We start from the raw sequence: 55,971 nt of genomic DNA, 5'->3' as shown, positions 1-55,971 counted from the left end.
CCCGGCGCCGCCGGGTACGTGGCGGGAACGTCGGTCAGCCAGTCCAGGGAGACCAGGGCCAGCCAGCCGTACGGGTCGGCGAGTTCGCGCTCGCGGTTGGCGTGCCAGTCCTGCCACTGCTCGATGAACGTACTCACGGCTCCTCCATCAAGTCGCATCCGGACGCCGGGTCGACACCGTCGCCGCCGGAGAGAAGGTGACTCCCGATGGTCGATGCCCTCGACGATACGGCGCAAGCCGCAGGCCGGCGGCGCCGTCCACAGCGTGGAACCGCGACGATCCAGCGCAGGCGCGATCTTGCTCCCGACCGCAGGTCCACAGGAGTCGCGTCCGCTGTTCATCCGTCCTCGACCTGCTGGAACGCCGCTCGAGCGGGAGCCCCTCCGACCGGGACGCCGATCGGAGGGGCTCCAGGACGTCACTCGACGAGCGCCGGCTCCCGCGTTCCCGCTGCCTCCCTGCCCGTCGCCGCGCGCCGGGCGCGGACTTCGACGACGAGCAGCACCAGGACCGCGGAGGCCAGTGCGGCACCGATCCAAGGGATGGCGGGGTAGCCGTATCCGGCGGTGAGCGCGAGGCCACCGAGCCAGGGACCGACGGTGATGCCGACGTTGAACGCGGCGGTGCTCCCGGCCGCGGCCAGGGTCGGCGCGCCCGGGGCGATCCCGAAGACCCGGGAGTTCAGCGCCGGGTTCACGCCGAAGCCCGTGAACCCGAGCACGACGGCCAGGACCACGACCGGCACCACCTGTTCGGCGAGCACGGCGATGAGGACCGAGACCAGCAGGAGCCCGGTGAATCCGGCCGCGAGGACGCCGATCGGGCGAGTGTCGGCGGCGCGTCCGCCGAGGGCCATCCCCGCGAGTGCGCCGATTCCGTAACCGAGGAGCACCAGGGGAACCCAGCGGGCGTCCATGCCGGTGTTCTCGACGAGCATCGCGGCGAGGTAGGTGAACGTCACCAGCAGTGCGGCGGTGGACACCGACGTCATGGCGTAGGACAACCACAACCTCGGCACCCCGAGGCCGCGCAGCTCGTCGCGGACCCGAGGTGCGTTCTGCGGCGTGATGTCGGGGACCTTCGCCAGCACCCCGATCATCGCCACCGCGGACAACGCGGTGACGACCCAGAACGTGCCGCGCCAACCGAGGTTCTGGCCGATCCAGGTGCCCGCGGGCAGCCCGATCACGGTCGCGACGGTGAGACCGCCGGCCACGATGCTCATCGCTCGCCCTCGGCGCGCCACCGGCACCAGTGCCATGGCAGTGCTCGCCGCCACCGCCCAGAACCCGGCGTAGACGAAGGCGCCGACGAACCTCGACACCAGGAGCGTGTGATAGCCGGGCGCGAGGGCGCCGGCGATGTGCGCGAGCACGAAAAGCCCCAGGAAGAGCAGCAGCGCGATGCGCCTGCGCCACCGCAAGGTCACGACCGCGAGCACCGGTGCCCCGATCAGCATTCCGAGCGCGAAGCCCGAGACCAGGAGCCCCGCCTGCGAGATCGTGACGTCGAGATCTGAGGCGATCTCGGGCAACAGCCCTGCGATCATCAATTCGCTGGTCCCCTGGGCGAAGATCGCGAACCCGAGGACGACGATGGCGACCGGCATCAGAGCGCCACCTCGCCAGTCGCGCCGACCTGCGCTCCCGTCCGGGCACTTCGGCGATCGAACCGCCGGGTGGTCGCCCGACCTGCGCCGAACTCCGGCGCCGTCCCCACAGCCAGCCTTCTCACAGCATCCTCAATTCACTAGCGGTCGCTACAGAAATAGGACTCTAGCAGGTTCTATAGCGACCGCTCTAGAATGTGGGAATGGCGACGACACGCGGACGGCCGCGCTCCTTCGACCGGAGCGCGGCCCTGGACAAGGCGGTCCAGATGTTCTGGCGGCGGGGCTACGAAGGCACCTCGGTGCGCGACCTCGCCGAGGAGCTGCACATCGGTATGCCGAGCCTCTACAGCGCGTTCGGCGGCAAGCAGCAGCTGTTCGCCGAGGCGCTCGACGCCTACGACAAGAAGTACGGCGGGTTCCTCGACCGCGCCCTCGCCGAAGAGCCCACCGCAGAGCGAGCTGTCACACGCGTCCTCCGCGAGGCCCCCGAGCGCTACACCCGGCGCGGCCTGCCGTCCGGTTGCCTCGTCGTCAGCGGGGACAGCGGCACCGACGATCCCACCGTGACGCGAGAACTCCGGCGGATGCGCGCCGAGAAAGCCGACGCCTTCGCGGCCAAGATCCGCACCGACGTCGCCGCGGGCATCCTCCCCGCGGACACCGATGCCGCGGCGCTCGGCCGCTACGTCATGGCGGTGCTCAGCGGGATCGCCCAGGCCGCCCGCGACGGCGCCAGTCGGGAGAGCCTGCGCGGCACTGCCGAGGTGGCCACCCGGGCGTGGCCGTGACGTGGAACCTCGGCGCCCGCCGACACGCGTGCGGGTAGAGCGATCCCGCGCTCGAACACGTTCCGAGCCGTGATCGAACGCCGAAGCGGCTCAGGAGCGGGCCGCAGGCACCTCGTCGGCATTAGAAGCCCTTGCACGACGCGGCGAACCACGCTGTTGCGGACGGAGTGCACGTCAGATCTTCGTGTGCGGGCACGTTTCGCAGCCTGACGTCGAGCCTTCCCGTGGACAGCTCGCCGGTCTTCGGGCAGATCCTTTTTACAACTCGCTGGCCTGGGTCAATACTGCCGAGGGGGGAGTACTTCCGCGGGTACTGCTGGTCAGCACGGACATCCTCGGTGTCCCCGGCAGGCCGCTCGGACAGTAGGGCGAAGGAGACCCCGAACCGCTACGCGCTGTTCGGGAGTGGTCATGCCCAGTTCTGTGATCGCGGCAGCTGATCCGTCGGTGGGTTCCGCTTGGATGTGGGCGATCAGCATCGCCGTCCTGCTGGGTCTGCTGGCCCTCGATTTCGCCATCACCCGCAAACCCCACGAGGTCCGAATCGGGGAGGCTCTCGGCTGGTCGGCGTTCTACGTCGTCTTACCGCTGCTGTTCGCTCTGATGCTGTGGGCCTGGTACGGCGGGACTCCGGCTCTGGAGTTCTTCACCGGGTACGTGGTCGAGAAATCCCTGTCGGTCGACAACTTGTTCGTGTTCATGATGCTGTTGGCCGGATTCGCCGTGCCGCCCGCGCTGCAGCAGCGCGTGCTGTTGTACGGCATCGTCGGGGCGCTGGTGCTGCGTGGCATCTTCATCGCCTTGGGCGCCGCCCTGCTGCAGGCGGGCACCTGGGCTTTCCTGGTGTTCGGCGTGATCTTGTTCGTCACCGCGGCCAAGATCCTGCGCGAGGCCCTGGCCGGCACCGCGTTCGACCGCGACGTGTCCCAGCTGAGATCGGTGCGCTTCCTGCGTCGGCTGATGCCTGTCACCGACGACTACCACGGCCGCGGATCACGGTCCGCGAGGCCGGGCGGCGGGCGTTGACGCCGTTCGCCGTCGTGGTCGTGGCGGTGTTCGCCACCGACGTGGTGTTCGCCGTCGACTCGGTACCCGCCGTCTACGGGATCACCGAGGACCCGTACCTGGTGTTCGCCACCAACGCCTTCGCCCTGCTCGGGCTGCGCGCCCTGTACTTCGTCCTGCACACCGCGCTGGCCAAGCTCACCCACCTCAACCACGGCCTGGCGATCATCCTCGGGCTCATCGGTCTCAAGCTGGTGCTGCACTGGGCCCACGGGATCTGGCCCGCAGTCCCGGAGATCCCCACGCCGATCTCGCTGGTGGTCATCGTGCTCGTCCTCGCGACGGTCACCCTGACCAGCCTCTACGCCCGCCGCTCCACACACGTCGAACCCAGGAGCTGATCATGCTCACCATCTCTGCGATCGAGGCGATCGCCACCGTGATGGTGCTGACCGCGCTCGTGATCACCTGCGCGGTCCTGTCAACCGCCCGCCCGCCCCGCGGACCGCACCACCACGGCCGGCGCTGACAGGGGAGGCGCATCGGGAACCGCGCGAAGTGCTGCCCGAGCACATCGCCGCAGCGGTGTTCGCCCTCACCGGTGGTGAGCTGACCCGCACCACCGGGCTGCACGTGCCCGTCGACTCCGGCGTCGTCGGCGCGTTCCTGCGCTGAACGAACCGCACCGGCTGCGGGGCCGGCGAACCCGGCCCCGCAGCGCCGGTCGCATCGTCATCGGCGCCCCGGTCGATCAAGTGCGGTCGAGGGCCTCCGACAGCCGCGCGGCGGCACCGATCACCGCATCGCCGTAGAGGGCGCCGGGGCCCGTGTCGCCGACCCGGAGCACGGGCGCGGAAACGCAGACCGCCGCGACCGTCTCACCCGACTGGCGGCGGACCGGGGCGCTGACCGAGCACAGGCCCGGTGTCCGCCGGGAGATGCTCTCAACCCATCCCGGAGCCGTCGTCGGTTCGGCGAGGACGATGGCGGCCGAGCCGCCCGCCGTCAGCGGGAGCAGCGTTCCGACCGGGACCGAGGCGCGAAGTTCGGCGGCGGAATCCACGCTCGCCAGGCACAGCCGGTGTTCGCATCGCCGAACCCAGATCTGCGCGGTTTCCCCGGTCTCCTGCTGCAGGTCCGTCAGCACAGGGCTGGCGATCTGCTCGAGGAACGGGAGCGAGAACCGTGCTCCCAGGCGCAATCGCCCGTCCTCGTCGCGGCTGAGCAGTCCGTGGGTCACCATCGACGTGACCAGGCGGTGCGCGGTCGGAACGGACAGCCCCAGGTACCGCGCGAGCTCCGAGGCCGTCATCCGCTCCAGCTTGACGGCGTCGAGCACGGCGACGGCCCGGTCCAGCACGCCCACCCCGGTGGACGGGATGACAGGCCCGGTTTCCGCCTCTGCGAGAGGATCGATCGTCACGTCTACAGGGTAGGGCGGGACCCGGAGGTGGGCGGGCGTGGAGTCGTCACTCATCGGTCCGCGCCGGGCCCGGCGACGCGCCGTCCAGAGCGGGAATCGTGACGGACGGGCGCGGCGCCCCATCGGTGAGGTCCGTCAGCGGATATGTGGTGGCGAGCGGGCACCTCGGTGATCTCCCGGTGCTGCCGGGTGAGGTCTCGGTAGACCGCGGCGTTGTGGCGCAGGTGTTCCAGTTCCGCGTCGCGCAGCTCCCGGCGCACCTTGGCCGGCACGCCTGCGACCAGGGACCGTGGTGGAACCTCCATGCCTTCGGGAACGAGGGCGTTCGCCGCGACCAGGGACTCGGCGCCGATGACGGCTCCGTTGAGCACGGTGGCGTTCATGCCGATGAGGCACCCGTCCTCGACGGTGCAGCCGTGCAGGACGGCTCCGTGACCGACCGACACCCCGTCGCCGATCCGGGCCGGGAACCCGGGATCGGCGTGCACCGTGGCGCTGTCCTGCACGTTGCTGCCGACGCCGACTGAGACCGACTCGGTGTCGGCGCGCAGGACCGCGCCGTAGAACACCCCGGTGCCGGCTCCGACGACCACCTCGCCGACGACCGTGCCGGTGTCGGCGACCCATGCGGTCGGGTCGACCTCGGGAGTCCGGCTTCCGATCGCCAGGACGTTCCGACGCATCGTGGTTCTCCTTCTTCTCGCGTTGCGGGGTCAGAGGGCCGCGGCGAGCAGTGGTGCGATGAGCGAGGTCACGAACAGCACCACCGCTCCGCCGAGCCGGTTGGTCAGGGCGGCGAAGGGCATCAGGTGCATCCGGTCAGCGGCGCTGAGGACCGAGACGTCCCCGCTGCCGCCAGTGTCGGCCATGACCAGGCCCGGGGTGATCGCGGCCTCGACGAAGTAGAACTTCACCAGCCAGCCCAGCAGCCCCGAGGTCAGCGTCGCGACGATCACGGTGGCCGCGGTGAGCACCAGGAACATCGGGTCGCTGACCGCGGCCAGGACGTCGCCGATGTCGATGTAGGTCAAGCTGACGGCGACCAGCAGGGCCGGCACGAACAGCGTCGTGGCCATCTCTCCCCAGCAGGTGCTCGACTCCTCGAGCTGCTTGGGGAGCAGACCGGTGATCTTGACGGTCGCGGCGACGATGATCGTCCAAGCGTAGGGGTGCAGGAAGGGCAGCAGCCCACCGAGAAGTTGGCCGAACACGAACAGCACGGCCGCGATCAGCAGCCCCTGGCCGAGAGCCACGAAGGTCGCCCCGTCGCGAGCGGGCCTGGTGTCGATCTGGATGTCGCGACGCTGGATCCGCATCAGCTGGCCGTGGCCGTTGAAACCGACGAACAGTTGGCGCTCACGTTTGCCCAGACCGTTGTAGATGCCGGCGATGAGGATGCACAGGACGTTGGCCACGACCACGGCCGACATGAGCTGCCCCATGAACGCGTCGGCGTTGCCTGCGGTCGCCCCGGCGTACATCTGCGACATCGGAACCGCGCCAATGCCCAGGCCTCCGGCCATGATCGGCGCGGCGATGAACAGGATTCCCCGCACGAAGCCGAATCCCAGCGCCGCGCCGAGCGCGCCGACCAGGAAGAAGGTCAGAGCGAGGCAGCCCAGCAGCGGGACCGCGAACCGCGGACCGGCCTTGAGCAGCAGCGCGCGCGGCATCCCGAGGATGCTGCCGGCGATGATCGTGATCACCAGGAAGTCCAGGAACCCGCTGTCCTCGACGAAGCCGGCGACCACATCGGCGGCGACCTGCGGGAAGAACCCGGTGAACAGCAGGATCGCAGGCACGAAGGTGCACAGGATCGTCGGTAGGCCGAAGTCGTGCAGCACCGGTACGCGCTGACCGAGCCACATCAGCAGTCCGCCGCACATCATCGTGATGGCGAACCCGGACAGCAGGGAGCTGGGCAGGTTGTCGGTGAGGGCGGCGATCAGCACGATCGCGGCGGCGCACAGGAACAGGAGCGGCGGAAGCCCGGCCAGCCGCGGGCCGCGCAGCAGTCGAGGGGTGGACTCGTCGGCGGCAGCGCTGTCCGAGTGCGAGGGGCTCTCGGACGCGTCGCCTGGCCGGGTGGTCGAAGCGCTGTCGGGAATCGAGGACATCGTTGTCTCCCGGAAGGAACACCGGCCGTGGCGGCCGATGTGAGCAGCAGAGGTTACCCGCGACATCGCGGGATCGTGCGACGTGCGACGGCCCGGTACGGGCCGACCAGGGACGTGCCGGGTCAGCCGATCGGGCTTCCCCGGCGCAGCGCCTCCTCGACGACGGCGGCGGCCTCCGCGAGGCGGGCGTCGTCGATGCCGGTGTCGATCCCTTGGGCGTGGAGGTGGTCGACCAGGGTTTCGGTGGCGATGTTGCCGTGGGCACCGGGAGCGAACGGGCAACCTCCGTAGCCTCCGGTGGCGGCGTCGAAGCGGGTGACGCCCAGATCGAGGGCGATGTCGACGGTGCGGAGCGCCTGCCCGAGGGCGTCGTGCAGGTGCAGCCCGATCTCCGCGTCCGGGACGACCTCGCGAACGGTTCCCACCGCGCGGCCGACGTGCTGCGGGTCGGCGGTGCCGATGGTGTCGGCGAATCCGAGGCGGGTCACGCCGATCCGCGCGTAGGCCTCGGCGATCGCGGCCAGCCGGGACGGCTCGATCTCGCCGTCGAACGGGCAGACGAACGCCGTGGCGACACCACCGGTGAACCGGACGTGGGGGTGGTCGTCGACCACGCCGCGCAGATCGTCGAGCGCGTCCTGCACACCTCGGCCGGCGTTGGCCCGGCTGTGGCCCTCACCGGCGGAAACGACCAGGCACACGTCGGTCACTCCGGCGGCGACCGCGCGCTGCACGCCCTTGCGGTTGAGGGCGAGCGCGCTCCACCGGACACCTGCGGGCAGCGGAAGGGACGCGACGAGCTCCTCGGCACCGGCCATCTGCGGCACCCGGGCCGGGTTGACGAACGACGCGGCCTCGATGCTGGTGAGTCCGGCCGCGACCAGCGCCTCGGCGATCTTCAGCCGATCGGCCACCGACACGACGACCGGTTCGTCCTGCAGACCGTCGCGCATGACGACGTCGGTGATGTGGACCTGGACGGCCATCAGATGACCCCCCGCTCGCGCAGGGCCGCGAGTCGTTCGGCTCGCAAGCCGAGCACCCCGCTGAGTACCTCGTCGGTGTGCTCGCCGAGTTCCGGCCCGGCCCAGCGGAGCTCGCCCGGTGCACCGGGAACCCGCGGCACCACGCCGGGAAAGCGGATCTCCTCCGGCTCGTCGTCCACGACCACCTTCAACGGCCGCACCATGCCTCGAGCCAGGACGTGCGGATCCTCGGCGATCGCGGTCGCGTCGTGCACCGGGCCGACCGGTACCCCGGCCGCACCGAGGATCTCGACGACCTCGGGTGCGCTGTGCCGACCGGTCCACTCGCTGATCGAACCGTCCAACTCGACCTCGCGCGCGTACCGGGCGTCACCGTCGGCCAGCGTCGGGTCCTCGGCCAGATCCGTTCTCCCGATCGCGGTCATCAGCCGGGTGAACGCGCCGCTGGAGTTGCCGGCGATCACCACGGACTGCCCATCGGCGGTCGGGTAGACGCCGCTGGGCACGACCCCGGGAAGGTTCCCGGCGGTGCGCTGGCGCACGGTGCCGTAGGCGTCCAGATCGGGAACCAAGGACTCCATGGCCATGAAAACCGATTCGTAGAGGGCGACGTCGGCGACGCGAGGCCCGTCGTGCGGGCGCCCGTTGGCCCGTGCCAGCAGCAGCATCAGGGCACCCACAGCGCCGTAGAGCCCGGCGAGCGCGTCACCGATCGGAGCGGCGGGGCGGACCGGCGCCCGGTCAGCGTGTCCGGTGACGTGCCGCAGCCCCGCGAAGGCTTCGGCCACTCCGCCGAAACCGGCGCGGTCCCGGTACGGGCCCGTCTGCCCGTAGCCGGAGATCCGCACCAGCACCACGTCGGGGTTCGCCTCGCTCAGCTCCACCGGTCCGAGGCCCCATCGTTCGAGCGTGCCGGGGCGGAAGTTCTCGATCACCACGTCCGTCTTCCGGACGAGGTCGAGGACCAGCTCGCGCCCCTCGTCCGTGCGCAGGTCGAGGGTCAACGACTTCTTGTTCCGCGCCACGGTCCGGAACATCATCGAGGTCTTGCCCCGGCTCCGCCGCCATCCACGGAGCTCGTCACCGACGCCGGGGCGCTCGATCTTCACGACCTCGGCGCCGAAGTCAGCGAAGATCCTGCTCGCGAACGGTGCGGCGATGAAGTTGCCGAGCTCGAGCACGCGGAATCCGGAAAGCGGTGGATCAACCTGCGCCGCGATCTCCGTGGGGGTCATCAGCCCTCCCAAGAGTTTCTCGTTATTTGAGCAACAAATACTCAATGTGCGAGAACCATAGCGGCGCGGTCGCGATCGGAGCAATAGCCGAGCTCGGAGTCGACGCCGCGGGCGCGCCTTCAGCGGCATCTGGCTTCGCCGGAGCCGTCGGGACGAGACGATCGGGTGTGGTCTGCGTCGCTGTGCTGCCGGGGGAGGTCCGGGTTTCAGGCGAGTGGTGATCAGACCGCGCGTGATCGCCGAAATGGCGGGACTTTCGGCACATGTCGGCGTTGCGTCCAGGCGGTTCACTACTGACAGCACCTCGGCCAATCGCGGTTGGGGCATCACCGGCGACTCAGGGGTCAGGGGGACGCAGCATGACCACACCGCAGCACGGCGCAGGAACCCGGATCGCGATCGACTGGACCACGCTCAGCATCGGACTCGTCATGCTGCTGGTCCTCGCCACGGTGATGCTGTCCGTGTTCGTCGTCGGCGCCTAGCTCTGAGCAGCGGACAGCATCGAGCCCGACCGGCCCCGAAAGATCAACCCCCGTGGGGAAATCCTGACTCCGCGTGAAGTGCGTGCGCGGACTTCGTCGAGGTGTCCCAGCTGCTGGTTTGGGGCGCACCCGGCCAGCAGCTGGGACGTGACGGAATCGTGCGAGGCGCTCGTGGGCTGGATCTAGCGTGCCAGCCAACCGCCGTCGACGGTCAGGACGCTGCCGGTGACATAACCGGAGGCGTATGAGGCCAGGTAGACGACGGCTCCGGCGAGGTCGTCGGCGTCGCCCCACCGGTCGGCTGGCATCCTGTCCCGCATCGCCTCGTACTTGGTCGCGTCTTGGCGGTGCGCTGCGGTGAAGTCGGTGAGCATGTAGCCGGGTGCGATGGCGTTGACGCGCACGCCGTGCGCGGTCCACTCGTTGGCCAGTGCCCGGGTGAGGCCCAGCAGCCCGTGCTTGGAGGCCGCGTACGCGGGGACCTCGACTCCGCCCTGGAAGCTGTTGATCGAGGCTACGTTGATCACGCTTCCGGGCGTCCCGGTGTCGGTGAGCGCTTGCGCGAATGCCTGGGCCAGCATGAACGGTGTCGTGAGGTTCAGGTCGATCACCGCGTGCCAGTCCTCGGCGCTGGTGCGCATCGCCGGACCGCGCCGAATCGTGCCCGCGTTGTTGACGAGCACGCAGGTGTCCGGCGCCGCGCTGAGCGCCTGGCCGATCAGCTCCTGGGCGGCCGCAGGACTCAGCGATCGCAGGTCGGCCTGGTGCGCGTGGCACAGCGCTCCGCGCGACTCGACTTCCCTCGCCAGTTCGGCGAGCGGTGCGGCGTCGAGGGCGACGATGTCGGCGCCGGCTTCCGCGAGCGCGAGCGCCATCGCCCTGCCGAGCCCTCTGGCCGCACCCGTGACGATGGCGGTGCGCCCGTGCAGTCGGAAGAGGTCCAATGAGCTGGACGGCCGGTCTCGGGATGGTTGCATCGGTCAGCTGCTCCCGAGCTCGTCGAGCGTCCGGTCGTGGCGCAGGGAGGATCCGGCCGTCTCCCTGGCGGCGGCGACGGCGACCAGCGTGATCACCGCGGCGATCGCGAGGTAGATGCTGACCGCGGTGGTGTTGCGCTCGTCGACGGTTCCGAGCAGGGCGACGGAGATCATCGGCGCGAGGCCGCCGGCGAACACCGATGCCAGCTGGTAGCCCAGCGAGGCGCCGCTGTAGCGGACGGTCGTGCCGAACAACTCGGAGAACAGCGCGGCCTGGGGTGCGTACATGAAGGTCGTGAAGCTCAGGCCGATCACGATGGCCAGCGTGATCATCAGCGGGTCGCCGGTGTCGACCATCGGGAAGAACACGAAGCCCCAGATCCCGGTGCCGATCGCGCCGATGAGGTAGAGCGGGCGGCGTCCGACCCGATCCGACAGCGCGCCGATCACGGGAGTCAGGACGAGCTGGGCCGCGGAGCCTGCCAGGACGCCGACGATGGCCACGGACTTGGGCATGTGCATGTAGGTCACCAGGTAGGTGAGCACCACGATCGAGAAGATGTAGTAGGCGATGTTCTCGGTCATGCGCAGCCCCATCGCGATCAGCACCTCGCGGGGGTAGTTGCGGAGGACCTGCAGCAGCGGAGCGCGCTTGTCGGGCTCGGCTTCACGAACGGCCTTGGCCTCGGCGAAGACCGGGGATTCCTCGATGCTGAGCCGGACCCACATGCCGATGAGCACCAGCAATGCGCTGAGCAGGAACGGGATTCGCCATCCCCACGCCTGGAAGTCCTGATCGGACTGGACCGCGGCGAGCACCCACAGCACCGCCGCCGACAGCAGGTTGCCCGCGGAACGCCGGCCTGGGGCCAGGAGGACCAGAACCCGCGTCGGGTGTCGTCGCCGTGCTCGGCAGCCATGAGCACGGCGCCGCCCCACTCGCCGCCGACCGCGAATCCTTGCAGCATGCGGCAGGTCAGCAGCAGCAGGGGAGCGGCGATGCCGACGGTGGCGTAGGTCGGCAGGAGGCCGATCGCGAAGGTCGCGGCGCCCATGAGCAGGAGGCTGACGACCAGCATGGTCTTGCGGCCGAGCCTGTCACCGAAGTGCCCGAAGATGATGCCGCCCAGCGGGCGGGCGACGAATCCGATCGCGTAGGTGCCGAAGGCGAGCATGGTCGCCGCTGCTGGTTCGGATTCGGGGAAGAACAGCGGTCCGAATACCAGCGCGGCGGCGGATCCGTAGAGGAAGAAGTCGTACCACTCGATCGCGGTGCCGATCAGGCTCGCGAACACGACCTTGCCGATCGATGTGCGCGATGAGGTGCGCGTGGTGGTGCCGTTTCTGGCCATGGTGTCTCCTCCTTGAAACGCCGGCCCATGCGTGGAATGAATTGAGGTGGGACGGAACTAATGGGAATGGCGGGGTGTCACATCGCGTGCCTGGTTCAGGGAACGAGCACGGCCTTGAAAACCTCAGCCGCCGCAGCTGTTTCGAGCGCCCGGACGCCCTCGGACAGGGGGAAGGTCGTGACCAGGGAGGACCACGGCTCGGGGTCTGCCGCCAGTGTGCTCATGGCGTCGCGGTAATCCACCGCCAGCGAGCCGTAGCTTCCCTGCAGTCGAATTTCGTTGCGGGTCAGCACGTTCACGTCCGGATCGGTGGTGCCGCCGAACAGCGCCGGAACCACCACGGTGCCGCCGGATCTGATCTGGTGCACCGCCGCGTTGAGCGCTTGGGACGATCCCGACGCCTCGACCCAACCGCCGGGACGCGTCCCGGAACTCTCGCCGGCGACCCTGGTCTCCAGTCCCAACGAGGCGGCGACCGCGAGCCGTTGCCGACGGTCCCGCTCGGCACCCACCAGCACGACGCGGTGGCCGCGTTGTCGCAGCAGCAGGGCGATCATCAGACCGATCGGACCTGGACCGCTGACCACCGCGTCGTGGGCGGCTTCGGCGCGTTCGAGGTGCTTGACCGCCCGGAGCGCCACCGAGAGCGGCTCTGTGAGCACCAGCGTGCTCGCGGGCAGGTCGACCTCGACCGGAACGAGCCGCCGTTGGTCGATGGTGAAGTGCTCCGCCGCCGCCCCGTCGAAGGACAACCCGAGCACCGTCCGGTCCGGGCAGATCTGCCGGAGACCTTCGCGGCAGGTCGGGCAGTCTCCGCAGCCGTCGATGGACACGGGCACGACTCGGCGCCCGACCCATCCTCGATCGGCCCCCGGGCCGGCGGCGACCACTTCGCCGATCGCCTCGTGCCCCAGCGTCACCGGTGTCCGCACCCAGTCGTAGCCCGCGTCCTGGCGCCACGCGTGGACGTCGCTGCCGCACAGCCCGCACGCCTCCGTGCGCACCAGCACGTGCCCGGCGGGCGGGCGGGGGATCTCCCGCCCGCCGACACCGGCGTCCTCGGAAATGCCGCTGCGCTTGACCAGCGCGTTCATGGTCCCGTCCGAGAGAGGCGCTGCTGCGGGCTCAGCGGATGAACTGATCGACATAGTCCGCGCCGAGACCCACGGCCGCGTAGTGCTCGCGCGCGGCTTCGAGCTTGGTGAACACGTCCTCGACACCGACCGGGTTGCCGTCCGGGTCGACGTAGATGTAGGCGCCGGTGACGTGGAACATGGTCACCATCTCCTGCACGCCGTCGGGCACCTCGAGGGTGTGGATGTCGCCCGGCGGCTCGAAGGCGTAGCTGCCTTCCTCGGCCCACCAGTCGTGCTCCAGGTAGTGCCAGCGGCCCTTGAGCGTGGTCGCGTGCACCGGTCCCGCGTGCCGGTGGCGGGACAGGATGCCCGTCTTGCGGACCCGGAGGATGTTGACGAAGTAGCCCTGGCTCACCGACAGCAGCAGCGGCCGGAAGGTCACGTCCGGAGCCTGGGGAACCCACAACCGCTCATCGCAGTCCAGGCCCAGGACCTGCGGAACCACCAGGTCCTCGAGCATGCCGTAGGGCTTCTCGCCGCGGTACGGCACTGCGGCGTCCTGCTGCGGTCGTTCTGACGTCGTGCTCATGCACCCCTCCTCGAAAACGTCCGGCGGGAACCGGCGTTGGTGTTGCGGAGAAGTGATACGTCCGCCGCCGGCGATGCGGCGGAAAAGCTCCTGAACGTCCCGCGAGGCGGTTCAAAGATGTCCGCATCGTGATAAGAGGAGGGTTTGGTTCCGATTCAGGACGGGTCCTGCGACCGAGCCCTGCCCGCTCGCGGGGTGCTGAGGTCGCCGATCTGCTGCGCCGCTCGCCGCACCACCTCGGCGAGGACCGGCTGGCGGTCCCTGTTGAGGATCTCTTCGGGCGAACCCGCGATCGACACGGCCGCCAAGCAGCGGCCGTCGGCGGCCCAGATCGGCGCGCCGATCGCGGCGATGCCGATGGTGTTGTCCTCGGAGCTGACCGCGAACCCGTTGGCCCGCACCTTCCGCACCAGCGCCTCGATGTCGGCCAGACGCCGTGGAGTCCGCTGGGTGAAGGCCTCGGCCTCGCCCCCGCGCTCCTCCACGTGCTCGCGCCAACGCTGGTAGAGCGCTTCGCCGCCGAAGGCGAGCAGCACCCGCGCCCCGGCTCCGGCGTGCAACGGCAGCGAGCCGCCGAACTGGAGGCCGAAGCTGAGCAGTTCGCGTCCGTCGATGCGCTCCACGCACACGGCTCGCAGCCCGCGCAGGACGTGGAGGTAGACGGTCAACCCGGTCTCGGTCCGCAACGCCCGGAGGACGGGCGCCGCGAACCGGTGCTCGATGCCGTGCTCGACAGCCGCCCGCCCGAGCTGCATGAGCGTGAGCCCCAGCGCGTAACGACCGCGCTTGGTGGTCTCCTCGACCCATCCCATCTCCTGCAGGGTGGCGAGCACGCGGTAGATCGTGGTCCGCGGTTCACCGGTCGCCTCAGCGAGCTCGACCACGGTCTGCGGGCCCCGGTACGCCAGCGCTTCCATGAGCGCACCGGCCTTCTCGATGACCCTGACACCGCCGGTGGGCGACCCCATGCTCGTGTCCCTCCTGGCTGAGATGGACCAGCAACTTACCACGATGCGGACATCGAACCTGAGGGGCTCGTGGCGCGCGTGAACACCGTTTCCGCAGCGCCGCAGCGGTGGCCACCAACGACCGGGGCGCGGGCGAAGTCCGGCAGCGCCGCGACCGCCTCCTCAACTCCGATGGGCGCCAGGCGCGCGAGGTTAACGTTGCTTAAGGCGAGAGGCCGTACTTAGCGTGCGTCACACGTCGCCGCTCGAAGTGCCGGGCGGCCGACTCCGATCCGGTTGACGTTCGCCCGATGCCGAAGCTCGCCGGGACTCGAAGCGGGCACCGCGGCACGACCTACACGCCCACGCAACGAGGAAAGGGACAATGATGTCCTCCACTTCCGAGAGTTCGTCCGCGGTGCACGCTGCGGAGGATCCGCGCCTGACGCGGTTGATCACCCGCAAGCTGATGCCGCTGCTGATGATCGCCTACGTCATCTCCTTCATCGACCGCACGAACATCGGACTCGCGAAGTCCCACCTGGAGGCCGATCTCGGCATCTCGGCGGCGGCGTTCGGGCTGGGCGCGGGCTTGTTCTTCCTCGCGTACTCGTTGTGCGAGGTGCCCAGCAACTTCATGATGCACCGCTTCGGGGCGCGGTTCTGGATCACGCGGATCATGGTCACCTGGGGACTGCTGTCGGCAGGCATGGCATTCGTGCAGGGGGAGACCTCGTTCTACGTGATGCGGGTGCTCCTGGGCATCGCCGAGGCCGGTTTCTTCCCGGGGGTCATGCTCTACCTGACCTACTGGTTCACCCGCCGCCAGCGCGCCGCGGCGATGGGCATGTTCCTCGCCGCGGTTCCGGTCGCCAACATCATCGGCGCGCCGCTGGGCGGGGCGATCCTCGGTCTCGATGGTGCTGCCGGTCTTCACGGCTGGCAGTGGATGTTCATCGTGGAGGGGCTGCCTGCGGTCTTCCTCGCGGTGGTCGTCTGGAAGCTGCTGCCCAACGGTCCGCGTGATGCCAAGTGGCTCAGCGAGGAGCAGGCCGGTCGGCTCGAGGCGCACCTCAAGGCCGAGCAGGAGGCCGGTGCCGCGGAATCCGGCACCCACTCCTTCGCCGGCGTGCTCCGGGACAAGTTCATCGTGATGGCCATCGCGATCTACTTCTGCCACCAGATCGCGGTCTACAGCCTCACCTACTTCCTGCCCACGATCATCGATTCGTGGGGCGAGATGAGCAGCTTCACCATCGGCCTGATCACCGCCCTGCCGTGGGTGGCCTCGGCGGCCGGTGCTCTCCTGCTGCCGCGCTACGCGACCAACGCCGCGCGCTCCCGCAGCATCCTGGTGGGCGGACTCGCGGCGATGACGGTCGGATTGCTGATCGCCGCGGTCGCACCGGCCATCGTCGCCCTGCTGGGCTTCTGCCTGACCGCCGCGTGCTTCTTCGTCGTGCAGCCGATCATGTTCGCGGTGCCCTCCACCCGCTTGTCCGGTGCGACGCTGGCAGGTGGAATCGCGCTGATGAACACCCTCGGCATCCTCGGCGGGTTCGTCGGTCCCTACGTGATGGGTCTGCTGGAGGAAGCCACCGGCAGCGCGGTGTCCGGGCTGTGGTTCGTCGCCGCACTCGTGGCGATCGGTGCCGTCCTCGGGCTCGGATTCCCCAAGCGCGACCCGCTCGTTGAGGGGCGTGCCACGAAGCCGGATCAGCAGACCGCGGACCGGGAGTGATCCGGTTTGCGGGGCGTTGCCGGGGATCTCGTCCGTCACTGAAATCGATCTGAGAGGTATCCATGCCTGCGGCCAGGAAAGTCATCATCACCAGTGCCGTCACCGGTGCGATCCACACGCCGTCGATGTCGAAGCACCTGCCGGTGTCGGCCGAGGAGATCGCCGAAGCCGCGATCGGCGCCGCTGAGGCCGGTGCCGCGGTCGTGCACATGCACGCCAGGGATCCCGAGGACGGCCGCCCGTCGCAGAACCCCGAGCACTTCGCGCCGATCCTGGACTCGCTCAAGCGCAACACCGACGCGGTCATCAACCTCACCACCGGCGGTTCCCCGCACATGACGGTCGCCGAGCGGATGCGGCCCGCGGTGGAGTTCAAACCCGAACTGGCGTCGCTGAACATGGGCTCGATGAACTTCGGGCTGTACCCGATGCTCGACCGGTTCAAGGAGTTCGAGCACGACTGGGAGCGGGAGAACCTGGAGAACAGCCGCGATCTGGTCTTCAAGAACACCTTCGCCGACATCGAGACCATCCTCGAGCTCGGCCGCGCGAACGGCACGCGCTTCGAGTTCGAATGCTACGACATCTCGCACCTGAACAACCTCGCGCACTTCCGGGGCCGCGGACTCACCGACGGCCCCCTGTTCGTCCAGTCCGTCTTCGGTCTGCTGGGCGGTATCGGGGCGCACCCCGAGGACCTCATGCACATGCGCCGCACGGCCGATCGGCTGCTCGGTGCGGACTACCAGTGGTCCGTGCTGGGTGCCGGGCGCAACCAGATGCCACTGGCAAGCATCGGTGCCGCGATGGGCGCGCACGTGCGCGTCGGCCTGGAGGACTCGCTGTGGATCGGGCCCGGGCAGCTGGCGGAGAGCAACGCCCAGCAGGTCACGCGCATCCGCACGGTCTTGGAGGCGCTCAACCTCGAGGTCGCCACGCCCGACGAGGCTCGCGAGATGCTGCAGCTCAAGGGCCGCTCGGCTGTGGGCTTCTGATGGGCGGGCAGATGGCGAACCACGACGTGCGCGTCGCGGTGGTCGGCGCCGGGTACATGGGCGGCGGTATCGCCCAGTCCTTCGCGGCTCGCGGCATCGACTGCGTCGTCGTCGACGAGTCGGCGCAGCGTTCGCGGGAGCGGGTGCGGGAGTTGCACGAGGAGGCGGACGAGTTCGCCGCCGACGGGCTGCTCCCCGCAGCGATGGCCGAGGCCGTTCGCGCGCACCTGCGCGCTGCCGAGTCGCTCGACTCGGCGCTGGTCGACGTCAACTACGTCGCCGAGGTGGTCCCCGAGCGGATCGAGGTGAAAAAACCCGTCCTGGAACGGATCTCGGTCGCAGTCGGACCGGAGGTCGTGATCGGGACGAACACCTCGGCGATCCCGATCGGAGAGCTGGCCACGAGTGTCACCGCGCCCGAGCGGTTCCTCGGGGTGCACTGGATGAACCCGGCTCCCTTCGTGCCCAGCGTCGAGGTCATCCCGGGAGCCCGGACGAGCCCGTCGGTGGTCGAGGACGTCGTGGGCTTCCTGCGCGGCATCGGGAAGGTGCCGACCGTGGTCGGCGACTCCCCGGGTTTCGTCGCGAACCGGCTCCAGTACGCGCTGTTCCGGGAGGCCGCGCGCCTGGTGGAGGACGGCGTGGCCGCCCCGGCTCAGGTCGACGAGGTGGTCCGCAACTCCTTCGGCTTCCGGCTGCCGTTCTTCGGCCCGTTCGCCATCGCCGACATCGCCGGCCTCGACGTGTACCGCGACGGGTTCACGACGCTGGAAGCCGCCTACGGCGACCGCATCGGCACCCCGCGCATGCTCGTCGACCAGGTCGAACGGGGACGGCACGGGCTCAAGACCGGGCAGGGCTTCTACGAGTTCGACGACGGCGTCGGCACCGACGTGGCCCGCTACCGCGATCGCGCCTACGCCGGGCTCGACCGGCTGCGCGAGGAACTCGGGGACATCGATCTCGTCGAGCGGCGCGACCAGCTGCGGTGAGGGCTCGGCCTGCGCTGTCCCCCGAGGCGAACGGAGAGGAGGCTACCGGCATGAAGTCGAGCAACCACGGGCGCAAGACGGGCGTCCGAGCCCTCCGGGTCTCCGCCGCGGACGTCGCCAGGGAAGCCGGGGTCACCCCGGCCACGGTCTCCTACGTCTTCAACGGTCGTGGCGGTGTGTCCGCCGAGATGCGCCAACGCGTGCTGCGGATCGCGCGCGAGATGGGCTACCCGCTCGAACGCCACCACGCCAAGCTCGACGCCGACCGCACCCGCGTGCTCGGTCTGGTCCTGGCCCACATCGACAACCCCTTCTACGCCGACGTCGCGGCAGGCACCATCGACGCGGCACGCGGCCAGGACTACGAGGTCTTCCTCGCCCACACCCAGGAGAGCCCGGAGACGCTGGCCGGCGTCGTCGAGGCGATGATCACCCGGCGCGTCGACGGCGTCGTGCTCACGGTGCTGCACCCCGACGACGGCGGGATCGTCCGGCGGCTGCGCCGGGCCAGGATGCCCTTCGTGCAGTTGATCCGCCGGATCCCCGACCTGCCCGCGGACTTCATCGGCATCGACGACGTCTCAGCGGCCGAGGAGATCCTGGGTCACGTCGTCGGGCACGGGTACACCGACCTCGCGGTGGTGACCGGACCGCACAACTCGTCGTCGTCGGGCAGCAGGGCGGAGGCGTTCGTCGCCACGGCGCAGCGGCTCGGCGCCCCGGTGCCGTCGCACCGCCGGTTCACCACGAGCCTCACCGCCGAAGGCGGCAACCACGCGGCCCAGCACCTGATCGAAACCGGGGATGTGCCCCGCGCGATCGTCTGCGGATCGGACGCGATCGCCTCCGGCGTGATCGGAAGCCTGCGCGGGAACGGGATCAGGATCCCCGAGGACGTCGCCGTCACCGGCATCGACGGGGTCTTCCCGCCCGCCTCGATGCTGGCCGAGCTGACCACCATCTGCGTACCCCGCAGGCACATGGCGGAGTTGGCCGTCGACCAGCTCATCCGCCGGATCGATGGCGCGGGAGGGCCCACCCGCGAATCCATCCGGCCCTACGAACTCCACATCGGCACCACCTGCGGTTGCCCGCCGCATGCGATCCCCCCGGTGCCCGGCGCGCTCGCCCGCGCCACCTGAACCTCGAAGGAGCGAACATGCCAGAACGCATCATCGTCGTCGGAGGCGGCGCGATCGGCGGGGTCGCGGCCGCGCAGATGACCAGCGCGGGCCACGACGTCACGGTGCTCGACGCCGACCACCGGCACGTCACCTCGCTTCGCGACCCGGGACTGCTGTTCGAGCAGGTCGACGGCCAGGTCTCGCGCCGCCGCCTGCAGGCCGTCTCGGACCCGGCGGAACTGGCAGGGCACTTCGATTTCGCGCTTCTCACCGTGAAATCCCTCGCGCTGCGGCCTGCCGTCACACCGCTGGTCGAGGCCGGACTGGTGGACACCTACGTCGCGCTGGGCAACGGCCTGGTCCACGACCTCGTGCAGTCCCTGGTCGGGCGGGAGCGGTTGATCGTCGGTCTGATCGAGTGGGGAGCGACCAACCTCGGTCCCGGGCACCTGCAGCAGACCACCGACGCCCCCACGGTCGTCGGCGAGCTCGACGGCAGCAGCACCGAACGGCTCTCCAGGCTGCGACAGATCCTCGCGGCCATCGCCGAAGCGAAGACCACCGCCACCATCGCCAGCCAGGTGTGGACCAAACTCCTGCTCAACAGCACCTTCTCGGGCCTCGGCGCAGCGGGCGGCTGCCTGTACCGGGACGTGGTGGCCGACCCGGTCGGGCGCGAGGTGGGCCTGCAGCTCTGGCGCGAGGGCTACGACACCGCCCGCGCCCTGGGCATGACGCTGGGGGAGGTGTTCGCGACCCCGGCCGATCAGCTGGTCACCCGCGACGCCACCGACCGCGCGGCCGCCGAGGACGCCCTCGATCGGCTCATGGTCCGGGCAGGGCCCACCAAGGCGTCGATGCTCCAGGACCTGCAGCGGTCCCGCCCGACGGAGGTCGACGTCATCAACGGCGGCGTCGCTGAAGCGGCCCGGAGCATCGGCCGCGAAGCACCGCTGAACGCGGAACTGACCCGGATCATCCACGAGATCGAGTCGGGCGCGTTTCAAGCGGGCCCCGAGGCCTTCCGCCGCCTGGCCAGGATCAGCGGCGACGTCGGAGCCCGGTGACGTTCCGACAACACCCCTGATCCGGCTCGCCCCACACCCACGATCCAGCGCGCTGACGCTCGTGCTGTCCCACGAAGTGGTCGTGCCCTTCTCGTGTCTTGTTGTAACCGTGGTTGCAATGCAACCCTGGTTGCATGACGTTGGACAGTGCCGAGGGCTCGCCGGGGGAGTGGGTGCTGCTGTCGTACCGCATGCCGCGGGAACCCTCCACGCCGCGGATCGCGGTGTGGCGCAAGCTCAAGCGCTTGGGCGTGGCTCAGCTCGCCGACGGCGTGGTCGGGTTGCCCGCAGACGCTCGCACGCGGGAGCACCTGGAGTGGCTCGCTGACGAGGTCATCGACGCCGGTGGAACGGCGGGCATCTGGACGGCTCGGCCCGCGACTGCGGCGCAGGAGCGGGAGCTGGCCGGGAGCATGGCCGCGGCACGTTCGGAGGAGTACCGGGCGATCATCGCCGAGGCCGGCGAGGCGGCTGGTCTCGACGAGGGCGGGCGGACGTCGGCCGCGCGGCGGCTGCGAGCCGAGCTGCGCCGGGTGACCCGACGCGACTACTTCCCGCCCGACGAGCGCGACCACGCCCGGCAGGCCGTCGACGCCTTGGTGCGGCCAGTGGCCGAAGTGGATCAGGAGGCGCGATGAAGTGGGCCACGCGAGCGAACATTCACATCGATCGAGCCGCCTGCGCCTGGTTGATCCGGCGTGCGGTCGACGGCGATGCGCAGTTCGTGTTCGTCGCCGACCCGGCCGACGTGCCTGAGGACGCGACGCCGTTCGACATGCGCGGGGTCGAACTGTCGCACCACCACGGCGATTGCAGCTTCGAGACCATCCTGCACCGCTACGAGATCACCGATCCCGTGCTGTGGCGCATCGCCGAGATCATCCACGAAGCCGACATCGACGACGAGCGCTACGACGCTCCCGAAGCACCTGGTTTCGACGTGGCGCTGCGGGCTTTGTCGATGGTCTGCGACGACGAAGAGGTGCTGGCCCACACGCGGCCGATCTTCGACGGGCTCTACGAGTACTACCGCCGCGCGACCCTTCTCGGTCGCGAACCTGCCTGACAACCCCGGCTTTTCACGCCCGCCATTGGAGGAATGGTCGTCGATGACGCACGACTCGGCCCACGGCCGCAACGAGCACGCCAACCCGGATGCGACCGAGGGAGCGCCGCGGCCCGACACCGACCTGGTGCCGTTCCGGCAGGCGGTGCGCACGTGGTTCGGGATCTCGTTGCAGACCTTCGGTGGGCCTGCTGGGCAGATCGCGGTGATGCAGCGGACCTTGGTGGAGCAGAAGCGCTGGATCGGTCAGCGGCGGTTCCTGCACGCGCTGAACTACTGCATGTTGCTGCCCGGTCCAGAAGCTCAGCAGTTGGCCATCTACATCGGATGGTTGCTCAACGGTCTGCGCGGTGGCCTGGTCGCCGGCGTCCTGTTCGTGCTTCCCGGCGTGGTCGCGTTGCTCGGGTTGTCGGCGATCTACGTGGCCTTCGGTGACACGACCGCGGTCACCGCGATCTTCGCCGGCCTGGCACCGGCGGTGGTGGCCATCGTCGCCCAGGCCGTGGTCCGAGTGGGTCGGCGGGCGCTGGGCCATCCCGCGCTCATCGCACTGGCCGTCGGGGCGTTCGTGGCCATCGCCGTGTTCGGCATCGCCTTCCCGATCGTCATCGCCGCCGCCGGTCTGATCGGCTGGCTGCTGGCCCGGTTCGCCCCGCACATCATGAACCGCGCCGAGAGCGACGGTGCCGCTGACGGCACGGCACCGCTGATCTCCGACGGCGCTTTGCACCACGAGACGCCCTCGCTGCGCCGCGGGCTGCAGATCCTGGCGGTCGGGCTGATCGCCTGGGGGCTGCCGGTCGCAGCGGTCGCCCTGTTCACCGGTGCGGGCAGCGTGTTCACCACGCAGGGGGTGTTCTTCTCCGGAACGGCACTGGTCACCTTCGGTGGCGCCTACGCCGTTCTGGCCTTCGTCGCGCAGCGCGCCGTGGAGGTCTACGGGTGGCTGTCGGCCTCGGACATGGTGCGCGGCCTGGCGTTGGCCGAGACGACTCCGGGGCCGCTGATCATGGTGGTGCAGTTCGTCGCCTTCCTCGGCGCGTACAACAATCCGGGGACGCTCAACCCGTGGGTCGCCGCCGTGCTGGGCGCGCTGCTGACGACGTGGGTGACGTTCGTGCCGTGCTTCCTGTTCATCCTGCTGGGCGCCCCGCACGTCGAACGACTCCGCCACAACCACGCGCTGTCGGCCGCGCTGACCGGGATCACCGCCGCTGTGGTCGGTGTGATCGCCAACCTCGCCCTGTACTTCGCAGGCCACACCCTGTTCGCCAGCACGCATCTCCAGCAGCTCGGGCCCCTGTCGCTGAACCTGCCCGATCTGGCCAGCATCCGGCCTGTCGCAGCCGCCATCACCGCGATCGCCCTCGTGCTCGTGTTCGCCCTGCGCTGGCCGATGCTGAGGGTGCTGGCGATCTGCGCTGGACTCGGCGCCGCAGCCGCCCTCGTCGGGCTACCGGTCTCCTGATCGGTTCGACGCTCACCCGCGTGGGGGCCGCCTGGATCGGGGTGCGTTGTGGAGCACGCACTCGGTGCAGCAACCGACGTTGGCGCGCCACAGCTGGCAGCAGGTTCGGCGCCGGGAGCGCAGACCGCGTGGTGTGCTGCTGAGGTCGAGCAGGTCGTCGCGTCCGGTGGCGTTGCGCAGTTCAACGGCGGTGTCGAAGACGTTCCCGCCGGCCCCGTCGGTGGCCATGCGCCGGAGCACTTCACCGATCAAGCCGACGGCGTTGCCCCAGTACTGGTCGCTGTCGGGCGGCGGACCGCCCAGGGAGGCGAGTCCCTCCGTGAGGGGCGAGAGGAAACCGGAAACGGTGGTCCACCAGGAATTTTCGGTGGCATGGGGGTCGAGGACGAGTCCCTGCAGCATCCCCCGGTCGTCGACCGCGGCCCGTGCGGTGGCCAGCGAGGGGATGGGCAGGCCCAGGTGGCGTTCGGGAACCGTCGCGCACAACGCGAGCCAGGACGCGCGGAAGGCGACGAGAACGGTTGCGGCCCGGTGGTGTTGAAAACCGCCCAGCCGCTGCCATTCTCGCACGTTGCAGGAGAGCAGGCCGGAAAGCGGACGGCAGAACTCCGCCCACGGCAAGAGTTTCCCGGGATGCTCGGGTGCGCGAGCGAGGGATCGGGTGCATCGGTCCAGCAGGCGAGCGGTCGAATCGTCCACGAAGTCATTGCACCTGAACAACGGTCGTGCGCAAGGCGCGCGGTGACGTTCGTCGCTTGATCGGCTGTTGTGCCCGCGCGGATCTCCCTCTACCGTTCCGGATGCCGCAGTGCACGGGAAGCCGGTGGAAATCCGGCGTGGTCCTCGCCACTGTGACCGGGGAGCGACCCTGACAGCGCCACTGGACACCGGCAGGTGACTGGGAAGGCCAGGGGAAGCGTCGATCCGGAAGCCAGGAGACCGGCTGCGGCACGCACCGAGTTCCACGAGAGATGGAAAAGAGGATTCGACATGACCGCTCCTGCTCTGTCCGCTGCCGCACCACGCATCCACGTTCCGGCCTGGGCTTGGGCGCTCGCCGCGTTCGCCCTGGTGGCCTTGTACGTCGTGCTGCAGGACAACGGCCTCCTGCTCGCGCAGGCCGCCGATGTCGTGCACGAGTTCACCCACGACGGCAGGCACGCCCTCGGCGTCCCGTGCCACTGAGCGGGGGCGTGATGAGCTCGCCGTTCAACGCGATCCTCCGGCGCGGTCTGCTCGCCGGAGCGTTCGCCGGTCTGACCGCAGCGCTGTTGTCGTTGCTGCTGGTGCAAGCCCCGCTGCAGGCATCGCTCGGGATCGAAGAAGCTCGCTCGCACGCCTCGGGTGAGCACGCGCACGAGGAGATGTTCTCCCGGCCCGTCCAGGTGGTCGGCGGCATGGTCGCCGCCGTGCTGGTGGGGGTGGCCATCGGCGTGATCTTCGCGGTCGTGTTCGCCAGCGTCCGTCATCGGACGACCGCGCGCACCGACTTCGGGCGCAGCCTCCAGCTGACCGCGGTGGGATTCTTCGCGGTGTCGCTGCTGCCCGCGTTGAAGTACCCGGCGAATCCGCCCGGCGTCGGTGAAACCGAGTCGGTGTCGGGCCGGACGCTGGCGTACTTCTCGTTCATCGCCGCAGGCATCCTGATCGTGCTCGCGGCCCACCACCTGCACGGCTACCTGCGGGCCCGCGGGTGGAACCCGAGCCGGTCCACCACCGCCACCGCGGCAGCGACAGCGGTGCTCGCCGGCGTTGCGCTGTGGGCCTGGCCGGCGAACCCCGATCCGATACCGGCCGACGTTCCCGCCGCGTTGCTGTGGCAGTTCCGGCTCGCCTCGCTCGCCGAGCTCGCGGGCATGTGGGCGGTGCTCGGCTTCTCCTTCGGCCTGCTCAACGAGTCCAGCCGCAGCGCAGCCGCAACGGAGGCGTTGGCCACCCAGCGGTAGATGTGCCGCGGCGACGTCGAGGGCGGCGTCGGCTTCCCCCGGCCGACGCGACGAAGTTCGTGCCCCACACCCGATCTCGTGTGGGGCACGAACTTCGCGGCGGACCAGGGCTGGATTCCTCAGGTCGTGACCGGTTCCTCGGCTGCCGGGGCGGATTCCGGGTCGTGCTTGCGCACCGCGACCAGGGCGACCGCGCAGAGCGCGACGACTGCGGCGGCGCCGACGTAGAGCTGGGTCGCCGAGGCGCCCGCGTCCTTGAGCAGCCCCGCGATGGTCGGGGAGAGGATGGCGCCGATCCGGCCCATGCCGAGCGCCCAGCCCATGCCGACGCTGCGGAGGTTGGACGGGTACAGCGGTGGCCCGACGGTGTACGCACCGGCGATGCAGCCGTTGATCAGCGCGCCGACGATGACGCCGATGCCGAATCCGAGCCACAGGATCGAGGTGCTCAGGATGAACACGACCATCATCGCGGCCGACAGCAGGGAGAACCCGATCAGCACGACCCGCGGCGGGCGCACCCGGGCGGCCAGGCCGTAGAGCACGGAGCCGACGGTGCCGCCGATCGAGATCGCCATCCCGGCGGTGACCGCAGCGCTCTTCGAAAGCCCCTCCTCGGCGAGAAGCGTTGGGGTCCAGCTGTTCACGAAGTAGAAGCCGAACATGATGGTGATGAAGATGATCCAGAGCAGGATCGTGGGGGCGAGCAGCTGCCTCAACCAGCCCGAACCGGCCTGCTCGGCGTCCTTGCGAGCCGAGCTCGCCCGGTCGAGGTCGTGCGTGCTGGTGGAGTCCATCCCCATTCGCGCCAGGGTCCGGTTGATGCGCTCCAGGGCACCGCGGGGACGGCGCTGCTCGAGGAAGGCGATCGACTCGGGCAGCAGGACGGCGATGACGATCAGGGCGAGCAGGGTTCCGAAACCGCCGGCGTAGAAGACGATCCGCCAGTCACCACCGACCGTGGTCTTCGCGACGAGGCTCGCGAGGGTCGCGCCGATGCCGTACCCGGCGGTGTAGATGCCGATGGCGAGCCCGCGGTTCTTCGTGTTCGAGAACTCGCTGGCGATCACGTTGGTGCTGGCCAGGATGCCGCCCACGCCGATGCCGGTCACGAGCCGGAAGAGGCCCATCACGAGCACTGAGGGGGCCATCGCGGCGCCGAACATGCCGATCGTGCCCAAGGCGAGGCTGATCAGGATCAGCGGGCGACGCCCGATCAGGTCGGCGAAGGGCGCGAGCAGCATCGAACCCAGGGCCATTCCGATCAGGCCGACCGAGACCAGCAGTCCGAACTGGGAACCGCTGAGACCGAACTCCTCGGTGACCGAGGGGCCGGTGAACGCGACCGCCATGACGTCGAAGCCGTCGAGGCAGTTCATGAAGGTGCAGAGCGCGACGATCAGCCATTGGTAGCCGGACATGGGCGCCGCGCCGATGCGTGCCGTGAGAGTCATGGAAGTATCCAGTGGTGAGGGATCCGTTGCGCCCGGATCAGGTGAGGTGGAGGGTGACGGATGCGCGGTCGCCGGTGTTGCCGGCCACCGTGCGGGAGACGCAGAGGCACAGGTTGGTGCAGCGCTGCTTCTGCGCTTCGCTGAGGAAGACGTCGCGGTGGTCGATCGCGCCTTCGACCCCGACGATCTTGGCCAGGCAGAGTCCGCACTCGCCCTTGCGGCAGTCCGAGAGCGTGTCGATCCCGGCCGCGTTCAGGGCGTCCAGGATCGACGTGTCGGGTGCGACGGCGACCTCCCGGTCGAGCTGGGGGAGGCGGACCACGAACTCCTCGGACTCGAACCGGCCGCTGGACCCGAAGGTCTCGAACCGCAGGTTGGTCCGCGCGAGGGCGTGCTCGGTCCAGCTCGACCTGATCGCGTCCATCAGGCCGATCGGGCCGCACATGTAGAGCTCGGTCGTGGCCGCGTTCGGTGCCGCGGCGATCTCGCCGACCAGACCGGGCACCGACAACGGCGTTCCTTCGTCGTCGACGTGCACCCGGAGCCGATCGCCGTGCTCGGCGCCGAGCACGTCGAGGTAGGCCATGACCCGACGACTGCGGCCGACGAGCACGAGCTCGTAGTCGGCGCCGCGGCGGCGCAGAGCCGAGGCCATCGCGACCAGTGCGGTGACGCCGATACCACCGGCGACCAGGACGTAACGACCGGCGCCGACCGCCAGCGGGAAGCTCTGCATCGGTCCGGTGACGGTGAGCTCGTCACCGACGGCCAACGCGTGCATGGCCTGCGAACCACCTCGCGAGGTGGGGGAGAGCTGCACGCTGAGCGTGATCCGGCGGCCCCCGTCCTCGGATCGCACGACGGAGTAGGAGCGGACCTGCTGTCGGCCCTGGACGGGCAGAGCGACGTCGACGTGCGTGCCGGGCGCCGCGTGCTCGGGGTGTTCGACCTCCAGCACGATCCGGCGGACACCGTCGGCGACGAGGTGGGCTTCGACGACCTGCGCGCGCTGCCAGCGGGACTGCGAGTGGGCCGCCATCAGGCACCCCGGCCCGCAGCGGGAGCCGCCGACGGCCGCCCTTCGGCCGCCAGCATCCGCTCCAGGATCTGGCGGACCCACATGCCGCCCGCGTCGATGTTGAGGCTGTAGAACGCGTGCTCCGGGTTGGCGTCGATCGCGCGCTGCTGGGCGCGCAGCATGTCCTCGTCCTCGCCGAAGACGCCGTGCACGCCTTGGCGCAGCTGGGTGGTGATGGTCTGGCTGTCGAGGCGGTAGTTGCGCATGAAGGCCCAGAAGTAGTGGCTGGTGCGGTCGGTCTCGGGGGTGATCGTGTTCATGACGTACCCGTTGACGCCTTGGCTGCGGTCCCCCTCGGGCGCGCCGGTCCCGGCCTTGGCGACACCGACGTCGATGCAGATCGTGGCCGGCGCCTGGAACCTGATGATCTGCCAGCGGTCGACCTTGCCCTCGAAGCCGGGGAACTTGTCGCGCATGTTCCTCAACCAGAACGGCGGGGCGTCGATGTCGCGCATCCAGCGGGTGACGGTGACCGTGTCGCCTTCGTGGGTCACGTCGAACTCGGACTCGGAGAGCTCCTCCTGGCCGATGCTCGAGGAGTGCACGAACTCCTCGTGGGTGAGGTCCATCAGGTTGTCGAGGACCAGCTGGTAGTTGCAGTCGGCGTGGATGGTCTCGCCGTCACCCGCCCAGGACGGATCGTCCATCTGGTGCATGTCGGGCACGGCGGCCGGATCGGCGAGGTCGGGGTCGCCCACCCACACCCAGACGTAGCGGTAGCGCTCGACGACGGGGTAGGAGGGGACGATCGCGCTCGGGTTGATCGTCTCCTGCGCGGGCATGGCGGTGCAACGACCGGTCGAGTTGTAGCGCAGACCGTGGTAGGGGCACTGCAGCTCGTTGCCGAGGATCTTGCCCTGCGACAGCGGTGCGAGCCGGTGCCAGCAGGCGTCGGCGAGTGCGACGGCGCGCCCCTCGGCGTTGCGCCACAGCGCGAGCGGAACACCGGCCACGGTGCGCGCCAGCGGCTGCTTGCCGGTGACCTCGTGGTCCCAGGCCGCCACGTACCAGGCGTTGCGGGGGTGGTTGAAGATCTTCGCCGCGGCCGTGGTCGGTGCTGCGGTGGCCACCGGTGCGGGGGTTGTGAGCGTCATTGGCCAACTCCCTATGAAGAGAGGTATCTGTTGCGTGAGCCACAAGCTATCTATGGATATAGTGAGTTGGCAAGGGTGGATAGCGTTGCTGATCCGGAAGGGAGGCCATCTTGTCGCTGCGGTACGCGCTGATCGCGCTGTTGACGGGTCGTCCGATGACCGGCTACGACATCTCGAAGAGCTTCAGCCGCTCGGTCGCGCACGTCTGGCACGCCCCGGACTCGCAGATCTACCCCGCGCTCAACCGGATGGAGCGCGACGGACTGCTCACCTCGGTCGAGGTCCCCTGGGGCAAGAAGGGGACCAAGAAGGAGTACCACGTCACCGACGCGGGCCTCGCCGACTTCCGGGAGTGGATGGAGTCGCCCCTGGTGCCGCAGTGGCAGCGCGACCCCGCCTACCTGAAGGCCGCGTACTTCGACTTCGCCGACCCCGAGGCGGTGCGTGAGCAGCTGCGGCAGCAGCAGGCGTACTGGGACGAGCACCTGGCGATGCTCGAGGACACCCGGGCGACCCTCGCCGACCGCACTCACCCCACCCTCGCGGCGCGGATCGCCAAGCTGGACGAGCGCGAGGCAGAGCTGACCGTCCGCTACAAGATCTACGCCTACGACGGACTGATCGCGCGCGCCCGCACCGAGCTGGCGTGGATCCAGGACGGCTTCGCGCTCCTCGACGAGCTGCACGGCAGCTGAAGGCCCCGAGGTCGCGAGGCGGTCAGCGGTGCTCACTGACCTGGCGCTGAGGAGCGCCAGCGGAATGATCTTGGATCAGGTGGGGGTGGATCGCGGGCGGATCGGCTGCGTCAGCCCGTCGCGAGCAGGTGCTCGTACCGGCTCCGGCATTCCGGCTCGAGGAGTGCGCTGAGCAGCAGTGCTGTTTGCTTCGTGACGTAGTCCTCGAACTGCATCGTTCGTTCGAGGTGCCAGTGCTTCAGTGCCCAGCCGTGGGCCATGAGGAGGAAGTCGTGGGCTGCGAGCTCGACGTCCACGTCGACGAGCCGGCCGGAGTCCACACCGCTTCGAATCGAGTTGCGCAGCGGCTCGCTGGTGTCGATCTCCATCTGCTTGATCTTGTTGCGGCCTTCGGGGCTGAGGGTTCCGCTCTCGCGGTAGGTCAGCACCGCGGCGTGCCGGTGCTCGTCGATCACTTCGCAGTGCGCCCGGAACGCGGCTGCGATGCGTTCCACCGGATCGTCACCGGCGGCTTCGATCGCTGCGGGCACTTGGGTGGCGAAGGCGTTGAGGACGTTGACGATCACGGCGAGCAGGAGTTCGTCCTTGTTGCCGAAGTAGCGGTAGATCAGCCCGACGCTGACCGATGCCTCTTCGGCGAGCGCTTGCATCGAGACCCCGTGGAAGCCGTCCCGCTCCATCAGCCGGGCGGCGGCCGTGAGCAACTGCCGGGTGCGCCACTCCGCGCGGACCGCGCGAGCGGCCTCGTTGGGGTCTTGCGGCTCGGACCGGGCTGTCGTGGTCACGTCGGTCTCCCTGCACTTCGGTGAACGTCCGTTCATTCTCGATGGCTCCATGTTCACAGATGCCGCGCGCCCCACCGCTGGGGGCTGCGGCGCGCCTCACGAGTCGCTCCGAGGTCGGCGCGGTTCGTGAGTCTCCCTTGACATCCTGCCAGAAAGTGAACCACTATTCATCGAAAGTGAACGAAGGTTCATTCCGCGTGAATAGGCGTTCGATCCAGCCTCGCTGGCTGTTACGTCGCAGTTCAGCGAGCAGTGTGGGTGAGGAGAGCACGACCATGGGCAGCTACGAGGACATCCAGTACGCGGTCGAAGGCTCGGCCGCCGTGGTGACGATCAACCGGCCGGAGCGCTACAACGCCTTCCGGGGGAAGACGGTCGAGGAGCTGATCGCCGCGTTTCGCGCGGCGTGGGCCGACTCGCGGGTGCGCGTCGTGATCCTCACGGGCGCCGGGGAGAAGGCGTTCTGCACCGGCGGGGACGTCAAGCAGCGCGCTGAGACCGGGGACTACGGGCCCACCGAGAGCGGCCTGTTCGAGATCGGCTACCTGCACAAGCTCATCCGCGACATCCCGAAGCCGGTCATCGCCGCCGTCAACGGCGTGGCGATCGGCGGCGGGCACGTGCTGCACGTGCTGTGCGATCTCTCGATCGCCGCGGAGACCGCCAAGTTCGGTCAGGCCGGGCCTCGGGTGGGCTCGTTCGACGCGGGTTTCGGGTCGGCGTTCCTGGCGCGGGTCGTGGGGGAGAAGCGGGCACGCGAGATCTGGTTCCTGTGCCGCCAGTACGACGCCGCGACGGCCGAGCGCTGGGGCCTGGTGAACGCGGTCGTGCCGGGCGCGGAGCTGTTGAACGAGGCCAAGCGGTGGGCCGAGGAGATCGCGGTGCTGAGCCCGACCGCCATCAAGTTCCTCAAGCAGTCCTTCAACGCCGACACCGATCACCAGGCCGGTTTGAGCAACCTGGCGATGTCCGCGCTCAGCGTCTTCGGCGAGACGGAAGAGGCCCAGGAGGGCGCGTCGGCGTTCGCCGAGAAGCGCAAGCCCGACTTCACCAAGCACGCCACGGTCTGAGACTCGTGATCACTTCGACCACGACCGGGAGTGCGGCGATGGATTTCACGCTGTCCACGGACCAGCGGCGGTACCGAGACGAGGCGCGCCGCTACGCGGAGCAACGCCTCGCCCCCTCGTACCGGGCGCGTGAGGAGAAGGGCTTCGTCGAGCCGGAAGTGCGGCGGGAGATGGGGGAACTGGGGCTCATCGCTCCCGAGCTCCCGGCGTCGCTCGGCGGCCGGGACTGCGACCGGGTCACGACCGGAATCCTCGCCGAGGAGATCGCGCGCGGCGACTTCTCCGTGTCCTACCTGCAGATCGTCGGTTCACTGGTCGGTCAGATCCTGGCCGGCAACGCCGAGCCGGAGATCGCGGCCGAGTGGGTGCCCAAGATCTGCAGCGGGGAGGAGATCGTCGGCATCGGGCTGACCGAACCCCACGCCGGATCCGATGCCGGGATGCCGCGCTTGCGGGCGCGCCGGGACGGGGACGACTACGTCCTCAGCGGAATCAAGTCGCTGTCGTTCTGCAACGAGGCCGCGGCCGTCGTGGTCTTCGCGCGGACCGGTGATCAGGAGGTGCGTGGCAAGGGCATCAGCGCGTTCCTGGTTCCGCTGCACCTGGACGGCGTCACGCGCGAACCGTATCCGGACATGGGCACCAAGGCCGTCGGCCGCGGTGCCGTGCACCTGGATCAGGTTCGGATTCCCGCGAACCACCTCCTGGGAGCGGAAGGCAAGGGCTTCACGCAGGTGATGCAGGGCTTCGACTTCAGCCGTGCCCTCATCGGTCTGCAGTGCGTGGGAATCGCGCAGATCACAGTGGACGAGACCTGGCACTACGTCAGCGAGCGAGAGGCATTCGACAAGCCCTTGAGCAAGTTCCAGGGCGTCTCGTTCCCGTTGGCCGAGGCCGAAACACTGCTGTCGGCCGCCAGACTGCTGTGCTACCAGACGCTTTCGCTGAAGGACCAGGGCTTGCCGCACACCGCGCAGGCCGCGATGTGCAAGTGGTGGGCTCCGAAGACGGCGTTCGACGTCATCCAGAACTGCCTGCTGCTGCACGGCCAGTACGGCTACCGCACCGATCTGCCCGTCGAGCAACGCCTCCGGGACGTGCTGGGACTGCAGATCGGGGACGGCACCGCCCAGATCATGAAACTCATCATCGCCAGGGAGAAGCTCGGGCGCGCCAAGGCGCCGTGAGCCACCCACCGCTGCAACCGCATCGACAACCCGCACCGGCCTCAGCCGGTGAGTGTGGGAGGAACGCAATGGGACGACTGGACAGTCAGATCGCCGTGGTGACCGGCGCGGGCCGGGGAATCGGTCGCGCGATCGCTGAGAAGCTCGCCGAGGAGGGTGCGACCGTCGTGGTCTCCGACATCGACGAGACCACTGCGGCTTCTACCGCTGCGGCGATCGGCGGCAAGTCGATCGGGCTGCGCGCAGACGTGACCTCCAAGGAGTCCGTCGAGGCCATGATCGGTGAGGTGCGCAGCCAGTTCGGGCAGGTCGACGTTCTGGTCAACAACGCCGGCTGGGACAAGGCCGGACCGTTCATCGACAGCGACGAGGCCGACTGGGAGCGAGTCGTCGCGATCAACCTGTTCGGGATGCTCCACACGACCAAGGCCGTGTTGCCGTTGATGGTCGAGCGGGGCAGGGGTGCCATCGTCAACCTGGGCTCCGACGCCGGACGCGTGGGCTCCTCCGGCGAGGCGGTCTACTCGGCCGCCAAGGGCGGCGTGATCGCCTTCACCAAGACGATCGCGCGCGAGGTGGCCCGCGACCAGATCAACGTCAACTGCGTGTGCCCCGGCCCGACCGACACCGAGCTGTTCGCCTCCATCGGCGGAGACAGCCCGAAGCTGCGCGAGGCGCTGACCAAGGCCATCCCGCTCCGCCGCCTCGGGGATCCGCAGGACCTCGCCAACGCGGTGGCGTTCCTCGCCTCCGACGAGGCCAAGTACATCACTGGCCAGACCGTCAGCGTCAGCGGCGGCCTGACGATGAGCTGAGACCCGCGTTGGCGAAACGAGCTCGGCCGAGGAGTTTCCGCGCTGTTCGAGGCATCTCGATCTAGGAGAACGGACATGACAACTGCGACCCCAGCGGCAACGGGTGCGCACAGCGCCACCGGCAGCCTGGCCGACGACTACCTCGACTTGGACTCCTTGCTCTCCGCCGACGAGATCGCACTGCGCGACCGGGTGCGGGCGTTCGTCGGCTCGGAGATCGCACCGCACATCGCCGAGTGGTACGAGTCGGCGACCTTCCCCCGGGAGATCACCACGAAGTTGGGGAACCTCGGCGTGCTCGGCATGCACCTGGACGGCCACGGCTGCGCGGGCCGCAGCGCGGTCGAGTACGGGCTCGCGTGCATGGAGCTCGAGGCCGGGGACTCCGGGCTGCGGACCTTCGTCAGCGTGCAGGGCTCGCTGGCGATGAGCGCGATCCACACGTTCGGCTCCGAGGAGCAGAAGCAGCTGTGGCTTCCGGGCATGGCCGCCGGAGAGCTCATCGGCTGCTTCGGACTGACCGAGCCGACGGCGGGCAGCGACCCGTCGAGCATGCGGACCACGGCCCGCCGAGAAGGTTCGGACTGGGTGCTCTCCGGGCAGAAGCGCTGGATCGGACTCGCGTCGATCGCCGAAGTCGCCGTCATCTGGTCCCAGACCGACGACGGCGTTCGCGGGTTCCTGGTGCCCACGGATTCACCGGGGTTCACCGCGACGCCGATCGAACCGAAGCTGTCCATGCGGGCCTCCATCCAGTGCGACGTCGAGCTGGACGACGTGCGCCTGCCGGCGGATGCGGTGCTTCCCGGAGCAGTCGGGCTCAGAGGACCGTTCTCGTGCCTGAACGAGGCGCGCTACGGGATCATCTGGGGCGCGATGGGCGCCGCTCGCGACAGCTACGAGGCCGCCCTGACCTATGCCGTGGGCCGGACGCAGTTCGACCAGCCGATCGCGGGCTTCCAAACCACCCAGCACAAGCTCGTCGACATGGTGCTGGAGATCCAGAAGGGCACCTTGGTGGCCTTGCGGATCGGGCGGATGAAGGACGCCGGAACGCTGAAGCCGCCGCAGATCTCCTTCGGCAAGCTCAACAACGTCCGCGAGGCGATCGCGATCGCGCGAGAGGCCCGGACCATCCTCGGCGGCAACGGGATCACCCTCGAGCACTCACCGCTGCGCCACGCGAACAACCTGGAGAGCGTGATGACCTACGAGGGCACCAGCGAGATCCACTCCCTGATCATGGGACAGGCCATCACCGGCCTGCCGGCGTTTCGGTAGGAGCGACTGATGAGTTACCAGACACTGCGCACCGAGATCGCCGATGGCGTCGCGGTCGTCACGATCAACCGCCCGGAGGTGCGCAACGCGGTCAGCCGCCAGGTCCAGAACGACCTGAGGGCAGCGCTGGCGGCGTTCAAGCAGGACGACGGGGTGGGCGTCGTGGTCATCACCGGCGCCGGTGACCGGGCGTTCGTCGCGGGCGCCGACATCGCGGAGCTCAAGCAGTACACCAAGCACACCGGGCTCGCCTCCGAGATGCAGAGGCTATACGACGAGGTCGAGGCCTTCGACAAGCCCACGATCGCCGCGGTCAACGGCTACGCGCTCGGCGGCGGATGCGAACTCGCGATGGCCTGCGACATCCGCATCGCCGCCACCCACGCGCAGTTCGGCCTGCCCGAGACGAACCTGTCGGTCCTGCCCGGTGCCGGCGGTACGCAACGCCTGGCGCGGCTGGTCGGCACCGGCCGCGCGATCGAGATGATCCTCACCGGCCGCCGGATCAATGCCGAGCAGGCACGCGAGATCGGTCTCGTCACCTCGGTCGTCCCGCCAGCGGAGCTGATCGCGACCGCGCGTGCGACCGCGGCGCAGATCCTGAACAAGGGTCCGCTGGCCGTGCGCTTGGCGAAACTGGTGATCCGCTCCGGCATGGACGCCGACCAGCGCACCGGCATGGTCATCGAGCGCTTGGCGCAGGCCCTGCTCTACACCAGCGAGGACAAGCTCGAAGGTGCGAGCGCCTTCCTGGACAAGCGCACGCCCGCATTCCAGGGGGACTAGCCGGCCCATGACAGCCCCGAGTTTCACCCTCAACGAGGAGGACTGAAGCATGAACACCTACGATCCTGCGGCGTACAAGCGGTTCTTCGAGCACGAGTTCACCTACCTCGCCGGTTTCCGGCGCAACACGCACCGCTTCGCTGATCGGGTGGCGATCCACTGCCCGCGAACCGGCACTCCCTGGACCTACGAGGAGTTGGGGACTCGAGTGGACCGGCTGGCCGCCGGGCTGGCCGCAGCGGGCGTGCGACCCGGGGACGTGGTCGTCTACCAGCTCTACAACGGCCCGGAGTTCGCACAGCTCTACCTGGCCACGCAGGCCTGCGGCGCGGTGGGTTCTCCGATCAACTTCCGCCTCTCACCGGGCGAAACCGCGTTCATCCTGGACGACAGCCGCCCACGCGCCTACGTGTACGACGCTGCGCTGGCAGAGGTCGCGCAGGGTGCCCTGGAACGCGCGCAGCATCGTCCGGAGCTCATCGTCGAAGTGGGTGATGGCGAACCGCCGTCGGCGCACCACGGTGCCTCGGCGGTGCGGTTCGAAGACCTCCTCGCCGCACCGGGGACGCAGCCTCCGGTCGTCTCGCGCACGGTCTACGAGGAGACCACGCGCTTGTACACCTCGGGCACGACCGGCATGCCCAAGGGCGTGCCGCTCAACAGCATGGTCGAGGTCTTCAGCGCGCACGACGTGATCATGCACTTCCTCCTGGCCCCGGAGGACCGCGTGCTGAACATGACTCCGTGGTTCCACCGCGGCGGTCTGTACGCGGGCGGGCCGAACCCGGCCTTCTACCTGGGCGCGCAGGTCGTGCCGATGCGGACGTTCGACCCGGCGCTGTGCCTCGACCACGTCGAGCGGTTCGGTCTGACCTTCCTCGTCGGCGCACCGACCAACCTGGCGATGCTGACGCAGGTCCAGTCGGAGCGACCGAGAGATCTGTCCACGCTGCGCGGCATCGTCACGATGGGTGCACCGCTGGAGCGCGAGGCCGCCCTGCACTACCAGGAGGTCCTCTGCCCGCGGATCTTCAACGGGTACGGCACCACCGAGGCGTTCTGGAACAGCTTCCTGCGCCCGGCCGATCTGCCAGAGCACGCGGGCAGCGCCGGTCGTGCCTGCACCGATGACGACGTGGCCGTGGTCAAGGTTCTCGACGATCGGCTGGCGACTCCCGACGAGACGGTGGCCAAGGACGGCTCGGAAGTCGGCGAGGTGATCGTCCGGTCGCCGAAGTGCGGTTACGCCTACGCCAACGCCCCTGAGCAGGAAGCCGCGAAGTTCCACCACGGTTGGCTCTACATCGGTGACCTGGCCACGTGGGACTCCCAGGAGTACGTGACGATCGTCGGACGCAAGGACGACATGATCGTCTCCGGCGGGGAGAACGTGCACCCCGTGCAGGTGGAGGAAGTCCTCAACGAGCACCCGGACGTCGAGGACTCGATGGTCGTCGGAATTCCGCACGAGCGGTGGGGCCGTCTCGTGGTCGCCTACGTGGTGCCTGCCAGCGGCGACCTGGGCGTCGCCGACTGCGAGCGGCATTGTCGCCAGCACCCCATGCTCGCCGGGTACAAACGCCCCCGTGCCTACCGGTTCGTCGACTCGCTGCCGATGACCGCCACGGGCAAGAAGGTGCACTACAAAGCCCGGCAGCAGGCCGCTGATGAGTACGCGCAGGGCCTGTTCGAGAGCACCGAAGCCACCTATGCGCCCCATGCCGGCTGACGAGCGCCCTGGAACCAGTCGGGGCCGCTGTCAGCCAGCGGTGGTCTTCGCTTCGCGGCGGTTCTCGAGCGCGGCGGCCAGGCTCGCTCGGCAGGTGCGGAGGATCTGCCGTGTCGCCGGGGTTGCCGGGCTCAGGCCGCAGCGCGTGCAGTCCACGGAGACGTCGCCCGTCAGCTCGTCCACCGCGACGGTTGCTTCGGCCTCGCACGGGCGGCACCAGCGGTGCCCGGTGACGGCGATGACGTGCGTCGGTGAGCTGATGCACTCGTGCGCCCACCGGCGGTGCACGTGGCAGCTGATGCGTTCGAGGCCGGAGAGCTCCTCGCGGTCCTCGGCGACGTCCTCCCTGATGAGAACGTCGGCCAGGCGACGGTCGCGGAGATGCGCGTAGCGTTCGCCGAACCGCAGGATCTCAGCGGGTGCGGGTCGATCCGCACGGGGGCGTTGGTGCTGTCCGTTCTTCTGCAAGAGCATCGGGGTGCCTAGGTCGGACGTTCTGGGACTTGTCCAGGGTCCAAGGCCCCGGTCGCGGAGACATCCGTGGCACTGCGTAGTTGGCTGCGTATCCCGGGGTGGGGGTGCCCGGCCTGCCGAGATCGAGGGCGAACTACGTAGGAAACTCGGTAGTTCTGCCCTGTTCGAGCGAGCGCCCGCGGGGGACTTTGGAAGGCATCAGACCCGCCCTCGGCAACACGTGAGAAAGCTCGACCATGTCCTCGCCTCGAAACACAAGTCATGCGCCGCAACAGACATCCCATGTGTATCGCAACCCGTGCACCGGCAACTGGATCTGCGACTCCGTGGGCACCCGCGCCCGGCCTGGGCCCGACCGCGCTCGCACCGTCTGCCGGACCCACCTCGAGGCGGTCCGCGTAGCGGTGGGCATGGCTGCCGTGCCCCGGCTGCCCGCGGACGCTCGAGTCCCGGACCTCGACGACGTTCACCCCGCGATGCGCCAGGATGTCCGGCTCACCGGGATTGAGCCGGACGGGAATCAGGGCTGAGATCGGCGCGGACGTAGGTGGCGATCTGCGCCCGCGACGTGTAGCCCAGCTTGCTCAGGATGTTCTCGACGTGCGCCTCGGCGGTGCGCGGTGAGATGATCAGGTGCTCGGCGATCTCCCGGTTCGTCAGTCCCTCCGCCACGAGTTGTGCGACCTGCCCTTCCCTGCGGGTCAGCGGTGAGGAATCGGCCCTGCGGGTCTGTCGAGGTGTCCCGAGCGCGTAGTCGACGGTGGCGTCCGGGGAGAGGTGGGTGCCCGCGGTGTGCTCCGCTTCGAACTGCGCATCGCCCAGCGCCGCTCGCAGGGTGGCAGTGTAGTTCTCGTGGGCCTCCAGGTAGGTGATGAAGCCGAACATGGGCTGGCCGATCGGTAGCCAGAGCTCCCGGTTCGCGCCCATGAGCCGGGCTGCGCGCCGGTGCTGGCCGGATTCCGCCAGCATCCAGGCCAGCACCTCCACGCAGCAGGGGATGCCGAGCCAGTCGCCGAGCTCTCGCTTGATCTCGATGGCCTCGCGCAGCGCCGCCGTGGCGAGGATCTCGTCGGAACGGGTCCAGCCGATGAGCCCCAGCACCCACAGCGCCCACGTCGCCGCCCAGCTTTCGCCGATGTCCCGGCTGAGCCGGCGGCATTCCTCGGCGATCCGTTCGGCCTCCTGGCTGTCGCCCTCGATCAGGCGCAGCCAGCCGTGGGCGGCCAACCCGATCAGCGACTCCGAGTCCGCAGCTCCGAGCGACCGATACGTCGCTTGGGCACCGGACAGCAGCGTCTCCGCGTCGTCGAGGTGGTAGCCGAGCAGCTCGTTGACGCCGAGGAACTGCTCGGCTCGGGCGCGCGTCACCTGATCGCCGAGTCGCCTGGCGGCGTCGACGCACTCGGTCAAGATCGCCGTGGAACCGATCGGTTCGCCCTGGACCTGGCGGACCCATCCCGCCACCCAGAGCGCCCTGGCCCGCAGCGGCGTGTCGGCGCGGAGCGCGGTGAGAGCTTTGTCGATCCACTCCCGGCCCTCGCGGCTGGCGCCCATGACCCAGAGGTGGCGCAGGTCCACCGTCGTCCGCACGGCCACGGACGGGTCCGCGTCGTTGTCGAAGCCGAAGCGCAGCGCCTCCCGGAAGTTGACCTGCTCGCGCCGCAGCATCGAGGACCACTCCCGCTGCCGCGGTCCCGACCAGTCCTGGCAGGCGCGAGCGGCCAGGTCGGCGAAGTGGTGCATGTGCCGCCGGCCCACGTCGAGCTCGGCGTCGCTGCCGTGGAGGAGCTCCCGGCCGAACTGCCTGATGGTCTCCAGCATGTGGTAGCGGGCTCCGGTGCTGTGGGTCTGGCGGAGCACGACCGATTTGCTCACCAGGCCCGTCACCGCGTCCGTGGCCTCGTGCGCGGTCAGGGAGTCGTGCCCGATGACGGCGAGGGCCGCGTCGAGGTCGAACCCTCCTGGGAAGATCGACAGCCGCGCCCACGCGGTCTGCTCGGCGGGCGAGCACAGCGCGTAGCTCCACTCCACCGCCGCGCGCAGGGTCTGCTGGCGGGCCGGTGCGCCCCGGATCACGGTGGACAGCGCCTGGAAGCGGTCTTCGAGGCGGTCCAGGATCTCGGTGGCGCCCATCGCCTGCAGCCGCACCGCAGCGAGCTCGATGGCCAGCGGCATCCCCTCGAGCCGGGCGCACAACCTGGCTACGACCTCGCGGTTCTCGGCATCGAGGGTGAACCCGGGTACCGCGGCGGCCGCCCGTTGGACGAACAGCTCGACCGCCTCGTACTTGAGGGGGTTGCGGTCCGCGCGACCTTCGTCGTTGGTGAAGCTGAGCGGCGGCACGGGGACGACGTGCTCCCCGGGGACGTGCAGCGCTTCGCGGCTGGTCGCGATGATGCGCACCCCGGGCGCCGCGCGAAGCACGGCGGCGATCAGGTCCCCGCACGCGTCGAGCAGGTGCTCGCAGTTGTCGATGACCAAGAGCAGGTTCTTGTCCTGCAGGTGCTCGACCAGCACCTCCTCGGCGGACTCCGCCGACCGGTCCGGGACGCCGAGGGCGTCGATGATGGCGTGATCGGTCAGGGCCGGATCGCTGAGCTCGGCGAGCTCGACGAGCCAGACGCCGTCCGCGAAAGCCCGGTGCGCTGTCTCGGCGACGCGAATGGCCAACCGGGTCTTGCCCATCCCACCGGGGCCGAGCAGAGTCACCAGCCGGGCGGACCCGAGCAGCGTCCGAATCTCGCTGACCATCGCCCGACGGCCGACGAAGCTGGTGACGGTCTCCGAGCCGGGGAGATTGCCCAGACGCCGGGTCATGTCACCACCAGCTCACGGTCAGCTCGCTGTGCAGTGACGCGCATCACTGCCGCCTCAAGTGTAGACCTCGACCGCAGTCGGCTCGGGCGCCGCGCCCCGGCTCACGCCGAGGGCACGTGGTCGAGGAGCTGAACCAGCACGCGCCGGCGATCCGGCTCGGTTCGGCGCGCTGCGCGAGAACGGTTCGGGATGGTCGGCCGGAATTCTCCCGAACATCATCGCTTTCAGCTTCGCCGCAGAATGCGCGGTCGCACGCACGAACCGATTGGAAAACGATGTGGACGCCACGAATGGCCGTCACACAATTATCTATACATGCGCGAAAATCGTTGCCATAGACTCGTCTCCGGCCAGATCGACACCGGAAACCCGTGGGCGAAAACGTCGTTTCCACGCAATCGAATTCACATATCGTGAACCGCGTTCATCTGCTGCGCAACAAATTCTGAATTCGCGGCGACCACATCGACAACCCCTTTCCGCGGCGCCGAGAACTCCTCGGCGCCTGACGGCTGCACAGTCGAGTTCACCGACGAAAGGTTCGTGACGTGACTGCACCCCCTGACGTTCCATTCTCATCGCTGCAGACCGAGGCGGCGCGTCTGCTGGCGACCACGACCAAGACGCCTCCGCAGATGCAGAACATCAGCTCTCGGCATCTGCTCAACCAGCTTCCGTGGGAGACCGTCGAAGCCGGGACGTACCGGGTGAACCGGCGCCTGCAGCACAAGATCGGCCGCGGTCGCGTGGCGTTCGTCCAGGAAGGAACCGACGTCCGGGTCGTTCCGGAAACGCTCGCCGAACTGCCCGCGCTGCGCGGCTATTCCGACGTCGACGTGCTGACGCGGCTCGCCAGGTTGTTCACGCCTCGGACGGTCGAGCACGGCGAAGTCCTCGCGGCGGAGGGAGACCCCGTCCGGGAGGTGTTCATCGTCGCGCACGGCCGGATCGAGCGGCTCGCGACAGGCGAGTACGGGACCGTCGACAAACTCGGTGTGATCACCGATGGCGCGCAGGTCGGTGACGAAGCGGTCGGAGTCGACGAGCCGACCTGGTCGGCCACGCTGCGCTGCGCGACCTCGGGCACGGTCCTGGTGCTGAACTGGAACGCCTTCGAAGAACTGCGCGACAACGCGGAGAGCCTGCGCACGCACCTGGCGGCGTTCGCACGGCGGCGGGACCTCCCGCAGAACCGCAAGGGCGAGGCCGAGGTCGCCCTCTCCGCAGGCCACGCGGGCGAGGTCGGCCTGCCCGGGAGCTACGTCGACTACGAGTTGACCCCCCGCGAGTACGGACTGTCGTTGACGCAGACGGTCCTGCAGGTCCACACGCGAGTCGCCGATCTGTACAACCAGCCGATGAACCAGACCGAGGAGCAGATCCGGCTCGCCATCGAGGAGATCCGCGAGACGCAGGAGCACGAGCTGGTGCACAACCAGGACTTCGGGCTGCTGCACAACACGGCCTTCGACCAGCGGATCTCCACCCGCGGCGGGCCGCCCACGCCGGACGACATGGACGACCTGCTATCCATGCGGCGATCCACGGATGCGTTCTTCGCGCACCCCAAGGCGATCACGGCGTTCCTGCGGGAGTGCAACCGCCGCGGGCTGGTGGTCGACGCCACCGAGCTCAGCGACGGTTCGAAAGCCCTCACCTGGCGCGGTGTCCCGGTGTACCCGCTGGGCAAGATCGGCGTCACCGAGCACAACACGTCGACGATCATCGCGATGCGGCGCGGTGCGGGCCGGCAGGGCGTCGTGGGGCTGCGGCCCGGGGAGCTGCCCGACCAGGTGCAGCCGGGGTTGAACGTGCGGTTCATGGGCATCACCGAGCAGGCCATCGTGCGCTACCTGGTCACCGCCTACTACAGCGTTGCTCCGCTGGTCCCGGATGCGGTCGGCCTGCTGGAGCACGTGGAGATCGGACGGGAGGAGCCCCTGTGATCGAGCTCGTCCAGCACGACACACCGGTGCCCTCCCGGCAGCAGCACACCGACGGGGTGTGGGGCACCAGCGCATGCACGCCTTCCGGCACGCAGCGGAGAACGACGCCGTTGTACTGCCCGCCGACGCCGCCCGAACGGCCGGAGCTGGCCGCGGAGCTCAACCGCCGGGTCATCGTCTGGATGAACGAGATGGACCTCGGCACCGAGGAGAACGTCGCCGGCGTCTACGACCACGATCCCGGGCGCGGCATCACGCTGTGCCACCCGGGCGGCGACGACGTCGAGCGGATGACCGCGGCGACCAAGATGATCATCGCCGAGACCGTGGTGGACGACTACTTCTGCGAGACCAACAGCCGCCGCGCCGCCGACGACCAGCAGATCGGGCCGAACCTCTCGATGGCCCAGTCCGCGATCGACGCCCCGTGCCTGACCGGCACCTACCAGGCGCTGTGGGAGAAGCGCCGGAACGACGACCCGGTGCTGCGGGCGCAGCACGACGCGTTCAACGACCTCAAGAGGTTCAGCACGCCCGCCCAGGCGCGGCGCACCACGCACGACATCGCCCAGCTCTACCTCGGCTACAACGCGGAGAACGGCTGGCGCTTGATCAACCGGCTGCCCCCGGTCTGGCAGTACCTCGCCAACCGGCAGATGAACTCGTTCCGGCCGTGCCTCGCGCTCACCGACATGCTCGACGGCTACGAAATACCGCCGGAGCTCTACGCCCACCCACTGGTGCAGGACTGCACCGCTCGCGCTTCGCTGATCGCCACGCTGCACAACGATCTGGCCTCCTGCGAGCGGGAGATCCGCGGCCCCGGGCTGCCGTTCAACCTCCCCGCCGCGATCCGGGCCGAGGAGCACATCCCGCTCGACGAAGCGTTCATCAAGTCCTGCGAGGTCCACAACGAGCTGATCCAGGAACTCGAAACCGACACCGAACGCACCACCGCGGCCCTTCCGGATCCGGCGGTGGCCCGCTACCTGACCGGCCTGTGAGCGTGGATCGCCGGATGCAGGCACTGGCACTTCACGACCGCGCGCCACGCCGCGTAACAAGGGAGGACTCGGACGATGAGCACCAACACCTCTGTCGCCAGCCACTACCAGGGCAGTGTCGCGGACTACTGGAACAAGGAGGCCAACCCGGTCAACATCGAGCTCGGCGAGGTCGACGGCTACTTCCACCACCACTACGGCATCGGTGAGCCGGACTGGTCGGTCGTGGAGGGCGATCCGGACACCGCGCGCGAACGAACCACCCGGGAACTGCACCGCTTGGAGACCCAGCAGGCCGTGTTCCTGCTCGACCACCTCGGCGAGGTGCTACCGGATCAGCGGATCATGGACGCCGGGTGCGGCCGCGGCGGTTCCTGCTTCATGGCGCACGACCGGTTCGGCTGCCAGGTCGACGGCATCTCGATCTCCCGCAAGCAGGTCGAGTTCGCCAACGAGCAGGCGAAGGAACGCGAGGTCGAGGGCAAGGTCGCGTTCCACCTGAAGAACATGCTCGGCACCGGGTTCGAATCCGGCTGCATGCAGGCGATTTGGAACAACGAGTCCACGATGTACGTGGACCTGCACGACCTGTTCGCCGAGCACTCCCGGCTGCTGGCGCGCGGTGGCCGCTACGTGACGATTACCGGCTGCTACAACGACGTCTACGGCCTGCCCTCGCGCGCCGTGTCCACCATCAACGCCCACTACATCTGCGACATCCACCCGCGCTCCAACTACTTCCGCGCCATGGCCGCGAAGAGGCTGGTGCCCACGGAGGTGGTCGACATGACCGAGATGACGCTGCCCTACTGGCGCCTGCGGGCGAAGTCCCCGCTGGCGACCGGCATCGAGCAGACCTTCATCGACGCCTACACCTCCGGCAGCTTCCAGTACCTGCTCATCGCCGCCGACCGAGTCTGAGACGACGTTGAGGGCACCTCAGCGGTCCTCTGGCTCCGGGAGTCACAGGCAATGCTCGGCCTTGTGGTTGGCCTGACCAGAGGGCCGCTGAGAACCCTCGGTGGTGCGAGCTGAGTCAACACCCGAAGGATCCGGTCGACGCCGGGCAGGAAGTGGTGCTCCAGCTTCGACAAGCGGATAACTCGAACCTCCTCACACGCAGCTCGACTCGCGCGCATGAACGAGAACTCGCGTGGCGGGGAGGAGTCAGCTCGGCGGCCTCGCACCTCGCGAGGCCAGGTCCGCAGCGGTCCATGCCAGCGCCGTCGCTCCGTCGAGGACCGCTCGGTCCGCCGCGCCCGTCGCGGCGGCCGCGGTGAACTCGGGCTGGTGGTTGACGGCCGGCAGGCAGTCCAGCCCCAGGATCGGGTGGATCGTCGGAACGTGGTGGGACACGTTGCCCATATCGGTGGCCGCGCCGCCGCCGGCACCGGGCGGCAGGTCGGGGAAGGCGCGGCCCAGTTCGACGGCGTTGGCCCGGTAGAGGGCCAGCAGGGTGGGGTCCGGGCGCAGGTCCGCGTAGTCGGGGGCGACGTGGTCGGTCGACAGGTCGCACCCGGTGGCCAGCCCACCGGCCTCGAAGCACCGCAGCACCCGGTCCTTGAGCGCAGCCAGGTCCTCGGCCGTGTCGGAACGGACGATCCAGCGTCCCCGGCTCGTCTCGGGGATGACGTTCGCCGTGGTGCCGGCTTCGGTGACGACGCCGTGGATCTTGTCGGTGCTGCGGGTTTGCTGGCGCAGCAGCCCGATCGCCGTCTGGGCCACCACGAAGGCGTCCGCGGCGTTGATCCCCCTCTCCGGGTAGGCGCCCGCGTGCGAAGGCCGTCCTTCGTAGGACACGTCGAGCTGTGACACCGCCGTGCCAGGCATCGCGGTCATCTCGACCGCGGCCGGGTGCACCATCATCGCCGCGTCGAGGCCCTCGAACGCGCCGCGCTCGAGCATGAGGATCTTGCCGCCTCCGCCTTCCTCGGCCGGGGTGCCCAGCACGGTGACGGTGAGGCCCAGATCGTCGACCACGCTCGCCAGCCCGAGTCCCGCACCGACGGCGGCCGCGGCGATAACGTTGTGGCCGCATGCGTGCCCGATGTCCGGCAGTGCGTCGTACTCGGCGCAGATCCCCACGTGGACAGGGCCCGAACCGATCGTGGCCCGCACCGCGGTCGGCAGGTCGTAGCAGCCGTGCTGCACGTCGAAACCGCCGCCGGCAAGTGCGTCGGCGACCCAGCGGCTGGCGCGGACCTCCTCGAACGCGAGCTCCGGGTTCGCGTGGATCCGGTGGGACAGGCCGACCAGTTCCTCGCCCCCTTCCTGGATCCGCTGCTGGATGGTGTCCTTCACGGCAGCACCGGGGCCGCGATGTGCACCGATGCGGGACGGGTCGCGGCGTCGTAGGCCGCCTGCGCCCCGGTGGCGCCCAGACCGCTGTCGCCTGCCGGCTCGTAGAGCCGCTCGGGGCCGCCGCCCTGCCACTGGTTCACCCACACCACGCCCGCAGGGATGCGGGCCGCGGCGTCGGCGTGCGCGGCATCGCCGGTGTAGACGGTCGCGGCCAGCCCGTAACGCGACCGGGCCGCGCGCTCCAGGCCCTCTTCGAACGAGCACACGACGGCCACCGGTGCGACCGGCCCGAACGTCTCCTCGTTCATGATCAGCATCGAGTCGTCGACATCGGTCAGCACCGTGGCCGGGTAGAAGAAGCCAGACCCCTTGGGCACGCTGCCGCCGGTCCGCAAGCAGGCGCCGCGGGCCACTGCGTCCTCGACGTGCCCGTGCACGACGTTGCGCTGCCGTGCGTCCACCAGCGGGCCCAGCGCGGAACCGCTCGGGTAGTTCCCGGCCTCCGCCACGAGCGCCTCGACGAATGGGACGGCGATGTCCCGGTGCACGAAGATGCGCTCCATCGACGTGCAGATCTGGCCGGTGTTGACGAACGCCCCGAACGCAACGGCCTTCGCGGTGGCCACCGGGTCCACGTCTGCGTCGATGACCACGGGGTCTTTGCCACCGAGTTCGAGCACCGTCCGACGCAGCCGTTCTCCTGCCGCTGCGCCGACCTTGCGCCCGGCAGAGACCGATCCGGTGAAGTGCACCAGCTGGATCTGTTCGTGCTCGGCCAGCGGCACGCCCGCGCGGGCATCGCCCAGCACTAGGTTCACAACGCCTGCGGGGAGACTCAGCAACTCGACGAGCCGCGCGGTCGAGTACGGCGACCGCTCCGACGGCTTGACGACGACGGTGTTGCCCGCTGCGAGCAGCGGCCCCAGCGCGCCGAGCACCATGGCGACCGGGAAGTTCCACGGCGTGATCACCGCGGTAGCACCGAGCGGTGTGCGCAGGATCCGCGTCTTGGCCCCGTCCGGATGGGCGACGGTGTCCTCGAACGGGTAGGAATTTGCCTGCTGGGCAGCGGCTTTGAGTCCGGCGACCGCGCTGTCGATGAAGGCGCGGCCGATGCCTGCCGGCTTGCCCATCTCCTGGCGTTCCAGCTCCGCCAGCTCGTCGGCGTTGTCGGCGATGAGGTCCGCCCAGGCGTGGATGCGTGCGACGCGCTCGGCGACCGGCAGGGCGGCCCACTCGGTCTGCGCGGTCGCGGCCGCGGCGACGGCGTCGTCCACATCGGACGGTGATCCGGCGGGGAACCGCGCGATGACGTCTTCGGTGGCCGGGTTGACCAGGTCGAGCCACTCGTCGCATCGGCTGTCCTGCCAGGCTCCGCCGACGAGATTCCGCAACTTTTTCACGGTGAAGCGCTCCTTGGGTCAGTCGAGCCGGTCAGCCATGAGCTCGCCGGCCATGATCGCCGCGAGATTGGTGTTGGCGCGGGTCACCGACGGGAAGATGGACGCGTCGACCACGCGCAGTCCGTCGACGCCGAGCACCCGGCAGGACGGGTCGACCACGGCGTCGGTGTGGCCGGGTGCCCCCATCCGGCACGTGCTGGTGCCGTGTTGGGCGTCGATGACGGTCGTGAGCAGGTGATCGTCGAGTTCGCCGTCGTGGTCGAGCACGCCGAACAACGCCTCGTTGTCGTCCTCCACCGACCCGGCGAGGAACTCGGACGTCTCGGGCCGCAGCGCTAGCTCGACCATCGCCCGCACGCCTTCGCGGAGCCGTGCCAGGTCTCGCTCGTCGGAGAGCATCCGCTCGCGCACCAGCGGTTGCGCGGTGGGGTCGAGCGAGGTCAGGGAGAGCTCGCCGCGGGAGAAGCTGTGGTTGAGCCAGACCCCGTACGCGCCGGAGCGTGTTCCGGTGTCGGCGGTGGCCATGGCCAGCACGTTCTGGTTGTTCGACACGAACATCAGGTCGTTCGCGATTCCCTCGGTGCTCGAGGTGAGGCGCACGCAGGTGTTGGTGTGCCGGTCGTGGGGCGACTTGATGGCCGCCGCTTCGGTCAGCGGTAGCGACAACAACGCCATCGGGTGGTCCTGCATGCCGCGCCCGACCGGGAGATCGGCCAGCACGTCGGCGCCGAGCGCGCGCAGCTCCGCGGCCGGGCCGATGCCGGACCGCAGGAGGATCGCGGGGGAGTGGATGACGCCCGCGGACAGCACCACCGTGTCGGCGTACTCGGTCGTCGGCACCCCGTTGGCCACCGCGCGCACCCCCACCGCGCGGTGGCCAACGAAGAGGACCCGGTCCACCACCGCGTCGCCGCGGATGGCCAGAGTGGACAACTCGCGAGCGGGTTCCAGGTAGGCGTCGTTGACCGAAACCCGACGTCCGGACCGGGAGTTGATCGGGTAGGGCGAGGTGCCCGTCGTGTGCGGTGCGTTCACGTCGGGAGCCCAGGGGTAACCGGCCGCCAGTGAGGACTGCGCTAGCGCGTGGTCGACACCGCCCCACTTCTCCTGCGGGGTGCGGTAGATCGGCGTCGGCCCCCCGCGGCCGTGGTAGGGCTCGTCGCCGAACTCCTCGTCGTCCTCGAGCTTGGCGAAGTACGGCAGCACGTCGGCTGGGCTCCACCCCGCACAGCCTGCGGCGACCCAGTCGTCGAAGTCCTCCATCGGGGGCCGGATGGCGATCTGGCCGTTGATCGACGAGCTGCCGCCGACGCCACGGCCTCGCCAGTACGGCGCCTGCGGCTGCTTGTCCGTCCGCGACGAGGTCACCCCGTCCCAGACGACGCCCGTCGCCGCGGTGGGGTCGAGCAGGGCGACCACCGGGTTCGGCGAGCGCCACGCCTCGTGCATGTCCGCGGACCGGTAGTCCGGTCCCGCCTCCAGCAGCAGCACCCGCTTGCCCTTCTCGGCCGACCGTGCCGCGAGTGCTGCGCCCGACGATCCAGCACCGACCACGATGAGATCCCAGCCATTCGCCACGTCTGTCCTCCTCCGCCGCGTTGCCGGTACCATGCCCCTCAACGCAACGTTCAGTCAAGAATGAATTTTCATTATTTTCTGATCGAAGATCGCGGAGGTGTTGATGACGCAGGCCGGGCCGGATGTCGAGAGCAGTCTGATCGAGGACTTCGGAGTCCACATCGGTCACGCGATGGGCTGGCCGCGGATGGCGGGCCGTGCGGCCGCCGTCCTCATGCTGGCCGAGCAGCCGATGACGCTCGCCGCGCTTCAGGAGGCGCTGGGCGCGAGCAAGGGATCGGTCTCGGAGACCACGCGGCTGCTGATCGTCAGCGGCACGGTCGTGCGTGACAAGCCACCGGGCAGCAGGCAGTTCGTGTTCCGGTGGCGGGATGATGCGTGGGTGGGGTGCCTCCGCCACCAGCTCGATCAGACCGTCCAGCTGCTCGCTTTGGCCGAGACCGGTCACGAACGCGCGGCGGGCCTGTCGGAGACGCAACAGCGGCGGCTCCGGCAGATGCGCGACCACTACCGGTACATGGTCCGCCAGCTCGAAGCGCTCCTGGCCGAGTGCACCGAGCTCGCCGAGGGCTCGGACGGCTCGTGAACCCCGTCTGGTGCGGGAAGGGGCTGGCATATCCGGGTTCGGTGGGGACGTCCTGCGGCCTTCGAATCAGTGCATCGGTGTGCCGGTGTCATGGGTCGAGGTCGAGGTCGAACCACGTGCGAGGGCACGCCGCTCGGACAATCGCGAAACCCGAAACGTGCGGCGCCAGGCCAGCACACCGCACACAATGGGGGTGTGCTGCGCAACGTGCTCGTCGTGGGGCTGGTGATCGCCGTGACCCTCAGTTCCGTCTGGGCCTTCCAGCGCCGTTTGATCTACTACCCGTTCGGTCGGCCGCCGCCGGTCGCCTCGGTGCTCAGCGGTGCCCAGGAGGTGCTGCTGCGCACCAGCGACGGGCTGCAACTGAGAGCCTGGTACGCGCCGGCCCGCGGTGAGCACCGCGGCATGGGGGTGCTGGTTGCCAACGGCAACGCGGGGAACCGGTCGTTGCGGGCTCCGCTCGCCGACGCCCTCGCCGAACGCGGACTGGCCGTGCTGCTGTTCGACTACCGCGGGTACGGCGGCAACCCGGGTTACCCGAGCGAGGAGGGATTGGCGAAGGACGTCGGCGCGGCGTTGCGCTGGCTCGTCGAGGAAGCCGGCCTGCCACCGGACCGGCTGGTCTACTACGGCGAGAGCCTCGGTGGGGCGGTCGTCACCGAGCTGGCCGCAAAAGAGGAACCGGCCGGGCTCGTGCTGCGATCGCCGTTCACTGACCTCGCTTCGGTCGGGCAGCGTCACTCCCCGTACTTGCCCGTGCGGATGTTGATCCGGGACCGGTATCCGCTCGCGATGCACCTGCGCAACGTCCGGTGCCCGGTCACCGTCGTCTACGGAAGCGCCGACTCGATCGTTCCTGCGGCGGAGAGTCGAGCCGTCGCTCGGGTGCGGCCGGGCACGACCGAGCTGGCCGTTGCGAACGCGGGTCACAACGATCTCGCGCTGCTAGACGGGCCCGAGGTGGTGGAGTCGGTGGTGAGGCTCGCATCTTGACCGCGTCGTTGCGTGTCTGCTCGGCCGTGGCCTGCGGGCCGGTCCGCAGCGATATCCGTCGTGCCCGGGGCACTGCACCGCACCGTCTACGGGCATCGAAGGCACCCGGCCAATCGCGCCCCGAACGCGTCGCAAGCACGGCTTGATGGCAGCAGCAGGTGAACGATTGGGCGAGGTACGGACAAAGCTGCGAACTTGGATGGCGGCGCGAACAACGTGTTCTCGGGATCAGCCGACACCGTTGTGCAGGCAGGAAACTTTCGCGGCGACGTTCACGTCCACGCCACGAGCGCACCGATTTCCCGGTCGCATGCGAACTTCCCCCAGCACAACGCATTTCGTCAACAGGGCTGCCGAAAACGCCGAACTCGACGAACGGCTGGAACGGCCATCGAGTTCCGTGGTGGTGCTCGCTGCTGCGGCCTCAGTCGATGCAGTGGTGCGGTTCCCGGCTGACGGCTCATCGCCGCCGTCCGGCGGAAAGTGATCGACCGGATTGAACCGGCGGGCGTCACCGGCAGCCAGTGCCCAGGCAGTTGACGTGCAGGAACATCCTGCCGTCGAGCCGGATGACGTAGTCCTCGCGTTGGGCCGGGGTGCCTGCTGCGGTGACCACGCCGTGCACGGTCACCGCAGCGTTGTCCGGTGTCGTAGCCGTGCACTCGACGGTGAAGTCGGAGCCGAGACGGGCGTTCTCGGCGCCGGTGCTGCGGCAGGCCGGGCGCTGCCGCAGCAGAACGCCGTGCTTCGCCAGCTCCTCCCGAGCGCCCAGGGATACGGCGTTGCGGTACCCGGTGGCCGAGATCGCCTTGGCCGGGTCCGCGCAGCCGGTGATCACCAGGGCGACCAGTGCCAGCGCCAGCGCCAGTCCTGTCCTCATCTCCCACTTTCCGTCGCGGCTTCGATGGTCTCCACCACCACGTCCGGACACTCCCATGCCAGCTGGTGCCGGCTGTGGGGCAGCAGGCGGTGGCGGCCACCCAAGAGCCGTGCCAGGCGGGTGTGGCACCTCGTCCACCGCACGGCCGCGCTCGCGCGCATCCCCCCGACGGCGGTGAGAATCCACACGGGAACGGGAGGGAACGTCGTGCGCTGTCGGAGCACCGCGAGGTCCCGCAGCATCGGCTCGAAGGCGAGGTATTCCTGCCATGCTGCGGTGAGCGCGGCCGGTGAGCGGAATCGTGCACGTCCTGCCGATCGCACCGCCGGTGGCAGCGGTCGGGACGTTTGCGCACGCGCACCGGCCGTCCAGATGGCTGGTCCGAACGGTGCGATGCAAGTGGCCGCATGGCGGCCCAGCGCTTCTGCGGCCAGCAGCGACCACTCCGGGTGCGGCGAAGCGCTGCCGCAACTCGGGTCCAGCAGCACGAGCGCGCGCAGCGAGCTCGGATGCCGTCGCCCCATCGCCTCGGCGTGCAGCGCCGAGACCGAATGCGCGACCACCACCGCACCGCCGTGTCGGTCCGCGGCGGCGCTCAGTAGGTCGGCCTCGTCGTGCAGGCTCGGTAACCCTGGTGGGGGAGTGCGCCCGTCGAGGCCGGGGCGTTCCAGCCGATGCACGTGATGCGGCGCCGACAACGCGGTCAGGACCGGTTCCCAGTCGTAGGCAGCACCGGCCATTCCCGAGGTCAGCAGCACCGCGGGTGGTTCAGGCATCGAAGCCACCCGCGGATCGCGTACGGCGGGTGTGGTCGACGGCCAATGCGATCAGCCACGTCGCGATGAGGCCGAGCTGCGCACGTTGGGTCACGCCGGCTCCCGTCCCCATCCACAGCGCTCCCAGCGTCGCCACCGTTGCCAGCCCGGTCGCCGAACACCACGCCCAGCCCCAGCGCGCTTGCGGCCCGATACCGGCCCTGGCCAGCCCGCCCATGGCCACGAGCATGCCCAGCGCCGCAACGGAGCTGGTCATCTCGTGCACCGTGTGGGTGGCGGGGAGCGCTCCCACGAGCTCTCGCACCGCGCATCCCGAGTCGACGTAGCTCGCGCACGTCATCGGGGTCAGCGCTCCGTCCAGCCCGGTGGCGACGCCGAAGACCAGCAGACCGCTCCACCCCACGACCCCGCCGCGGCTGGACCGGATCCCGGCCACGGCGGCTGCGGCGGCCAGCAACCCGGCGAGTCCGTCACCGATGCGGAAGAGCCGGCTCCCCGGCTGGTCACGGGCGGCGAATTCGCTGACGTAGCCGTTGAGCGCGTCCAGATCCGGATTGATCCACGGTCCCAGCAGCCACAGGCTGTAGAGGACAGCGGCGCCCACGCAGCATCCCGCGATCGCACGGGTCTCCCACCGGGCCGCAACCCGGGCATCGGAGTCGGCCAGCATGAACTGTCCTAGGGTCGTGAGGTCAGCGTCGATCGTCCACTGCATGCCAGCTTAAGTGGAGGAGGTACGGATGGGTCGGGCAGCATCGGTGGGCCGGTCGCCGAACGAGTGGGTGCCTGCGACGGAGCCGGTCTGGACGGCTCGAGTCCCGCGGATCGTGGCCGGGACATTGGTCGGCATCGCGGCCCTGTGCGCCTTGGCCGCCGTCGGAGCGGCGCTCCGAAGCGGGATGCAGCCGGTGCGCGAGTTCATCGACCTGGTGCTGTTCCCCGCTCCCGCCAACCTCGGATATGCGGCCTTCCTGCTGGTGTTGGCAGGGGCGTTGGGGCGCCGCAAGCGCATCGCCTACTGGATCTTGCTGCTGGTGCTGGCCTTGCAACTCCTCCTGTCGGGGCTGGTGCTGCTGATCGTCCTGGCGATCCCGTGGGAGCCGGGTTTCGTCGAGCAGGTGCTGCCGAGCGGTGTGCGGTGGTCGCTGGGTGCGAACGTGCTGCTCACCATGGCCGCGATGGTGGTGCTGGGGTTGGCCTCGCGGCAGTTCTACGGACGGGTGCAGCGTGCCAGCGTGCCCAAGGCGCTGGTGACGTTCGCCGGACTCGCCGCGGTGTTCATCGTGCTGGGCTACGGACTGGTCACGGCGTTCTCAGGCTCGTTGCACGACTCCGCTGACCAGTTCAGCTGGACGGTCGAACGAGTCCTGGGTGGTGCGGTGACCCTGGACATCACCCGTACCGGGGAAGCTCCGGGCTGGGTGAACCTCGTGCTCGGCACGTTCGGGATGGCCACGCTGTTCGCCACGCTGGCGGTGCTCTTCCGATCCCAGCGCACCGCCTCGGTTCTGCCTGCTGCCGACGAGCGCCGGGTGAGGAGGTTGTTGGCCGATCACGGCGAGGTCGACTCGTTGGGGTACTTCGCGACGCGGCGGGACAAGGCGGTGCTCTTCTCGAACAGCGGCAAGGGCGCCATCAGCTATCGCGTGGTCGCAGGCGTCTGCCTGGCCAGCGGTGACCCGCTCGGTGACCCCGAAGCGTGGGGACCGGCGATCGAGCGATGGCTGGCAATGTGCCGGGATTACGCCTGGCGGCCGGCCGTGATCGGCGCCGGCGAGCGCGGCGCCCGCGCCTACGCGCGGGCCGGCTTGAAGATCCTTCGGTTGGGCGACGAAGCGGTTCTGGACCTGTCCACCTTCAACCTGGAAGGCCGCGAGATGCGGCCGGTGCGCCAGGCGGTGAACCGGTTGCATCGCGCCGGATACCGGGCGCGGATCCGCAGGCAGGAGGAGATCTCGGCGGAGGAGATGGCCGAGGTCGCCCGCCGTGCTGTTCGGTGGCGGGGAAGCGACACCGAACGCGGCTTCTCGATGGCGTTGGGCCGGTGGGGCGACCCGGCCGATGGCGGATGCGTGCTGGTCGAAGCCGTGAACACCGACGGCGAGGTGTGCGCGATGCTCTCCCTCGTGCCGTGGGGACGCACAGGCCTGTCCTTGGAAGCCATGCGCCGAGCGCCCGGCGCCGACAACGGGCTGGTGGAGTTGATGATCAGCTCCCTGGCGCGTTCGGGAGGGCGTGGGCGGGGTGCGACGCCTGCGGGCCTCCAGCGGCTCTCGCTTAACTTCGCGGTCTTCCGAGAGGTGTTCGAGGGGGGTGCCCGCTTGGGCGCGGGTCCGGTGCTGCGGTCCTGGCGCGGGATCCTGCTGTTCTTCTCGCGTTGGTGGCAGTTGGAGTCGTTGTACCGCTCGAACGCCAAGTACCAGCCCGACTGGGTGCCTCGGTTCATCGGTTTCGGCGATCGGCGCGATCTGGCCCGTGTCGGGTTCGCCTCGGCGGTGGCCGAGGGGTTCGTACCCCTGCTCGGTTCGAGTGGCTCCGCCACCCCTGCTGCGGCCGCACCAGGTGAGGACCGGATGCCGGTGATCGAGCCGCACGAGCAGGAGCCCCGTCGGCGATCGGTCCCCGAGCAGATGCGGGTTCGCCTGGACACGGTCGCCAAGATCCGGGAAGCCGGGGGCGATCCGTACCCGGTGCAGGTCCCGCGCACCGATGCCTGCGCGGAGATCGTCGAGCGGCATGCCGGAACCGCACCGGACACCCGCACCGGCGAACGCACCGCGGTCACCGGCCGAGTCGTGCTGATGCGCGACCACGGGCGGTTGTGCTTCGCCACCTTGCGCGATTGGTCCGGGTACCTGCAGACCATGTTCACCACCTCCGACACGGGTACAGCTCGGTGGCGAGCGTGGAAGAACGAGATCGACATCGGCGACCAGGTCTCGGTGCAGGGGGAGGTCATCACCACTCGTCACGGCGAGACCACGGTGTTGGCCGATGAGTGGACCTTGGCCTCCAAGTGCCTGCGTCCCCTGCCGGACAAGCACGCCGGTCTCACCGATCCGGAGACCCGATCCCGAGCACGCTCGGTGGACCTCATCGTCGGCACCGACGCCCGGGACATGTTGCGGGCCCGCTCGGCCGCCTTGCAGGCGTTGCGCTCGACGCTGACCGCCCACCGGTTCCTGGAGGTCGAGACGCCGATCCTCCAACCCGTGCACGGTGGTGCCTCGGCGCAGCCGTTCCGGACTCACATCAACGCCTACGACATGCCGCTGTACTTGCGCATCGCCCCGGAGCTCTACCTGAAGCGGCTGTGCGTGGGCGGGGTGGAACGGGTCTTCGAACTCGGACGCACGTTCCGCAACGAGGGGGTTTCGGCCAGGCACAACCCGGAATTCACGATGCTGGAGGCTTATCAGGCCCACGCCGACTACACGGTGATGCGGCAGCGGTGCGAAGAGCTGGTGCAGGCCGCGGCCACCGCTGTGCACGGGGCGCCGGTAGCTCGGCGGCAGGGCACCGGCGATCATGCCGAGGAGATCGACCTGTCCGGAAGCTGGCCGGTGATCACCGTGCACGAGGCGTTGTCCTCGGCGTTGGGGGAGGAGATCACCCCGGAGACTCCGCCGGAACACTTGCGGTCGTTGTGCGAGCGGACGCAGGTCTCCTGCGATCCGGACTGGCCACGTGGCGCGTTCGTGGTCGAGCTCTACGAGCGCTTGGTCGAGCGCCACACGACGCGCCCGACCTTCTACACCGATTTTCCCGTCGATGTTTCTCCGCTGACCCGCCCCCACCGCCACGACCCGAGGCTGGCCGAACGCTGGGACCTGGTCGCCTTCGGCGTGGAGATCGGAACCGCCTACTCCGAACTCGTCGATCCGATCGAGCAGCGCCGCCGTTTGACCGAGCAGTCGTTGCAGGCGGCCGGTGGTGATCCGGAGGCGATGGAGTTGGACGAGGACTTCCTGCGCTCGTTGGAATTCGCCATGCCGCCCACCGGTGGACTCGGGCTGGGAGTGGACCGCCTGCTGATGTTGCTCACCGGTCGGCCGATTCGGGAGACGTTGCCGTTTCCACTGACCCGTCCCGCCCGTGGCGCGGCCGTGTCTCCGACTTGACCTTCGCCGGCGAGGGATTGCTTCAGTCCGGCCGGCAGTTCGGTGGGCGGTGGCTGGTGAGCGTGCGGGTGATCCCGCGGGCGGCGGCCAGGAGTGCGGGGATGCCGGCTTGGGCGTGTTCGTCGTT

The 55,971-nt window shown here is 69.3% G+C and carries 52 protein-coding genes, 2 pseudogenes and 1 riboswitch (2 of these 55 running past the window's edge); of the genes and pseudogenes, 27 read left to right on the top strand and 27 right to left on the bottom strand.

Annotated features, from left to right (window positions below; translation table 11 throughout):
- A protein-coding gene (locus tag AB0J78_RS20850; protein ID WP_363791414.1) for a DUF1684 domain-containing protein crosses the window boundary here: on the bottom strand, positions 1 to 137 show its beginning. 655 nt of this gene lie to the left of the window's left edge; 137 of the gene's 792 nt are visible here — the first part of the coding sequence; its start codon is at positions 135 to 137; its stop codon lies beyond the left edge, outside the window.
- A gap of 281 nt (positions 138 to 418) precedes the next feature.
- Positions 419 to 1,609 (bottom strand): Cmx/CmrA family chloramphenicol efflux MFS transporter, encoded by a 1,191-nt coding sequence (locus tag AB0J78_RS20845; protein WP_363791412.1) that lies wholly within the window; start codon positions 1,607 to 1,609, stop codon positions 419 to 421.
- Between the two features lie 203 nt (positions 1,610 to 1,812).
- On the opposite strand from AB0J78_RS20845, the gene AB0J78_RS20840 reads away from it, so the two are divergent.
- The 3 genes and pseudogenes from AB0J78_RS20840 (at position 1,813) to AB0J78_RS20830 (ending at position 3,934) form a co-directional block, all read left to right on the top strand.
- The gene (locus tag AB0J78_RS20840) at positions 1,813 to 2,400 is read left to right on the top strand and encodes a TetR/AcrR family transcriptional regulator (RefSeq protein ID WP_363791410.1); all 588 of its coding nucleotides are present in this window, start codon (positions 1,813 to 1,815) and stop codon (positions 2,398 to 2,400) included.
- 411 nt (positions 2,401 to 2,811) lie between these two features.
- Positions 2,812 to 3,806 (top strand): annotated as a pseudogene (locus AB0J78_RS20835) (TerC/Alx family metal homeostasis membrane protein).
- A 2-nt stretch (positions 3,807 to 3,808) separates the two neighbouring features.
- A complete protein-coding gene (locus AB0J78_RS20830; RefSeq protein WP_363791408.1) occupies positions 3,809 to 3,934 on the top strand; it encodes a hypothetical protein in 126 nt (41 codons plus the stop codon).
- Positions 3,935 to 4,156: 222 nt separating this feature from the next.
- Here the strand turns inward: AB0J78_RS20830 and AB0J78_RS20825 are convergent, their stop codons facing one another.
- From AB0J78_RS20825 to AB0J78_RS20805, 5 genes are all read right to left on the bottom strand, one after another.
- Positions 4,157 to 4,828, bottom strand: coding sequence for a helix-turn-helix domain-containing protein (locus tag AB0J78_RS20825; protein ID WP_363791406.1), 672 nt, complete (start codon positions 4,826 to 4,828; stop codon positions 4,157 to 4,159).
- A 50-nt stretch (positions 4,829 to 4,878) separates the two neighbouring features.
- The gene (locus AB0J78_RS20820) at positions 4,879 to 5,511 is read right to left on the bottom strand and encodes a gamma carbonic anhydrase family protein (RefSeq protein ID WP_363791404.1); all 633 of its coding nucleotides are present in this window, start codon (positions 5,509 to 5,511) and stop codon (positions 4,879 to 4,881) included.
- A 30-nt stretch (positions 5,512 to 5,541) separates the two neighbouring features.
- Positions 5,542 to 6,945 carry a 2-hydroxycarboxylate transporter family protein gene (locus AB0J78_RS20815; RefSeq protein WP_363791402.1) on the bottom strand — a complete coding sequence of 468 codons (1,404 nt, stop codon included), beginning with the start codon at positions 6,943 to 6,945 and terminating at the stop codon, positions 5,542 to 5,544.
- A gap of 122 nt (positions 6,946 to 7,067) precedes the next feature.
- Positions 7,068 to 7,931 (bottom strand): hydroxymethylglutaryl-CoA lyase, encoded by an 864-nt coding sequence (locus tag AB0J78_RS20810; protein WP_363791400.1) that lies wholly within the window; start codon positions 7,929 to 7,931, stop codon positions 7,068 to 7,070.
- Positions 7,931 to 9,166, bottom strand: a complete 1,236-nt coding sequence (locus tag AB0J78_RS20805; RefSeq protein WP_363791398.1) for a CaiB/BaiF CoA-transferase family protein — start codon at positions 9,164 to 9,166, stop codon at positions 7,931 to 7,933. Before AB0J78_RS20805 ends, AB0J78_RS20810 begins: the two co-directional genes overlap by 1 nt.
- 359 nt (positions 9,167 to 9,525) lie before the next feature.
- Here AB0J78_RS20805 and AB0J78_RS20800 point away from each other — a divergent pair, with 359 nt between their 5' ends.
- A complete protein-coding gene (locus AB0J78_RS20800) occupies positions 9,526 to 9,651 on the top strand; it encodes a hypothetical protein (protein ID WP_363791396.1) in 126 nt (41 codons plus the stop codon).
- A gap of 182 nt (positions 9,652 to 9,833) precedes the next feature.
- Here AB0J78_RS20800 and AB0J78_RS20795 read toward each other — a convergent pair whose 3' ends face one another.
- From AB0J78_RS20795 to AB0J78_RS20775, 5 genes and pseudogenes are all read right to left on the bottom strand, one after another.
- Positions 9,834 to 10,628 (bottom strand): SDR family oxidoreductase, encoded by a 795-nt coding sequence (locus tag AB0J78_RS20795; protein ID WP_363791394.1) that lies wholly within the window; start codon positions 10,626 to 10,628, stop codon positions 9,834 to 9,836.
- 3 nt (positions 10,629 to 10,631) lie between these two features.
- Positions 10,632 to 11,980, bottom strand: a pseudogene (locus AB0J78_RS20790) (MFS transporter).
- A gap of 95 nt (positions 11,981 to 12,075) precedes the next feature.
- Positions 12,076 to 13,074: an alcohol dehydrogenase catalytic domain-containing protein gene (locus tag AB0J78_RS20785; RefSeq protein ID WP_363791392.1), complete on the bottom strand. Its 999-nt coding sequence runs from the start codon at positions 13,072 to 13,074 to the stop codon at positions 12,076 to 12,078.
- A gap of 31 nt (positions 13,075 to 13,105) precedes the next feature.
- Complete coding sequence (locus AB0J78_RS20780) at positions 13,106 to 13,645, bottom strand: 2,4'-dihydroxyacetophenone dioxygenase family protein (RefSeq protein ID WP_363791390.1); 540 nt, start codon at positions 13,643 to 13,645, stop codon at positions 13,106 to 13,108.
- Between the two features lie 155 nt (positions 13,646 to 13,800).
- Positions 13,801 to 14,613, bottom strand: coding sequence for an IclR family transcriptional regulator (locus tag AB0J78_RS20775; RefSeq protein ID WP_363791388.1), 813 nt, complete (start codon positions 14,611 to 14,613; stop codon positions 13,801 to 13,803).
- 367 nt (positions 14,614 to 14,980) lie between these two features.
- Here AB0J78_RS20775 and AB0J78_RS20770 point away from each other — a divergent pair, with 367 nt between their 5' ends.
- The 8 genes from AB0J78_RS20770 (at position 14,981) to chrA (ending at position 23,045) form a co-directional block, all read left to right on the top strand.
- Positions 14,981 to 16,333, top strand: a complete 1,353-nt coding sequence (locus tag AB0J78_RS20770) for an MFS transporter (RefSeq protein WP_363791386.1) — start codon at positions 14,981 to 14,983, stop codon at positions 16,331 to 16,333.
- 62 nt (positions 16,334 to 16,395) lie between these two features.
- The gene (locus AB0J78_RS20765; protein WP_363791384.1) at positions 16,396 to 17,328 is read left to right on the top strand and encodes a 3-keto-5-aminohexanoate cleavage protein; all 933 of its coding nucleotides are present in this window, start codon (positions 16,396 to 16,398) and stop codon (positions 17,326 to 17,328) included.
- Between the two features lie 11 nt (positions 17,329 to 17,339).
- Positions 17,340 to 18,320, top strand: a complete 981-nt coding sequence (locus tag AB0J78_RS20760; RefSeq protein ID WP_363791382.1) for a 3-hydroxyacyl-CoA dehydrogenase family protein — start codon at positions 17,340 to 17,342, stop codon at positions 18,318 to 18,320.
- A 50-nt stretch (positions 18,321 to 18,370) separates the two neighbouring features.
- Positions 18,371 to 19,462: a LacI family DNA-binding transcriptional regulator gene (locus AB0J78_RS20755; protein ID WP_363791380.1), complete on the top strand. Its 1,092-nt coding sequence runs from the start codon at positions 18,371 to 18,373 to the stop codon at positions 19,460 to 19,462.
- Between the two features lie 17 nt (positions 19,463 to 19,479).
- Entirely contained in the window at positions 19,480 to 20,511 is a 1,032-nt protein-coding gene (locus tag AB0J78_RS20750; protein WP_363791378.1) for a 2-dehydropantoate 2-reductase, read from the top strand.
- Between the two features lie 134 nt (positions 20,512 to 20,645).
- Positions 20,646 to 21,149 (top strand): Chromate resistance protein ChrB, encoded by a 504-nt coding sequence (locus AB0J78_RS20745; protein ID WP_363791376.1) that lies wholly within the window; start codon positions 20,646 to 20,648, stop codon positions 21,147 to 21,149.
- Entirely contained in the window at positions 21,146 to 21,577 is a 432-nt protein-coding gene (locus tag AB0J78_RS20740; protein WP_363791374.1) for a chromate resistance protein ChrB domain-containing protein, read from the top strand. The genes AB0J78_RS20745 and AB0J78_RS20740 overlap by 4 nt, the downstream gene beginning before the upstream one ends.
- Positions 21,578 to 21,620: 43 nt before the next feature.
- Positions 21,621 to 23,045: a chromate efflux transporter gene (gene chrA, locus AB0J78_RS20735; RefSeq protein WP_363791372.1), complete on the top strand. Its 1,425-nt coding sequence runs from the start codon at positions 21,621 to 21,623 to the stop codon at positions 23,043 to 23,045.
- A 12-nt stretch (positions 23,046 to 23,057) separates the two neighbouring features.
- On the opposite strand, the gene AB0J78_RS20730 is transcribed toward chrA, so the two are convergent.
- Positions 23,058 to 23,615, bottom strand: a complete 558-nt coding sequence (locus tag AB0J78_RS20730; protein WP_363791370.1) for a hypothetical protein — start codon at positions 23,613 to 23,615, stop codon at positions 23,058 to 23,060.
- A 219-nt stretch (positions 23,616 to 23,834) separates the two neighbouring features.
- A riboswitch (cobalamin riboswitch) is annotated at positions 23,835 to 24,008 on the top strand.
- Between the two features lie 27 nt (positions 24,009 to 24,035).
- Here AB0J78_RS20730 and AB0J78_RS20725 point away from each other — a divergent pair.
- Positions 24,036 to 24,230 (top strand): CbtB-domain containing protein, encoded by a 195-nt coding sequence (locus tag AB0J78_RS20725; RefSeq protein WP_363791368.1) that lies wholly within the window; start codon positions 24,036 to 24,038, stop codon positions 24,228 to 24,230.
- 11 nt (positions 24,231 to 24,241) lie between these two features.
- Positions 24,242 to 24,991 carry a CbtA family protein gene (locus AB0J78_RS20720; RefSeq protein WP_363791366.1) on the top strand — a complete coding sequence of 250 codons (750 nt, stop codon included), beginning with the start codon at positions 24,242 to 24,244 and terminating at the stop codon, positions 24,989 to 24,991.
- A gap of 119 nt (positions 24,992 to 25,110) precedes the next feature.
- Here the strand turns inward: AB0J78_RS20720 and AB0J78_RS20715 are convergent, their stop codons facing one another.
- From AB0J78_RS20715 to AB0J78_RS20705, 3 genes are read right to left on the bottom strand one after another with little or no spacing between them, the layout of a single operon-like run.
- Positions 25,111 to 26,445, bottom strand: a complete 1,335-nt coding sequence (locus tag AB0J78_RS20715; RefSeq protein ID WP_363791364.1) for an MFS transporter — start codon at positions 26,443 to 26,445, stop codon at positions 25,111 to 25,113.
- Between the two features lie 37 nt (positions 26,446 to 26,482).
- The gene (locus AB0J78_RS20710; protein WP_363791362.1) at positions 26,483 to 27,484 is read right to left on the bottom strand and encodes a PDR/VanB family oxidoreductase; all 1,002 of its coding nucleotides are present in this window, start codon (positions 27,482 to 27,484) and stop codon (positions 26,483 to 26,485) included.
- Positions 27,484 to 28,617, bottom strand: coding sequence for an aromatic ring-hydroxylating dioxygenase subunit alpha (locus AB0J78_RS20705; RefSeq protein ID WP_363791360.1), 1,134 nt, complete (start codon positions 28,615 to 28,617; stop codon positions 27,484 to 27,486). The genes AB0J78_RS20710 and AB0J78_RS20705 overlap by 1 nt, the downstream gene beginning before the upstream one ends.
- Positions 28,618 to 28,727: 110 nt before the next feature.
- On the opposite strand from AB0J78_RS20705, the gene AB0J78_RS20700 reads away from it, so the two are divergent.
- Positions 28,728 to 29,312, top strand: a complete 585-nt coding sequence (locus tag AB0J78_RS20700; protein WP_363791358.1) for a PadR family transcriptional regulator — start codon at positions 28,728 to 28,730, stop codon at positions 29,310 to 29,312.
- A 110-nt stretch (positions 29,313 to 29,422) separates the two neighbouring features.
- Here AB0J78_RS20700 and AB0J78_RS20695 read toward each other — a convergent pair whose 3' ends face one another.
- Positions 29,423 to 30,097, bottom strand: coding sequence for a TetR/AcrR family transcriptional regulator (locus AB0J78_RS20695; RefSeq protein WP_363791356.1), 675 nt, complete (start codon positions 30,095 to 30,097; stop codon positions 29,423 to 29,425).
- 275 nt (positions 30,098 to 30,372) lie between these two features.
- Between AB0J78_RS20695 and AB0J78_RS20690 the strand changes: the two genes are divergently transcribed.
- From AB0J78_RS20690 to AB0J78_RS20665, 6 genes are all read left to right on the top strand, one after another.
- A complete protein-coding gene (locus AB0J78_RS20690) occupies positions 30,373 to 31,167 on the top strand; it encodes an enoyl-CoA hydratase-related protein (RefSeq protein ID WP_363791354.1) in 795 nt (264 codons plus the stop codon).
- Between the two features lie 38 nt (positions 31,168 to 31,205).
- The gene (locus AB0J78_RS20685) at positions 31,206 to 32,354 is read left to right on the top strand and encodes an acyl-CoA dehydrogenase family protein (RefSeq protein ID WP_363791352.1); all 1,149 of its coding nucleotides are present in this window, start codon (positions 31,206 to 31,208) and stop codon (positions 32,352 to 32,354) included.
- Positions 32,355 to 32,422: 68 nt separating this feature from the next.
- The gene (locus AB0J78_RS20680; RefSeq protein WP_363791350.1) at positions 32,423 to 33,169 is read left to right on the top strand and encodes a 3-oxoacyl-ACP reductase family protein; all 747 of its coding nucleotides are present in this window, start codon (positions 32,423 to 32,425) and stop codon (positions 33,167 to 33,169) included.
- Positions 33,170 to 33,244: 75 nt separating this feature from the next.
- Positions 33,245 to 34,450, top strand: coding sequence for an acyl-CoA dehydrogenase family protein (locus AB0J78_RS20675; protein ID WP_363791348.1), 1,206 nt, complete (start codon positions 33,245 to 33,247; stop codon positions 34,448 to 34,450).
- 9 nt (positions 34,451 to 34,459) lie between these two features.
- On the top strand, positions 34,460 to 35,236 hold the full coding sequence (locus AB0J78_RS20670; RefSeq protein ID WP_363791346.1) for an enoyl-CoA hydratase-related protein: 777 nt from the start codon (positions 34,460 to 34,462) through the stop codon (positions 35,234 to 35,236).
- Positions 35,237 to 35,285: 49 nt separating this feature from the next.
- Positions 35,286 to 36,965 carry an AMP-binding protein gene (locus AB0J78_RS20665; RefSeq protein WP_363791344.1) on the top strand — a complete coding sequence of 560 codons (1,680 nt, stop codon included), beginning with the start codon at positions 35,286 to 35,288 and terminating at the stop codon, positions 36,963 to 36,965.
- Between the two features lie 30 nt (positions 36,966 to 36,995).
- Here the strand turns inward: AB0J78_RS20665 and AB0J78_RS20660 are convergent, their stop codons facing one another.
- The 3 genes from AB0J78_RS20660 to AB0J78_RS20650 all read right to left on the bottom strand — a co-directional run bounded on the left by AB0J78_RS20660 (position 36,996) and on the right by AB0J78_RS20650 (position 40,786).
- The gene (locus AB0J78_RS20660; protein ID WP_363791342.1) at positions 36,996 to 37,439 is read right to left on the bottom strand and encodes a hypothetical protein; all 444 of its coding nucleotides are present in this window, start codon (positions 37,437 to 37,439) and stop codon (positions 36,996 to 36,998) included.
- A 495-nt stretch (positions 37,440 to 37,934) separates the two neighbouring features.
- On the bottom strand, positions 37,935 to 40,256 hold the full coding sequence (locus AB0J78_RS20655; protein ID WP_363791340.1) for a LuxR C-terminal-related transcriptional regulator: 2,322 nt from the start codon (positions 40,254 to 40,256) through the stop codon (positions 37,935 to 37,937).
- A gap of 404 nt (positions 40,257 to 40,660) precedes the next feature.
- The gene (locus AB0J78_RS20650; protein WP_363791338.1) at positions 40,661 to 40,786 is read right to left on the bottom strand and encodes a hypothetical protein; all 126 of its coding nucleotides are present in this window, start codon (positions 40,784 to 40,786) and stop codon (positions 40,661 to 40,663) included.
- An 18-nt stretch (positions 40,787 to 40,804) separates the two neighbouring features.
- Between AB0J78_RS20650 and AB0J78_RS20645 the strand changes: the two genes are divergently transcribed.
- From AB0J78_RS20645 to AB0J78_RS20635, 3 genes are all read left to right on the top strand, one after another.
- Positions 40,805 to 42,202, top strand: coding sequence for a family 2B encapsulin nanocompartment shell protein (locus AB0J78_RS20645; protein ID WP_363791336.1), 1,398 nt, complete (start codon positions 40,805 to 40,807; stop codon positions 42,200 to 42,202).
- Positions 42,199 to 43,206 carry a 2-methylisoborneol synthase gene (locus tag AB0J78_RS20640; protein WP_363791334.1) on the top strand — a complete coding sequence of 336 codons (1,008 nt, stop codon included), beginning with the start codon at positions 42,199 to 42,201 and terminating at the stop codon, positions 43,204 to 43,206. Before AB0J78_RS20645 ends, AB0J78_RS20640 begins: the two co-directional genes overlap by 4 nt.
- 75 nt (positions 43,207 to 43,281) lie before the next feature.
- Entirely contained in the window at positions 43,282 to 44,127 is an 846-nt protein-coding gene (locus AB0J78_RS20635; protein ID WP_363791332.1) for a geranyl diphosphate 2-C-methyltransferase, read from the top strand.
- Positions 44,128 to 44,373: 246 nt separating this feature from the next.
- On the opposite strand, the gene AB0J78_RS20630 is transcribed toward AB0J78_RS20635, so the two are convergent.
- Genes AB0J78_RS20630 through AB0J78_RS20620 form a run of 3 tightly spaced genes read right to left on the bottom strand, consistent with a single transcriptional unit; the run spans position 44,374 to position 48,488 of the window.
- Entirely contained in the window at positions 44,374 to 45,507 is a 1,134-nt protein-coding gene (locus AB0J78_RS20630) for a M20 family metallopeptidase (protein ID WP_363791330.1), read from the bottom strand.
- Complete coding sequence (locus tag AB0J78_RS20625; protein ID WP_363791328.1) at positions 45,504 to 46,910, bottom strand: aldehyde dehydrogenase family protein; 1,407 nt, start codon at positions 46,908 to 46,910, stop codon at positions 45,504 to 45,506. Before AB0J78_RS20625 ends, AB0J78_RS20630 begins: the two co-directional genes overlap by 4 nt.
- Positions 46,911 to 46,928: 18 nt before the next feature.
- Entirely contained in the window at positions 46,929 to 48,488 is a 1,560-nt protein-coding gene (locus AB0J78_RS20620; RefSeq protein WP_363791326.1) for a GMC family oxidoreductase, read from the bottom strand.
- 103 nt (positions 48,489 to 48,591) lie between these two features.
- On the opposite strand from AB0J78_RS20620, the gene AB0J78_RS20615 reads away from it, so the two are divergent.
- Both AB0J78_RS20615 and AB0J78_RS20610 read left to right on the top strand, forming a co-directional pair.
- Positions 48,592 to 49,074, top strand: a complete 483-nt coding sequence (locus AB0J78_RS20615; RefSeq protein WP_363791708.1) for a hypothetical protein — start codon at positions 48,592 to 48,594, stop codon at positions 49,072 to 49,074.
- Between the two features lie 195 nt (positions 49,075 to 49,269).
- Positions 49,270 to 50,067: an alpha/beta hydrolase gene (locus tag AB0J78_RS20610; protein WP_363791324.1), complete on the top strand. Its 798-nt coding sequence runs from the start codon at positions 49,270 to 49,272 to the stop codon at positions 50,065 to 50,067.
- Positions 50,068 to 50,578: 511 nt separating this feature from the next.
- Here AB0J78_RS20610 and AB0J78_RS20605 read toward each other — a convergent pair.
- The 3 genes from AB0J78_RS20605 to AB0J78_RS20595 are packed head-to-tail and all read right to left on the bottom strand — an operon-like array spanning position 50,579 to position 52,438.
- A complete protein-coding gene (locus tag AB0J78_RS20605) occupies positions 50,579 to 50,947 on the bottom strand; it encodes a hypothetical protein (protein ID WP_363791322.1) in 369 nt (122 codons plus the stop codon).
- Positions 50,944 to 51,723: an alpha/beta hydrolase gene (locus tag AB0J78_RS20600; protein ID WP_363791320.1), complete on the bottom strand. Its 780-nt coding sequence runs from the start codon at positions 51,721 to 51,723 to the stop codon at positions 50,944 to 50,946. The genes AB0J78_RS20605 and AB0J78_RS20600 overlap by 4 nt, the downstream gene beginning before the upstream one ends.
- Positions 51,716 to 52,438, bottom strand: coding sequence for a DUF998 domain-containing protein (locus AB0J78_RS20595; protein WP_363791318.1), 723 nt, complete (start codon positions 52,436 to 52,438; stop codon positions 51,716 to 51,718). The genes AB0J78_RS20600 and AB0J78_RS20595 overlap by 8 nt, the downstream gene beginning before the upstream one ends.
- Positions 52,439 to 52,463: 25 nt before the next feature.
- On the opposite strand from AB0J78_RS20595, the gene lysX reads away from it, so the two are divergent.
- Positions 52,464 to 55,844: a bifunctional lysylphosphatidylglycerol synthetase/lysine--tRNA ligase LysX gene (gene lysX, locus AB0J78_RS20590; protein WP_363791316.1), complete on the top strand. Its 3,381-nt coding sequence runs from the start codon at positions 52,464 to 52,466 to the stop codon at positions 55,842 to 55,844.
- A 22-nt stretch (positions 55,845 to 55,866) separates the two neighbouring features.
- On the opposite strand, the gene AB0J78_RS20585 is transcribed toward lysX, so the two are convergent.
- A protein-coding gene (locus AB0J78_RS20585) for an IclR family transcriptional regulator (RefSeq protein ID WP_363791314.1) crosses the window boundary here: on the bottom strand, positions 55,867 to 55,971 show its end. It continues 669 nt past the right edge of the window; 105 of the gene's 774 nt are visible here — the last part of the coding sequence; its start codon lies off the right edge, out of view — the gene reads right to left on this strand; it ends in the stop codon at positions 55,867 to 55,869.

Source organism: Saccharopolyspora sp. NPDC049426, assembly GCF_040676935.1.
Classification (GTDB): Bacteria; Actinomycetota; Actinomycetes; order Mycobacteriales; family Pseudonocardiaceae; genus Saccharopolyspora.
This window is presented reverse-complemented; position numbering and strand designations above follow the sequence as displayed.

Bases quoted from the DNA above. Each gene is read 5' to 3' on its own strand.
- AB0J78_RS20845 (WP_363791412.1), bottom strand. From the start codon at position 1,609: ATGCCGGTCGCCATCGTCGTCCTCGGGTTCGCGATCTTCGCCCAGGGG.
- AB0J78_RS20840 (WP_363791410.1), top strand. From the start codon at position 1,813: ATGGCGACGACACGCGGACGGCCGCGCTCCTTCGACCGGAGCGCGGCC.
- AB0J78_RS20830 (WP_363791408.1), top strand. From the start codon at position 3,809: ATGCTCACCATCTCTGCGATCGAGGCGATCGCCACCGTGATGGTGCTG.
- AB0J78_RS20820 (WP_363791404.1), bottom strand. From the start codon at position 5,511: ATGCGTCGGAACGTCCTGGCGATCGGAAGCCGGACTCCCGAGGTCGAC.
- AB0J78_RS20815 (WP_363791402.1), bottom strand. From the start codon at position 6,945: ATGTCCTCGATTCCCGACAGCGCTTCGACCACCCGGCCAGGCGACGCG.
- AB0J78_RS20810 (WP_363791400.1), bottom strand. From the start codon at position 7,931: ATGGCCGTCCAGGTCCACATCACCGACGTCGTCATGCGCGACGGTCTG.
- AB0J78_RS20805 (WP_363791398.1), bottom strand. From the start codon at position 9,166: ATGACCCCCACGGAGATCGCGGCGCAGGTTGATCCACCGCTTTCCGGA.
- AB0J78_RS20800 (WP_363791396.1), top strand. From the start codon at position 9,526: ATGACCACACCGCAGCACGGCGCAGGAACCCGGATCGCGATCGACTGG.
- AB0J78_RS20795 (WP_363791394.1), bottom strand. From the start codon at position 10,628: ATGCAACCATCCCGAGACCGGCCGTCCAGCTCATTGGACCTCTTCCGA.
- AB0J78_RS20785 (WP_363791392.1), bottom strand. From the start codon at position 13,074: ATGAACGCGCTGGTCAAGCGCAGCGGCATTTCCGAGGACGCCGGTGTC.
- AB0J78_RS20780 (WP_363791390.1), bottom strand. From the start codon at position 13,645: ATGAGCACGACGTCAGAACGACCGCAGCAGGACGCCGCAGTGCCGTAC.
- AB0J78_RS20775 (WP_363791388.1), bottom strand. From the start codon at position 14,613: ATGGGGTCGCCCACCGGCGGTGTCAGGGTCATCGAGAAGGCCGGTGCG.
- AB0J78_RS20770 (WP_363791386.1), top strand. From the start codon at position 14,981: ATGTCCTCCACTTCCGAGAGTTCGTCCGCGGTGCACGCTGCGGAGGAT.
- AB0J78_RS20765 (WP_363791384.1), top strand. From the start codon at position 16,396: ATGCCTGCGGCCAGGAAAGTCATCATCACCAGTGCCGTCACCGGTGCG.
- AB0J78_RS20760 (WP_363791382.1), top strand. From the start codon at position 17,340: ATGGCGAACCACGACGTGCGCGTCGCGGTGGTCGGCGCCGGGTACATG.
- AB0J78_RS20755 (WP_363791380.1), top strand. From the start codon at position 18,371: ATGAAGTCGAGCAACCACGGGCGCAAGACGGGCGTCCGAGCCCTCCGG.
- AB0J78_RS20750 (WP_363791378.1), top strand. From the start codon at position 19,480: ATGCCAGAACGCATCATCGTCGTCGGAGGCGGCGCGATCGGCGGGGTC.
- AB0J78_RS20745 (WP_363791376.1), top strand. From the start codon at position 20,646: ATGACGTTGGACAGTGCCGAGGGCTCGCCGGGGGAGTGGGTGCTGCTG.
- AB0J78_RS20740 (WP_363791374.1), top strand. From the start codon at position 21,146: ATGAAGTGGGCCACGCGAGCGAACATTCACATCGATCGAGCCGCCTGC.
- chrA (WP_363791372.1), top strand. From the start codon at position 21,621: ATGACGCACGACTCGGCCCACGGCCGCAACGAGCACGCCAACCCGGAT.
- AB0J78_RS20725 (WP_363791368.1), top strand. From the start codon at position 24,036: ATGACCGCTCCTGCTCTGTCCGCTGCCGCACCACGCATCCACGTTCCG.
- AB0J78_RS20720 (WP_363791366.1), top strand. From the start codon at position 24,242: ATGAGCTCGCCGTTCAACGCGATCCTCCGGCGCGGTCTGCTCGCCGGA.
- AB0J78_RS20715 (WP_363791364.1), bottom strand. From the start codon at position 26,445: ATGACTCTCACGGCACGCATCGGCGCGGCGCCCATGTCCGGCTACCAA.
- AB0J78_RS20710 (WP_363791362.1), bottom strand. From the start codon at position 27,484: ATGGCGGCCCACTCGCAGTCCCGCTGGCAGCGCGCGCAGGTCGTCGAA.
- AB0J78_RS20705 (WP_363791360.1), bottom strand. From the start codon at position 28,617: ATGACGCTCACAACCCCCGCACCGGTGGCCACCGCAGCACCGACCACG.
- AB0J78_RS20690 (WP_363791354.1), top strand. From the start codon at position 30,373: ATGGGCAGCTACGAGGACATCCAGTACGCGGTCGAAGGCTCGGCCGCC.
- AB0J78_RS20685 (WP_363791352.1), top strand. From the start codon at position 31,206: ATGGATTTCACGCTGTCCACGGACCAGCGGCGGTACCGAGACGAGGCG.
- AB0J78_RS20680 (WP_363791350.1), top strand. From the start codon at position 32,423: ATGGGACGACTGGACAGTCAGATCGCCGTGGTGACCGGCGCGGGCCGG.
- AB0J78_RS20675 (WP_363791348.1), top strand. From the start codon at position 33,245: ATGACAACTGCGACCCCAGCGGCAACGGGTGCGCACAGCGCCACCGGC.
- AB0J78_RS20670 (WP_363791346.1), top strand. From the start codon at position 34,460: ATGAGTTACCAGACACTGCGCACCGAGATCGCCGATGGCGTCGCGGTC.
- AB0J78_RS20665 (WP_363791344.1), top strand. From the start codon at position 35,286: ATGAACACCTACGATCCTGCGGCGTACAAGCGGTTCTTCGAGCACGAG.
- AB0J78_RS20660 (WP_363791342.1), bottom strand. From the start codon at position 37,439: ATGCTCTTGCAGAAGAACGGACAGCACCAACGCCCCCGTGCGGATCGA.
- AB0J78_RS20655 (WP_363791340.1), bottom strand. From the start codon at position 40,256: ATGACCCGGCGTCTGGGCAATCTCCCCGGCTCGGAGACCGTCACCAGC.
- AB0J78_RS20635 (WP_363791332.1), top strand. From the start codon at position 43,282: ATGAGCACCAACACCTCTGTCGCCAGCCACTACCAGGGCAGTGTCGCG.
- AB0J78_RS20615 (WP_363791708.1), top strand. From the start codon at position 48,592: ATGACGCAGGCCGGGCCGGATGTCGAGAGCAGTCTGATCGAGGACTTC.
- AB0J78_RS20605 (WP_363791322.1), bottom strand. From the start codon at position 50,947: ATGAGGACAGGACTGGCGCTGGCGCTGGCACTGGTCGCCCTGGTGATC.
- AB0J78_RS20600 (WP_363791320.1), bottom strand. From the start codon at position 51,723: ATGCCTGAACCACCCGCGGTGCTGCTGACCTCGGGAATGGCCGGTGCT.
- AB0J78_RS20595 (WP_363791318.1), bottom strand. From the start codon at position 52,438: ATGCAGTGGACGATCGACGCTGACCTCACGACCCTAGGACAGTTCATG.
- lysX (WP_363791316.1), top strand. From the start codon at position 52,464: ATGGGTCGGGCAGCATCGGTGGGCCGGTCGCCGAACGAGTGGGTGCCT.